General features: G+C 60.3%; 49 protein-coding genes (2 of these 49 running past the window's edge). 13 read left to right on the forward strand and 36 right to left on the reverse strand.

Going from position 1 to position 57,671, the window contains the following annotated elements; translation table 11 throughout:
* From KDX39_RS04560 to KDX39_RS04645, 18 genes are all read right to left on the reverse strand, one after another.
* On the reverse strand, positions 1 to 2,497 hold the 5' portion of the coding sequence (locus tag KDX39_RS04560; RefSeq protein WP_231659535.1) for a FimV/HubP family polar landmark protein. Its footprint begins 365 nt before the window's first position; the window shows 2,497 of its 2,862 coding nt (coding positions 1-2,497); the start codon lies at positions 2,495 to 2,497; its stop codon lies beyond the left edge, outside the window.
* Positions 2,498 to 2,605: 108 nt separating this feature from the next.
* On the reverse strand, positions 2,606 to 3,619 hold the full coding sequence (locus KDX39_RS04565; protein WP_231659536.1) for an aspartate-semialdehyde dehydrogenase: 1,014 nt from the start codon (positions 3,617 to 3,619) through the stop codon (positions 2,606 to 2,608).
* A gap of 85 nt (positions 3,620 to 3,704) precedes the next feature.
* Positions 3,705 to 4,265 (reverse strand): DUF1285 domain-containing protein, encoded by a 561-nt coding sequence (locus tag KDX39_RS04570; RefSeq protein WP_231659537.1) that lies wholly within the window; start codon positions 4,263 to 4,265, stop codon positions 3,705 to 3,707.
* Positions 4,266 to 4,274: 9 nt separating this feature from the next.
* Entirely contained in the window at positions 4,275 to 4,877 is a 603-nt protein-coding gene (locus KDX39_RS04575) for a DUF4823 domain-containing protein (RefSeq protein WP_004884561.1), read from the reverse strand.
* A gap of 123 nt (positions 4,878 to 5,000) precedes the next feature.
* Positions 5,001 to 5,663 (reverse strand): TetR/AcrR family transcriptional regulator, encoded by a 663-nt coding sequence (locus KDX39_RS04580; RefSeq protein WP_004884565.1) that lies wholly within the window; start codon positions 5,661 to 5,663, stop codon positions 5,001 to 5,003.
* A gap of 440 nt (positions 5,664 to 6,103) precedes the next feature.
* Positions 6,104 to 6,889: a TatD family hydrolase gene (locus tag KDX39_RS04585; RefSeq protein ID WP_231659538.1), complete on the reverse strand. Its 786-nt coding sequence runs from the start codon at positions 6,887 to 6,889 to the stop codon at positions 6,104 to 6,106.
* Between the two features lie 14 nt (positions 6,890 to 6,903).
* Entirely contained in the window at positions 6,904 to 7,260 is a 357-nt protein-coding gene (locus KDX39_RS04590) for a PilZ domain-containing protein (RefSeq protein WP_231659539.1), read from the reverse strand.
* Between the two features lie 30 nt (positions 7,261 to 7,290).
* The gene (locus tag KDX39_RS04595; protein WP_231659540.1) at positions 7,291 to 8,277 is read right to left on the reverse strand and encodes a DNA polymerase III subunit delta'; all 987 of its coding nucleotides are present in this window, start codon (positions 8,275 to 8,277) and stop codon (positions 7,291 to 7,293) included.
* On the reverse strand, positions 8,270 to 8,902 hold the full coding sequence (tmk, locus tag KDX39_RS04600) for a dTMP kinase (RefSeq protein ID WP_184319231.1): 633 nt from the start codon (positions 8,900 to 8,902) through the stop codon (positions 8,270 to 8,272). The genes KDX39_RS04595 and tmk overlap by 8 nt, the downstream gene beginning before the upstream one ends.
* A 19-nt stretch (positions 8,903 to 8,921) precedes the next feature.
* Positions 8,922 to 10,043 carry an endolytic transglycosylase MltG gene (gene mltG, locus KDX39_RS04605; protein ID WP_231659541.1) on the reverse strand — a complete coding sequence of 374 codons (1,122 nt, stop codon included), beginning with the start codon at positions 10,041 to 10,043 and terminating at the stop codon, positions 8,922 to 8,924.
* Between the two features lie 3 nt (positions 10,044 to 10,046).
* Complete coding sequence (gene pabC / locus KDX39_RS04610; protein ID WP_231659542.1) at positions 10,047 to 10,862, reverse strand: aminodeoxychorismate lyase; 816 nt, start codon at positions 10,860 to 10,862, stop codon at positions 10,047 to 10,049.
* Entirely contained in the window at positions 10,862 to 12,106 is a 1,245-nt protein-coding gene (gene fabF, locus KDX39_RS04615; RefSeq protein WP_099230010.1) for a beta-ketoacyl-ACP synthase II, read from the reverse strand. Before fabF ends, pabC begins: the two co-directional genes overlap by 1 nt.
* 113 nt (positions 12,107 to 12,219) lie before the next feature.
* Complete coding sequence (gene acpP, locus KDX39_RS04620; RefSeq protein WP_004884578.1) at positions 12,220 to 12,456, reverse strand: acyl carrier protein; 237 nt, start codon at positions 12,454 to 12,456, stop codon at positions 12,220 to 12,222.
* Positions 12,457 to 12,648: 192 nt separating this feature from the next.
* On the reverse strand, positions 12,649 to 13,392 hold the full coding sequence (gene fabG / locus KDX39_RS04625; RefSeq protein ID WP_231659543.1) for a 3-oxoacyl-ACP reductase FabG: 744 nt from the start codon (positions 13,390 to 13,392) through the stop codon (positions 12,649 to 12,651).
* Positions 13,393 to 13,407: 15 nt separating this feature from the next.
* Positions 13,408 to 14,346, reverse strand: coding sequence for an ACP S-malonyltransferase (gene fabD, locus KDX39_RS04630; protein WP_099230006.1), 939 nt, complete (start codon positions 14,344 to 14,346; stop codon positions 13,408 to 13,410).
* Between the two features lie 130 nt (positions 14,347 to 14,476).
* The gene (gene plsX / locus KDX39_RS04635) at positions 14,477 to 15,499 is read right to left on the reverse strand and encodes a phosphate acyltransferase PlsX (RefSeq protein WP_231659544.1); all 1,023 of its coding nucleotides are present in this window, start codon (positions 15,497 to 15,499) and stop codon (positions 14,477 to 14,479) included.
* Positions 15,500 to 15,503: 4 nt separating this feature from the next.
* The gene (rpmF, locus tag KDX39_RS04640; protein WP_003179396.1) at positions 15,504 to 15,686 is read right to left on the reverse strand and encodes a 50S ribosomal protein L32; all 183 of its coding nucleotides are present in this window, start codon (positions 15,684 to 15,686) and stop codon (positions 15,504 to 15,506) included.
* Positions 15,687 to 15,699: 13 nt separating this feature from the next.
* Entirely contained in the window at positions 15,700 to 16,227 is a 528-nt protein-coding gene (locus KDX39_RS04645; RefSeq protein ID WP_004884585.1) for a YceD family protein, read from the reverse strand.
* 106 nt (positions 16,228 to 16,333) lie between these two features.
* On the opposite strand from KDX39_RS04645, the gene KDX39_RS04650 reads away from it, so the two are divergent.
* A complete protein-coding gene (locus KDX39_RS04650; protein ID WP_231659545.1) occupies positions 16,334 to 16,912 on the forward strand; it encodes a Maf family protein in 579 nt (192 codons plus the stop codon).
* A 55-nt stretch (positions 16,913 to 16,967) separates the two neighbouring features.
* On the opposite strand, the gene KDX39_RS04655 is transcribed toward KDX39_RS04650, so the two are convergent.
* Genes KDX39_RS04655 through rluC form a run of 3 tightly spaced genes read right to left on the reverse strand, consistent with a single transcriptional unit; the run spans position 16,968 to position 19,596 of the window.
* The gene (locus KDX39_RS04655; protein ID WP_231659546.1) at positions 16,968 to 17,966 is read right to left on the reverse strand and encodes a S49 family peptidase; all 999 of its coding nucleotides are present in this window, start codon (positions 17,964 to 17,966) and stop codon (positions 16,968 to 16,970) included.
* Positions 17,967 to 17,990: 24 nt separating this feature from the next.
* Positions 17,991 to 18,650: an HAD-IIIA family hydrolase gene (locus KDX39_RS04660; protein WP_231659547.1), complete on the reverse strand. Its 660-nt coding sequence runs from the start codon at positions 18,648 to 18,650 to the stop codon at positions 17,991 to 17,993.
* Positions 18,637 to 19,596 carry a 23S rRNA pseudouridine(955/2504/2580) synthase RluC gene (gene rluC / locus KDX39_RS04665; RefSeq protein ID WP_231659548.1) on the reverse strand — a complete coding sequence of 320 codons (960 nt, stop codon included), beginning with the start codon at positions 19,594 to 19,596 and terminating at the stop codon, positions 18,637 to 18,639. Before rluC ends, KDX39_RS04660 begins: the two co-directional genes overlap by 14 nt.
* Positions 19,597 to 20,322: 726 nt before the next feature.
* On the opposite strand from rluC, the gene rne reads away from it, so the two are divergent.
* A complete protein-coding gene (rne, locus tag KDX39_RS04670; RefSeq protein ID WP_231659549.1) occupies positions 20,323 to 23,595 on the forward strand; it encodes a ribonuclease E in 3,273 nt (1,090 codons plus the stop codon).
* A gap of 111 nt (positions 23,596 to 23,706) precedes the next feature.
* On the opposite strand, the gene murB is transcribed toward rne, so the two are convergent.
* The 10 genes from murB to KDX39_RS04720 form a co-directional block, all read right to left on the reverse strand.
* The gene (gene murB / locus KDX39_RS04675) at positions 23,707 to 24,726 is read right to left on the reverse strand and encodes a UDP-N-acetylmuramate dehydrogenase (RefSeq protein ID WP_231659550.1); all 1,020 of its coding nucleotides are present in this window, start codon (positions 24,724 to 24,726) and stop codon (positions 23,707 to 23,709) included.
* Positions 24,727 to 24,760: 34 nt separating this feature from the next.
* The gene (gene kdsB, locus KDX39_RS04680) at positions 24,761 to 25,525 is read right to left on the reverse strand and encodes a 3-deoxy-manno-octulosonate cytidylyltransferase (RefSeq protein ID WP_231659551.1); all 765 of its coding nucleotides are present in this window, start codon (positions 25,523 to 25,525) and stop codon (positions 24,761 to 24,763) included.
* On the reverse strand, positions 25,522 to 25,707 hold the full coding sequence (locus KDX39_RS04685) for a Trm112 family protein (protein WP_004884599.1): 186 nt from the start codon (positions 25,705 to 25,707) through the stop codon (positions 25,522 to 25,524). Before KDX39_RS04685 ends, kdsB begins: the two co-directional genes overlap by 4 nt.
* Before the next feature lie 17 nt (positions 25,708 to 25,724).
* Positions 25,725 to 26,720: a tetraacyldisaccharide 4'-kinase gene (gene lpxK, locus KDX39_RS04690; protein WP_231659552.1), complete on the reverse strand. Its 996-nt coding sequence runs from the start codon at positions 26,718 to 26,720 to the stop codon at positions 25,725 to 25,727.
* Complete coding sequence (locus KDX39_RS04695; RefSeq protein WP_004884601.1) at positions 26,720 to 27,151, reverse strand: ExbD/TolR family protein; 432 nt, start codon at positions 27,149 to 27,151, stop codon at positions 26,720 to 26,722. The genes lpxK and KDX39_RS04695 overlap by 1 nt, the downstream gene beginning before the upstream one ends.
* Positions 27,148 to 27,864, reverse strand: coding sequence for a MotA/TolQ/ExbB proton channel family protein (locus tag KDX39_RS04700; protein ID WP_099229986.1), 717 nt, complete (start codon positions 27,862 to 27,864; stop codon positions 27,148 to 27,150). Before KDX39_RS04700 ends, KDX39_RS04695 begins: the two co-directional genes overlap by 4 nt.
* A 32-nt stretch (positions 27,865 to 27,896) precedes the next feature.
* Positions 27,897 to 30,113, reverse strand: a complete 2,217-nt coding sequence (locus KDX39_RS04705) for a DNA internalization-related competence protein ComEC/Rec2 (RefSeq protein WP_231659553.1) — start codon at positions 30,111 to 30,113, stop codon at positions 27,897 to 27,899.
* 135 nt (positions 30,114 to 30,248) lie between these two features.
* Complete coding sequence (locus tag KDX39_RS04710) at positions 30,249 to 31,037, reverse strand: ABC transporter permease (RefSeq protein WP_099229982.1); 789 nt, start codon at positions 31,035 to 31,037, stop codon at positions 30,249 to 30,251.
* Positions 31,034 to 31,966 carry an ABC transporter ATP-binding protein gene (locus KDX39_RS04715; protein ID WP_231659554.1) on the reverse strand — a complete coding sequence of 311 codons (933 nt, stop codon included), beginning with the start codon at positions 31,964 to 31,966 and terminating at the stop codon, positions 31,034 to 31,036. Before KDX39_RS04715 ends, KDX39_RS04710 begins: the two co-directional genes overlap by 4 nt.
* A gap of 159 nt (positions 31,967 to 32,125) precedes the next feature.
* Positions 32,126 to 32,749, reverse strand: coding sequence for a glutathione S-transferase family protein (locus tag KDX39_RS04720; protein WP_231659555.1), 624 nt, complete (start codon positions 32,747 to 32,749; stop codon positions 32,126 to 32,128).
* A 162-nt stretch (positions 32,750 to 32,911) separates the two neighbouring features.
* Here KDX39_RS04720 and KDX39_RS04725 point away from each other — a divergent pair, with 162 nt between their 5' ends.
* Both KDX39_RS04725 and KDX39_RS04730 read left to right on the forward strand, forming a co-directional pair.
* Positions 32,912 to 35,359 (forward strand): acyl-CoA dehydrogenase, encoded by a 2,448-nt coding sequence (locus KDX39_RS04725; protein WP_231659556.1) that lies wholly within the window; start codon positions 32,912 to 32,914, stop codon positions 35,357 to 35,359.
* Between the two features lie 96 nt (positions 35,360 to 35,455).
* Positions 35,456 to 35,866, forward strand: coding sequence for a PA2817 family protein (locus tag KDX39_RS04730; RefSeq protein WP_029241573.1), 411 nt, complete (start codon positions 35,456 to 35,458; stop codon positions 35,864 to 35,866).
* Between the two features lie 117 nt (positions 35,867 to 35,983).
* Here the strand turns inward: KDX39_RS04730 and KDX39_RS04735 are convergent, their stop codons facing one another.
* The 3 genes from KDX39_RS04735 to recQ all read right to left on the reverse strand — a co-directional run bounded on the left by KDX39_RS04735 (position 35,984) and on the right by recQ (position 40,903).
* Entirely contained in the window at positions 35,984 to 38,152 is a 2,169-nt protein-coding gene (locus tag KDX39_RS04735; protein ID WP_231659557.1) for a FimV/HubP family polar landmark protein, read from the reverse strand.
* A 95-nt stretch (positions 38,153 to 38,247) separates the two neighbouring features.
* Positions 38,248 to 38,682, reverse strand: coding sequence for a MarR family transcriptional regulator (locus tag KDX39_RS04740; RefSeq protein ID WP_231659558.1), 435 nt, complete (start codon positions 38,680 to 38,682; stop codon positions 38,248 to 38,250).
* Between the two features lie 91 nt (positions 38,683 to 38,773).
* Positions 38,774 to 40,903 (reverse strand): DNA helicase RecQ, encoded by a 2,130-nt coding sequence (gene recQ, locus KDX39_RS04745; protein ID WP_231659559.1) that lies wholly within the window; start codon positions 40,901 to 40,903, stop codon positions 38,774 to 38,776.
* Positions 40,904 to 41,078: 175 nt separating this feature from the next.
* On the opposite strand from recQ, the gene KDX39_RS04750 reads away from it, so the two are divergent.
* Together KDX39_RS04750 and KDX39_RS04755 are read left to right on the forward strand one after the other, a co-directional pair.
* A complete protein-coding gene (locus tag KDX39_RS04750; RefSeq protein WP_099229971.1) occupies positions 41,079 to 41,666 on the forward strand; it encodes a UPF0149 family protein in 588 nt (195 codons plus the stop codon).
* 10 nt (positions 41,667 to 41,676) lie between these two features.
* Positions 41,677 to 42,078, forward strand: coding sequence for a YbaN family protein (locus KDX39_RS04755; RefSeq protein WP_231659560.1), 402 nt, complete (start codon positions 41,677 to 41,679; stop codon positions 42,076 to 42,078).
* 54 nt (positions 42,079 to 42,132) lie between these two features.
* On the opposite strand, the gene KDX39_RS04760 is transcribed toward KDX39_RS04755, so the two are convergent.
* Positions 42,133 to 45,375, reverse strand: coding sequence for a retention module-containing protein (locus KDX39_RS04760; RefSeq protein ID WP_231659561.1), 3,243 nt, complete (start codon positions 45,373 to 45,375; stop codon positions 42,133 to 42,135).
* 417 nt (positions 45,376 to 45,792) lie between these two features.
* On the opposite strand from KDX39_RS04760, the gene KDX39_RS04765 reads away from it, so the two are divergent.
* From KDX39_RS04765 to KDX39_RS04775, 3 genes are read left to right on the forward strand one after another with little or no spacing between them, the layout of a single operon-like run.
* Positions 45,793 to 47,148: a TolC family outer membrane protein gene (locus KDX39_RS04765; RefSeq protein WP_231659562.1), complete on the forward strand. Its 1,356-nt coding sequence runs from the start codon at positions 45,793 to 45,795 to the stop codon at positions 47,146 to 47,148.
* Between the two features lie 36 nt (positions 47,149 to 47,184).
* Entirely contained in the window at positions 47,185 to 49,335 is a 2,151-nt protein-coding gene (locus KDX39_RS04770) for a type I secretion system permease/ATPase (protein WP_231659656.1), read from the forward strand.
* Between the two features lie 12 nt (positions 49,336 to 49,347).
* Positions 49,348 to 50,676 (forward strand): HlyD family type I secretion periplasmic adaptor subunit, encoded by a 1,329-nt coding sequence (locus KDX39_RS04775; RefSeq protein WP_231659563.1) that lies wholly within the window; start codon positions 49,348 to 49,350, stop codon positions 50,674 to 50,676.
* Between the two features lie 27 nt (positions 50,677 to 50,703).
* On the opposite strand, the gene pap is transcribed toward KDX39_RS04775, so the two are convergent.
* Positions 50,704 to 52,200: a polyphosphate:AMP phosphotransferase gene (gene pap / locus KDX39_RS04780; RefSeq protein ID WP_231659564.1), complete on the reverse strand. Its 1,497-nt coding sequence runs from the start codon at positions 52,198 to 52,200 to the stop codon at positions 50,704 to 50,706.
* A gap of 151 nt (positions 52,201 to 52,351) precedes the next feature.
* On the opposite strand from pap, the gene mnmC reads away from it, so the two are divergent.
* The 4 genes from mnmC to KDX39_RS04800 all read left to right on the forward strand — a co-directional run.
* A complete protein-coding gene (mnmC, locus tag KDX39_RS04785; RefSeq protein ID WP_231659565.1) occupies positions 52,352 to 54,334 on the forward strand; it encodes a bifunctional tRNA (5-methylaminomethyl-2-thiouridine)(34)-methyltransferase MnmD/FAD-dependent 5-carboxymethylaminomethyl-2-thiouridine(34) oxidoreductase MnmC in 1,983 nt (660 codons plus the stop codon).
* A 150-nt stretch (positions 54,335 to 54,484) separates the two neighbouring features.
* Positions 54,485 to 55,153, forward strand: a complete 669-nt coding sequence (locus tag KDX39_RS04790) for an ABC transporter ATP-binding protein (RefSeq protein WP_231659566.1) — start codon at positions 54,485 to 54,487, stop codon at positions 55,151 to 55,153.
* A gap of 1 nt (position 55,154) precedes the next feature.
* Positions 55,155 to 57,623 (forward strand): ABC transporter permease, encoded by a 2,469-nt coding sequence (locus tag KDX39_RS04795; protein ID WP_231659567.1) that lies wholly within the window; start codon positions 55,155 to 55,157, stop codon positions 57,621 to 57,623.
* Positions 57,613 to 57,671 carry the 5' end (the start) of a lipocalin-like domain-containing protein gene (locus KDX39_RS04800; protein ID WP_231659568.1) on the forward strand. It continues 1,018 nt past the right edge of the window, so only the first 59 of its 1,077 coding nucleotides appear in the window; its start codon is at positions 57,613 to 57,615; its stop codon lies off the right edge, out of view. The genes KDX39_RS04795 and KDX39_RS04800 overlap by 11 nt, the downstream gene beginning before the upstream one ends.

A 57,671-nucleotide genomic window follows, 5' to 3' on the forward strand; every position in this document is an offset into this window, starting at 1 on the left:
GATCATCGCTGACCGGCGGCGTAGCCAGCGGAGCCGCATCGACAACCGGCTCGACAGGATCGTCACCCAGACCAAGCAGGAAATCATCCTCGTTCTTGAGCGCCGGATCCTCTTCGGTGAGGTCGAGATCGAAATCAGCCAGATCGTCAGGTGTCGCTGCAGCACGGGCGGCCTCCTGTTCACGCATGATCGACTCGAAGCTCAGCTCGTCATCGTCGGGCACGGCGGAAACAACCGGTTCGTCCAGCAACAGATCATCGGGATCGGTCACAGTCGGCAGTTCTTCCACTGAAGGCTCGTCGAATTCGTCCAGACTCAGGTCGAAATCATGATCGAACGCCTCGGAGACGACTGGCGGCTCTTCGACTGCGGCAGACTCAGCCTCGGACACCACAGGCGGCTCAGGCTCAGGGCTTAGCTCTGGCTCTGGCTCTGGCTCTGGCTCTGGCTCTGGCTCGACAGAATCATCGGCCAACAATTCTTCAACATACTTTGCGTCCAGCTCCGCAGCCAGCGCTGCGGCAGTGGCGGCGCCTGCTGCCACTGCGACAGGCGCGACCACCGATGCAGGCTCAGCAGCAACAGGCGCCGCAGGCGTTTGGGTCGAGTATGAATCTTTTAGCTGCTCGCCCTCAGCTTCAAGCTTTCCCGAGGCCACCAGTTTGCGCTCGTGCGCAGCGTAGGCCTTGTTGTTGCCCTGCTCAGCGTAGATTTCCATCAGCTTGAGACGAATGTCATCACGCTCAGGCTCATTCTTCACCGACTCTTCGAGCAGTTCGACTGCCTGATTCATGCGCCCATAAGCAATGTGGATTTCAGCCTGCACCAGCGGATCGGCCGGCCTTTCGCGCGCGGCTGTTGCAGCCACGGCAGCAGGACCTGCGCCCATGCGCACGTTGGGCGGCGTCACATCGAGGCCGTCAAAACTGGCAGGCGGCGCGTTCATGTCCATGTCGGACACAAACTGCGACTCTTCAGCCAGCGCACGCGCCATACGGCGATGTTTCTCGGCTTCTGCCCTGGCAGCGCGGCGGCGCGCCATGAACAGCAGAATCAACGCCAGAATCAGCAGCACCGCTCCACCGATCAGCCCCAGCAATATAGGGTTGTCGAGGATCTTCTGCAGAGTGTCTTCTTCTTCCGGTGCAGCGACCGGCTCGACAGCCAGTGGCTGATCGGCAGCAGGCGTGGCGACTTGCGCAGCGCCCGCAGGCAAAGCGTCTTCAGGGGCAATCTCGCCCGCAGGCTTCACCGGCGCGCCATTGGCATCGACCAGCGAAGCCGGAACGGCTGCGTTGGCTGGAGTGGCAGCATCGGCTGTCGCGGCGGCAGGCGGTACGGCAGCACCGGCGGCCTGCATCTTGGCCAACTGACCGTTCTTGAGTTCAATCAGACGCTGCAGCTTGTCGAGCTGGCTCTGCAGGTCGTTCATACGGCTTTTCAGTTCGGCATTGTCACGACGCGAGGTGTCGAGCGCCTCCTGAGCCACCGCCAGCTTGTTGCTCAGATCGCTGTCGCCTGCGGCACCTTTGGCGGCAGGCTTGCCACTGGCTGAAACCAGGCTGAGGTTGTCGGCGGTATCCACTTTGGACGGTGCTGCACCGGCACGATCCCGGCGAGTGGCATCCACTTGACGGGGCCCGGCTGGCAGGCGGCGGCCCTCCCGCCATGCGCTGTACTGGCGGGAGACCTCGGCAACGGCCTGAGGCTGAGGCAAGGCCGTGGTCTGCTGAGGTGTCGGCAGACGCAGGACCTGACCTTTCTTCAATCGATTGATGTTGCCGCCCATGAACGCATCAGGGTTGAGCGCCTGGATCGCGAGCATGGTCTGTTGCACGGTTCCGCCGGTACGAACCTTCGCGGCGATTTCCCACAAAGTGTCATTGTTGGCAGTGACGTACTGGGATTGCTTGTCGGCAGCGGGCGGCGGCAGGGTCGAGCCCGGCGTCGCAGCCGGCTGTGCAGGCTGTTGGGCGGGAGACGCTTCGGCAGACGGCGCCACGGCCGGCAGTTGAGCAGGGGCTCCTGTTTGCACAGCAGGAGCGGCGGGAGCGACAGGCTCGGGCGCTGCCGCAGCGGCGGCGGCCTCTGGCGAAAACTTCGGCGGATCCAGCAACAGGCTGTATTCACGCAGCAAACGCCCGTTCGGCCACAGGACCTGAACCAGGAACTTTACATAGGGCTCCCGGACCGGCTTGCTGGAAGTGATACGCAGAACACTCTTGCCACTGGCATTGATGACCGGCGTAAAACTCAGATCATTGAGAAACGCCTGGCGCGTGATGCCCGCCTGGGCGAAATCAGCCGTCGTTGCAAGACTCGGTACCACCTGCGAGGCATTGACGCCCTGCGCATCGGTCAACTCGATCTCGGCTACCAGTGGCTGGTTCAGGGTCGACTTGACAGACAATTCCCCGAGCCCCAACGCCTGCGCCATCCCTGATGACAGCGCCGAAGCCGCAGCGATCGCTAATACCAGTTTACGAACCTGAACCATAGCCCATCCCTTGTTTAAAGATTCTCCGGTATCCGGAGAGGTAGTCCTGCGTTGGGTGTAAGGCGTATCGCCGCTAGAACAATTATTCAAAGTGTTGCCAAGTATCTTTTACACATAGTCTTTTATCAACAATTCGCCAACCTGCACAGCGTTGAGCGCTGCACCTTTGCGAACATTGTCCGAGGTTATCCACAGATCGAGTTGCTCCGGGTCGTCTATTCCCGTCCGCACACGCCCTACGTAAACCACATCCTGGCCGACCGCATCACCGACGGGTGTCGGGTAATCGCCGGCATCGACCAGTTCGATACCTTCAGCAGATTCAAGTGCCGCGTTCACCGCAGCAAGATCGATCGGCGCTGCGGCCTGAATCGATACAGTAAAGCTGTCGCCAAAGAAAACCGGCACCTGAATGCAATTGGCAGCCACTTTCAGAGAAGGCAGCGCCAGCAACTCACGCACTTCCGCGACCAGACGTCTTTCCAGCGCGAGGTGACCCGCTTCATCCGGCTTGCCGACCTGGGCCAGCACGTTGAACGCCATCTGCCGATCAAAGAACCGGGTTTCCAGAGGGCGGACGTTCAACAGCTCAGTGGTCTGGCGCGCCAGCTCGGTTACCCCTTCACGACCTTGTGTGGAGACCGCCAGACAGGCCGTTACCGCAACGTGACGCAGATCCAGCAGTGGGCGCAGTGGAGCCAATGCCAGAGCGACTGCAGTGGCCGAAGCGCTTGGGCTCGAAACCAGACGCGGCGCAGCAGTACCTGCCGCAAGCAGTTGGCCATTGATTTCGGGAACGACAGTGGGTGCCTGTGTGGCGGGAAACACGCCTGAAAGATCGATGACGGCGCATCCGGCAGCGACCGCTTTCTCGGCGTGGCTGCGACTGACCGCAGGACCGGCGGCAAAGAACGCCAGCCTGACCTTGGCGAAATCGAAGTCATCGACTTCGCGCACGCGCACGTTTTTGCCTCGGAAAGGCACTGAGTGCCCTGCCGATTCGATGCTGGCCAGCAGGTGCAGATCACCGACCGGAAAATCGCGCTCTTCCAGAATCTGGACGATGGTTTCGCCGACAGTACCGGTCGCGCCGACGACGGCGATATCAATGGACTGACTCATGCAAAAACCTCAGGAAAATCGGGGAGCGGCACTTTAACCGCCGAACTGCCGACAGGCAATTGAGCCTGTCGAATACCGGGACGTCTCAGGGCTCAAGGCCGATTCTGAAGAACACACCATGGCTCCATACGCCCATCCAGCGCTGACCCTCGACCTCTTCAACGACTGCCAGCTCAACCAACTGGTAAAACACATTGCGATGAATCAGTGCTTCAAGGTTGGTCCGCACGTGAATATAAGGTGCGGGCTCCTGGGTCAGGGGATCGATGACGACGCGCAAGGGATGATCGGCACTCGCCTCAACCTCATCCTCGACGTTGGTCACGAAGCGCAATACCTGGCTGGCACCCTCGCCGCTTACAGCAAGCGTGACCGCAACGAAGGGAGCGTCATCGACCTGGATGCCGACCCTTTCGACCGGCGTGACCAGAACATAATCGTCGCCATCACGGCGCAGGATGGTGGAGAACAGCCGCACCATCGGCTTGCGAGCGATGGGGGTGCCCTGATAGAACCAGGTGCCGTCCCTCGCGATACGCATATCGATGTCGCCGCAGAACGGCGGGTTCCATAAATGCACAGGCGGCAACCCTTTGGTTTTCGGGATCTGCGCAAACAGATCGCCCGCCTTGCCTGAATCGGTCATGCCTTACTCCTAACGCGCAATACCCAACAAGGTACGAGCGTAGTCCTCAAGAGGCGGACCTAGCAAATCTTCAGGACTTGTATCGTAAAGCGTCAGCAATCCGCCACGGCTGCGAATCCGTGCACTGTCTATCAGGTAGCGTGTGCTGGTTTCGATCAACATGAGCTGAATCACACCCGAGTCGACACCCAGGCGATCGACGGCTTCCTGATCGGACCACTGGTCGCCGTTACCGATACGGTCGTCAGCCTTGGCAAAACGGGTATAGAGCAGATAATGCGCACCTGCGCTGCGTGCCTCGATCATGGCTTCATCCAGGCCCAGCGGCGCAGGAGCGCGACGAACCATCGGGAAATACTCGACGAAGCCTTTGAACGCCTCTTCAGCTACGACATTGGGCCGTGGATAGGCTCTGCCGGGCGGCACGAAAGCGCCTTGGGCGATGTAAATGAACGAGTCGGGCTGCACGCGCCAGTTGGCGATACGGCGAGTCTCGCTGTGATCGAGCAGCCCCGCATCGCTGAACTGTTCTCGAACACCCTCACCCATGTCACTGACTTTCATGCAGCCGCCCAACGCCAAAAACGTCAGCAGCAAAACCAGGCTACGCATCATCCCCTCCAAGTGCCGGTGACGGAAAACCGGCGAATGGTCGTCGGATGCAGCTTCCGCGCCATATCCGCAAGGAGGTGTGAAGAGCCTTGAATGGCGGCACATGAAGTGCCGCCAGAGCGATCAGGAAACAGCCGGGTCCGGCTTCGTTTCAGGAGGGGTATCGCCATCCCGCTTGCGCTTGTTGCCCATGCGCACACCGATGTCCATCAGGAAGTGGAAGAAGCCTTCCTGGTCTTCCAGCACATTGCTCCAAAACGGCGAGTGATACAGCGCGACGGCACCATGCACCAGCGCCCAGGCGGCACAGTAGTGATAGTAAGGCGGGACGTCTTCAAGCTTGCCCTCGGTGATGCGGCCCTTGATCAGCAGCGTCAGGTGTTCGAAGTTGGAAGCGCGGATCTTGTGCAGTTCCTCGACCAGCTCAGGGACCTGATTGCCCTTGACCACCTTTTCCTCAAGACGGTCGAACAGGCGATAGCGCTGCGGGTCGCGCATACGGAACTCAAAATAGGCACGCGAAAGTGCCTCCTTGTCCTTGTCGACATCGGCGGAGTGCAACAGCTCATTCAAATCACGCTCGTAATCGAGCATCAGGCGCAGATAGATTTCCGCCTTGGATTTGAAATGCTTGTAGATCGTGCCTTTGCCGATGCCGACGGCGTCCGCGATCATCTCGACCGTGACGCTGTCTTCACCCTGCTCAAGGAACAGTTTTAGCGCGGTGTCGAGAATTTCCTGCTCACGGCGGCGAAACTCACGGACCTTACGAGGTTCTTTCTGCATGGGAAGGTCTGATTGGGATCGAAATCGAAGCCGCGTATTATGCCCAATTGCCGACAAATTGCACGGATCATCCGACCATATCGCCGTATATGAGCGAATCCATCCGATTGCAGGGCATCTGATCATCAGAGGCAGGAGCGTTTGGCTCCCCGCCCTGCGGGGGTTTGGTACTGACAGAGGAGGCTGAGTGACTTTTGAGTACCCAAGAATCGGTTTGGTATTCCAAAACTGTTTAAAAAATGAACAATCAGTACTGGACGAGCCGTAATACTGGTCAATAATTAAACCGTTGGCGCGTCATATCCCCCAAGTGACCCGCCAGTAAAGGCGCCAAAGGACAGCGTGCCTTTGTTTTACTCCTAATGGTCTTGGCCCGGCTTCACCCCCCAGAATCCGGGTTTTTTTTGCCTGCGATTTACCCTTTGACCGGGGCAGACGATTCAACGCGACAGGTGTGCCAGCGGAAACAGACGCGCGAAATTTTCGGTGGTCTGCTCGGCGAAACGCTCGTAGGGTTCGCCTCGCAACATCGCCAGAAACTCTGCCACTTCCCGCACATACTGCGGCAGGTTCGGCTTGCCCCGATACGGAATCGGCGCCAGATAGGGTGAGTCGGTCTCGACCAGCAGGCGGTCGGCAGGTACCTGACGCGCCACATCACGCAGAGCATCTGCGTTGCGGAACGTCACGATTCCGGACAGCGAAATATAGAAACCCAGGTCCAGCGCTGCCTTGGCCATGTCCCAGTCTTCGGTAAAGCAATGCAGCACACCCGCCTGGGGCAATGCGGCCTCGCGCAGCAGATCGAGTGTGTCGGCGCGTGCGCCTCGGGTATGCACGATGACCGGCTTGCCTGTGCTGGCAGCCGCCTGCAGATGCAGACGGAACGATGCCTGTTGCAACTCGGCCGCTTCCGGCTCGTAGTGATAATCCAGACCGGTTTCGCCAATCGCCACCACGCGGGGATGATCAAGCTCGCTCAGAAGCCAGTCCAGAGCAGGCGCCTCGCCCGGCTTGAGATCGAGCGGATGGATACCAACCGAGCAATCGACATCGTCATAGCGCTCGGCCAATGCCTTTACGGCACCGGCATTCTCGGCACTGACGCCGATACACAGGAAATGGCCCACCCCTCTGCCCCGGGCAGCCGCAAGGGCTGCATCGAGAGAACCCTCATGCTGGGTCAGGTCAAGGCGGTCGAGGTGACAATGGGAATCTACGAGCATGGGCAAAATGACAACTACATCGTATGAGTGGGACGGTCGGACTTCAGCGCACCGACCAGATAGGTTTCGATCAGGTTGCGAGCGGTGTTGTCGCCGTCATTGAACTGCACGCCGACACCGGCTGCGCGATTGCCCTGCGCGCCCTTTGGCGTGATCCAGGCGACGCGGCCAGTGACCGGAACCTTCTCCGCCTGATCCATCAGATTGAGCAGCATGAACACTTCATCGCCCAGCTTGTAGCTCTTGCCGGTCGGAATGAACAGACCGCCGTTCCTGATAAACGGCATGTAGGCGGCATAGAGAACGGCCTTGTCCTTGATGGTCAGGGACAGAATGCCGTTACGCGGCCCTGTATTGGACGGCAGGTTCATGACAATACCTCAACGGTTGATGAGCGCAGTCTACGCCTGTCCAGGCAGGCCTGCCCACTGGACCAGCAACGCTTCGAGCAACAGCACGCGATTGAGATTGGCCTTGGACATGACTTTCTGACGCTGCGCCAGCACCCAGTCCTGAATGTCGAGCACTTTGCCACGCGGCGATTTCTGCGCGAGATACTGCACCACCTTACGCATATCGCCCAACCCCAGACCCTCTTCATCCTGCGTCAGTTGATAGCGCAGAACCAGATGCGACCAGTCACAGAACCAATCGAACAGCAGCAACAAAGGAATGTCTTTCCAGCCTTCGGCCAGTTGCGTCGGCGATTGCTGCTGCTTGAGCAGTTTCTTGACGCCATCTACCACTTGGGCGCGCTGCTCGCGAACGCCTTGAGCCTGGAGCGTGACAGCCGCCAATGGCGAGCCGGCCGCCAGGGCCAACAGTTCCAGACGCTCCTGTTCGGAGCTGTCGGGCAGAGCGTTGCTCAACCATGCCAGGCTCGTCTGCTCGTCAGGCAAAGGACAGGCCTGCTGAACGCAGCGACTTTTGACTGTCGGCAACAAACGGCTGGGCTGGTGACTGACCAACAGCAGCACAGTGTTACCAGACGGCTCCTCAAGGCTTTTCAACAGGGCGTTGGCAGCATTTATGTTCATCGCCTCGACGGGTTCGATGAGCACAACCTTTCGGCCTCCCATCTGCGAGGTCTGAACGACGAAGCTGACCAGATCGCGCACCTGATCCACCTTGATCGGTTTATTGGCCTCTTCAGGTTCCAGCACATAATTGTCGGGATGGCTGCCGGCGGCCAGCAGCAGACAGGATTTGCAGGTTCCGCAGGCGTCCAGTCCGTCCAGCCTCAGACACAGCAGGCTGGCCATGAGTCGCTCGGCGAGCGCACGCTTGCCGATACCGGCAGGGCCATGCAGCAGATAGGCATGAGCATGCTGCGCGCGCCCCGCCATCTGCTGCCAAAGGGCCTGCTGCCATGGATAGGCTTCAGCCACGTTGCAACTCCAGCAGTTGCGGCAGCAGAGCATCCAGAGAGCGCTGCACCTCCGTCAGTGTCTGCGCGGCATCTACCAGTCGGTAACGCGAAGGCTCTGCGGCGGCACGCGCCAGGTACGTGCTGCGCACAGCATCAAAAAAGGCACGGCCTTCCTGTTCGAAGCGATCCAGACGACCCCGCGCTGCAGCACGCGACAGGCCGACTTCCACCGGCAGATCGAACACCAGCGTCAGATCCGGGCGCAGATCACCTTGAACGAACTGCTCCAATGCCGCGATACGCTCATGGGACAAGCCTCGTCCCCCGCCCTGATAGGCATAGGTCGCATCAGTGAATCGATCGCACAGAACCACCTCACCACGCGCCAGCGCCGGACGAATCACTTCGGCCAAATGTTGTGCCCGGGCAGCGAAGACCAACAGCAACTCGGTATCGGCGCACATGGGCTCGTCACTGGGCGCAAGCAACAGCTCACGGATACGCTCGGCCAGCGGCGTACCGCCGGGTTCGCGGGTCAACAGCACCTCGACGCCCTGAGCGCGAAGCTGCGCGGCCAGGTATTCACGGTTGGTACTTTTGCCGGCCCCTTCAGGGCCTTCGAGGGTGATGAACAGGCCGGTCACAGGCAATCCTTAATCATATTCATTGCGAGGCGTCCGGGACATCCCCGGATACAGGCTCGGAAACAGTCGAATCAGGTTCGGGTGAAGTGCTGGAGGCCGGTGCCGAAGCCGGTGCGGGGCTGGATCGATAATCCGCGCGCCGTTTGATCTGGTATTCACGCACAGCGGCGTTGTGAGCATCCAGATCATTGGAAAAAACATGGCTGCCGTCACCCTTGGCCACGAAGTACAGGCTGTCACCCGACACCGGGTTGAGGGCCGCATGAATGGCTTCGCGCCCTACCAGCGAAATGGGCGTTGGCGGCATCCCGGCAATCACGTAGGTATTGTAGGGCGTAGCCTGCTTGAGGTCGGCCCGGGTCAGCTTGCCGTTGTAGCGCTCGCCCATGCCATAGATCACGGTCGGATCGGTCTGCAACTGCATGCCCAGCTTCAGGCGGCGCACGAACACACCGGCAATCTGCCCGCGCTCCTGAGGCACACCGGTTTCCTTCTCGACCAGGGAAGCCATGATCAGCGCCTGATAGGGATCGGCATAGGGCACGTCGGCAGCGCGTGCCGCCCATTCCTCGTCCAGAACCTCTTCAAGACGGGCATAGGCCTGCTTGAGCACTTCGGCATCGGTCATGCCGCGCACATAACGGTAGGTATCCGGAAAGAATCGCCCTTCGGGAAATACGTCAGGATGGCCGATTTTCGCCATCAGTTCGGTATCACTGAGGCCTGCCAGCGTCTGATCAAGCTTGGCCTGTTTAGCCAAGGCCGCGCGGACCTGCCTGAAATTCCAGCCCTCGACCAGCGTCAGGCTGTATTGCACCACTTCCTTGCGCTTCCAGACGCCGAACAGGGCATCGACGTCCATCCCCGGCACCATGCGGTATTCACCACTGTGCAGCGCCTGACCGGACAGATTGAAGCGCCAGTACAGACGGAGCCAGAAGGCATCCTTGATTACGCCGTCGGCTTGCAGTCGATTGAGAACGCCGGTAGGCGTCGAGCCTGCGGGCACATCCAGCAATTGTTCCTGAGCGATCTCAAGAGGCTGGTGCAACGCCTGATACTGCTGCCAGAACGCGAAACCCAGCGCCAGACCTGCCAGAACGAGTGCGGTTTCCAGCAACACCAATATTTTTCGGATCACGTATCAGATATCCAGAAGGCTGCGAGCAATACCTTGCAGTTTACGGGTGAGCGGGCCAACCGGCCAGCCGAGGTGTTCAAAGGCGCAGACCGGCCAAATGCCATAGACGCTGTTGCACAGAAACACTTCGTCCGCATGCGCCAGATCGGATGCGCTCAAATCCCGGATATCGACATCGATACCCAGCATTGGTGCCTGATCCAGCAATTCGCCACGCATCACGCCGGCCACACCACACCGGGTCAGGTCAGCGGTCAACAGTCGCCCCTTCGAGACCAGAAACAGATTGCTATAAACGCCTTCGATCAGACGACCCGAGGTATCGCACACCAGCCCTTCGGCATGCTCGCTGTCCTGCCACTCCGAACGAGCCAGCACTTGTTCAAGACGATTCAGGTGCTTGAGACCTGCCAACAGCGGCTGTTCGGCCAGACGAGTCCGGCAGGGAAACAGGCGTACGCCCTGCTCGGCATGTGAGGCGGGATACAAGGGTGAAGGACCACCCTGCAGGATTCGACGGGAGCGAGAGTCCGGGGCGGGACCATACCCGCGCTGGCTGTCGCCACGGGTCAGGATCAGCTTCATGACGCCCTCGCCAAGCTGGGCGGCGAAGCGGGTCATCTCAGAACGTACCAGCGCCTGATCGATCGGTATCGACAGGCGCTGACAGGCTGTTTCGAGGCGCTGCAAATGGCGTTCGAACAGCAGCGGCTGCCCTGACTTCACGGCAACGGTTTCAAAAACTCCGTCGCCGTAGGCCAGCCCCCTGTCCTTGAGGGACACGGAGTCGGCCAGGCAGCCGTCGATCCAGTTGAGCATTACTCGGCAAACCGGCGGAACACCAGCGAGCCATTGGTGCCGCCAAACCCGAAGGAGTTCGACAGAACGACGTCGATCGGCATGCGACGTGCTTCATGAGGCACGAAGTCCAGATCACACCCTTCGCTCGGCTCGTCCAGGTTGATGGTCGGCGGCGCGACCTGATCAACCAGTGCCAGTACGCTGAAGATGGCTTCGACAGCACCGGCAGCACCCAGAAGGTGGCCTGTCATGGACTTGGTGGAGCTGACCGCGAGCTTGTAGGCATGGTCGCCGAACACACTCTTGATTGCCGAGGCTTCTGCCAGATCACCGGCAGGCGTCGAGGTGCCATGAGCGTTGATGTACTGCACCTGCTCGGGATTGACCTTGGCGTCGCGCAAGGCATTGACCACGCAACGTGCAGCACCGGCGCCGTCGTCCGGCGGCGAAGTCATGTGGAACGCGTCACCGCTCATGCCGAAACCGACCAGCTCGGCATAGATAGTCGCGCCACGTGCCTTGGCGTGCTCGAGTTCTTCGAGAACCATCGCACCGGCACCGTCGGACAGGACGAAGCCATCACGACCCTTGTCCCACGGACGACTGGCGCGGGCCGGATCGTCATTGCGGGTCGACAGCGCACGCGCCGCACCGAAGCCGCCCAGCCCGAGACCGCAGGCCGCCATTTCGGCGCCCCCGGCAATCATGACGTCAGCTTCGTCGTAGGCAATGTTGCGTGCGGCCATGCCAATGCAGTGGGTCGCCGTGGTACAGGCGGTTGCGATGGCATAATTGGGTCCCTGCGCACCCAGGTGGATGGACAGAAAACCGGAAATCATATTGATAATCGAGCCCGGCACGAAGAACGGAGAGATCCGCCCCGGCCCCTGATCGTGCAGCAGACGACTGCTGTTCTCGATGTTGGTCAGACCACCTATCCCCGAACCCATGGCAACGCCGATGCGCTCGCGATTTGCGTCGGTGACTTCAAGACCCGCATTGCGCACAGCCTGAAAGCTGGCCGCAAGTCCGTATTGAATGAAGAGATCGAGCCGGCGCGCCTCTTTGGGGGCCAGGTATTCTTCCACGTTGAATCCCTTGACCGAACCGCCGAAACGGGTGGTGAAGGCAGACAGATCCGTGTGCTCGATAAGGCCAATGCCACTGCGGCCCGCCAGAATGCCTTGCCAACTGCTGGGCACATCATTGCCCAGTGGCGTAAGCATGCCCATCCCGGTGACCACGACGCGTCTACGCGACACAGGACTCTCCTTCTCTCTCGTTAACGGAACATCACATCGTTTTTTAAAGAAAAAACCGCACGCCGTTTAAAGCAGTGCGGTTTTCCCGTGACAGCAAGCAGCGATTACAAATCTTAAGCCTGGTGGCTGTTGACGTAATCGATAGCAGCTTGAACGGTAGTGATCTTTTCCGCTTCTTCGTCAGGGATTTCGGTCTCGAATTCCTCTTCCAGAGCCATTACCAGCTCAACGGTGTCCAGGGAGTCAGCGCCCAGGTCTTCAACGAAAGAAGCAGTGTTGACAACCTCTTCTTCCTTGACGCCAAGTTGCTCGGCAACGATTTTCTTGACGCGCTCTTCGATGGTGCTCATACCTAGTTTTAACTCCTAGTGGAAATATTCAGGCATCTGGCCAGAGGGTAAGTGTATAGAAGAGGTTTTACGTTTTTCAAGCGTAACGCTCTCCGCCTTTGCCCCATCGCCCTTCTGCCCATTTATAGATTGCAGCTTTATAACGGATTTTAGACAGATCTTATGACATTTTTTTGAAACAGATCGTCACATTCAGCTCATGTACATGCCGCCGTTGACCGGGATTGTCGCCCCGGTCACGTACCCTGCGCCCTCGGAGGCGAGGAAAGACACCACATTGGCGATTTCCTGCGCCTGCCCCAGACGGCCCAGAGGAATCTGGGTCAGCAGCGCTTCACGCTGTGCTTCAGGCAGCTCACGCGTCATATCGGTATCAATGAAACCTGGTGCCACCGAGTTCACGGTCACTGCACGCGAACCCACTTCACGGGCAAGAGCACGGCTGAAACCTTCCAGCCCTGCTTTCGCGGAAGCATAGTTTACTTGACCGGCGTTGCCCATGGCACCCACTACAGAGCCGATGCTGATGATACGGCCCCAGCGAGCCTTGGTCATACCGCGCAATACACCCTTCGAAAGCCGGAACAGGCTGTTCAGGTTGGTATTGACCACGTCGTACCATTCGTCATCTTTCATGCGCATCATCAGGTTGTCACGTGTGATGCCGGCGTTATTGACCAGGATCAGCGGTGCGCCAACGCGCTCCTGAATGGTCGACAGCACGGAGTCGACGGATTCGGCACTGCACACGTCCAGCATCAGACCGAAACCGTCGATGCCGGCCTCCTTGAATGCCGCGCTGATACGCTCGGCACCGGACTCGGACGTCGCGGTACCCACGACCACAGCGCCATTGCGGCCCAATTCCAGGGCGATGGCTTGACCAATACCACGACTGGCACCAGTCACCAGTGCAACTTTACCTTGCAGGCTCATGCAGTCTTCTCCTAATCAGACCAGTGCCGCACGCGCGGCGGCAAAGGCGTCTGGGGTGTCCAGGTTGTAAGTAATCACGCCCTCGGCGCAACGCTTGTTCAGACCGGCAAGCACCTTGCCCGGCCCGCATTCCACCAGTTGGGTAGCACCACGGCTCGCCAGACACTGGATGGATTCCACCCAGCGCACAGGTTTGTACAACTGCTCGAGCAGGTCGCGCTTGAGCGTTGCCAGATCACTGACCGCACTGGCGCTGACGTTCTGCACCAGAGCGATTTCCGGCGCCTGCCATTCGATCGCCTCAACGGATTCGGCGAAGCGCTCGGCAGCCGGACGCATCAGTTCACAATGCGAAGGAACGCTGACCGGCAACGGCAGGGCACGCTTGGCGCCCCGTGCCTTGCACAGCTCCATTGCACGCTTGACGGCCTCGGCAGAACCGGCGATGACCACCTGCCCCGGGGAGTTGAAGTTCACCGCACTGACCACGTCGCCCTGGGCCGCTTCGGCACAGGCAGCGATGACATCAGCGTCGTCCAGTCCCAGGATCGCAGCCATGCCGCCCTGACCGGCCGGAACGGCTTCCTGCATCAACTGACCACGGCGCTCGACAAGCCTGACCGCGTCTTCCAGGCTCAGGCTCTGCGCAGCCACCAGGGCGCTGTATTCACCCAGGCTGTGGCCTGCGACAAATGCGGGAACAGCCCCACCTTCAGCCAGCCAGACATGCCACAGCGCGACCGATGCAGTCAGGATGGCAGGCTGGGTCTTGTCAGTCTGGTTGAGCAATTCAGCAGGACCGCTCTGGGTCAACGCCCACAGGTCATAGCCCAGCGCTTCGGACGCCTGTTCAAAAGTATCGAGGATCAACGGATGCTGCGCAGCCTGCTCGGCGAGCATGCCCAGCGATTGCGATCCTTGACCCGGAAATACGAATGCGAGGGATGCAGACATTTAACAAGCCTCTGAAGTGTTGTAGCTGAAATAGGCATTCGGCCGAACCGAACACGTGTATTCAAACATGGGTGTTCAAATTTACACGACTGCCGGTTTGGATGACCGAGCAGTCGGATGCGTCACATTTTCACGACTGACCGTTCTGCAGCATCGCTTCGAGCCGTCCGCGAAGGCGCTCCGGCTGGTTCTCCCGAGTCTCGATCAACGCGCGCTGAATCGCACTCTGGAAGCCTTGAGCGCTTGCCGAGCCGTGACTTTTCACGACGATACCCTGCAAGCCCAGCAGACTGGCACCATTATGGCGAGCCGGTGCCAGATCAGCCTGCAGTCGCTTCAACATCGGCAACGCCAGACCGCCTACCGCACGCGTCAACAGATTGCGGTTGAACAGCATCTCGATCCGACCCGCGATCATTGCCGCGAGGCCTTCGCTGGACTTGAGCAGGACATTACCGACAAAACCGTCGCACACCACCACATCAGCCTCGCCCCGGTACAAACCATCACCTTCGACATGACCGATGTAGTTGAGACCCGGCGCCGCCTGCAGCAGACCTGCCGCCAGTTTGACCTGCTGATTACCCTTGATCTCTTCGGTGCCGACGTTCAGCAGCGCCACTTTCGGGCTTTCGACACCCAGCGTTTCGGCCATCACAGACCCCATGACCGCGAACTGATACAGCGCCTCGGCACTGCAATCGACGTTGGCACCCAGATCCAGCAATTGACAATAGCCTGTGCGTGTCGGGATGGCAGCAATCATCGCGGGGCGGTCAATCCCCGGCAATGTCTTGAGCACGAACCGCGACAACGCCATCAGCGCTCCTGTATTGCCCGCACTGACGCAGGCCTGGGCCTTGCCACTGGCGACCAGCTCAAGCGCAACACGCATCGACGAGTCAGGCTTGCCACGCAGCGCCTGTGACGGACGCTCATCCATCGCAACGACTTCGCTGGCATTGACGATCTGCAGGCGCGAGTGATCCACACCGGAATGGCGGGCGATCTGTTCTTCAATAAGGAATGTTTGACCGACAAGGGCCAGATGAAGCGAGGGCGTAGCGGTCAGGCACGCAAGGCTTGCCTGAACAATGTTGCGGGGACCGAAGTCCCCGCCCATTGCGTCGATCGCAATGATCGGAGCGGACAAGAAATTACTCGTCAGCGCCCTTGTCGATCACTTTACGACCACGGTATACGCCTTCTGGCGATACGTGGTGACGCAGGTGAACTTCACCAGTGGTCTTTTCTACCGACAGAGTGCTTGCCTCAAGAGCGTCGTGCGAACGACGCATGTCACGGGCAGAGCGGGATTTTTTGTTCTGCTGAACAGCCATAATTGATTAACTCCTAAACGTTTGGGTCACGCTTTAACTGCGCCAATACACTGAACGGGTTGGACCGTGTCACCTCGTCCACGCTCGGTTCGGGCTCATCGAGACCCGCCGGTTGCTGGCATTCTTCCGGATGATGAGCAGGCACGATGGGCAAGGCGAGCAAAAGCTCCTCCTCGATCAGTGCCAGCAGATCCAAAGGATCTTCGCCCAGTTCCAGCACGTCATAACCTTTCGGTAACGACTGGGTATTCGCACCCTCCTTCACCACGGCATAACTGCACTCGCTGTGGATCGGCAGGGTGACCAGCTCAAGACAACGCTGGCAAACCATCTTGACCGAGACGTCTATCGCACTGTGGATAACCACTGAGCGGCGTTCGTCACGCTCGAAAATGAATTTGGCCTGCACCGTACCGACATTGTCGGCAAGCGGGTCGCAGAGTCTCTCCAAATCGGCCAGCAGCACTTCACCCTGAAGGGTAGTGCCGCGATCAGCCAATTTGCGCGGGTCAACGTGAGGTGGAATCGGGTCATTCAACATAGGCGCAGCATTCTAGGGATGCCCCCTTGCCATGTCAAAGGAAATTCAGGTCTGTTCGCATCTCTGGTGGATCATTAGAATCCGCGCTCAGTTCAAGGAGAATCGCATGCCTTCCCTGCTTCTAGCTTCCAGCTCGATCTACCGCCGCGAACTGCTCGCCCGACTGCGCCTGCCGTTCACCTGCAAATCGCCCGATGTCGACGAAAGCAGACGCCCCGGCGAGCCCGCCCTTCAGCTTGTGCTGCGCCTTGCTCAGAAAAAGGCGCAGGCGCTGGCCAGCGAACACCCCGACCACCTGATCATAGGCTCGGACCAGGTGGCCGTGCTCGGCGACAGGATACTTGGCAAGCCCCACACGTTCGAGGGTGCACTGGAACAACTATCGGCTGCCAGCGGCAAGCGCGTGACCTTCCTGACTGGCCTGGCCCTGCTCAACAGCCGGACCGGCGTCTGCCAGATGGACTGCGTTCCTTTTACAGTGCACATGCGCGACCTCGACACAGCCAGCATCGAGCGCTACCTGCACGCAGAGCAGCCGTTCGATTGCGCAGGCAGCTTCAAGGCCGAAGGTCTGGGCGTGAGCCTGTTCCGCAGTACCGAAGGCACTGACGCCACCAGCCTGATCGGTCTGCCGCTGATTCGCCTGGTGGACATGCTAATAAAGGAAGGAATTTCCATACCCTGACCCACCATGAAAAAACCCGACTGCCGCCGGGTTCTTTGTCATATCTGGCGTGCGATCAACGCAATGTCGGCCCATTGAAGCCCACCAGCATCGCCAACCGCTCGGCAATGCTGGTGCCGAGCTTCTTGGAGAAGCGGTCGAAAGGCGACTCTTCAACAGTGTAATCAACCATATCCTTCTCGCCGATCACCTCACGCGCCACATAAGCAGCACTGCCCAGACCATCCACCAGACCCAGCGGGACCGCCTGCTCGCCGGTCCAGACCAGACCGGAAAACAGCTCCGGGTGATCCTTGTCTTTCAGACGCTCGCCACGACCCTGCTTGACGCTGGCAATGAACTGCCGGTGCGTCGTATCCAGCACGCCTTGCCAGAACTGGGTTTCGTCCGCCTTTTGAGGCTGAAACGGATCAAGGAACGCCTTGTGCTCGCCAGACGTGTAGGTCCGACGATCGACACCCAGCTTTTCCATGACACCGACGAATCCGAAACCGGCCGCCGTGACACCGATGGAGCCGACCAGACTGGCCTTGTCGGCGTAGATCTGGTCGGCAGCGCTGGCGATGTAATAGGCACCCGAGGCACCCAGATCACTGATTACCGCATAGACCTTGATGTCAGGCTTCTGCGCTCGCAGACGACGAATCTCGTCATAGACATAACCGGACTGCACCGGACTGCCGCCCGGGCTGTTGATATTCAGGATGACACCCTTGGTCTTGGTATCCTCGAACGCGGCACGCAACCCGGTAATGATGTTATCGGCGCTTGCAGGTTCCTTGTCGGCAATCACGCCCTGCACATCGACCACCGCCGTGTGACTGGAGCGCCGTGACGCACCGCCACTCAGGTCCAGCATCGGTACGATCAGCACCGTAAACAGCACCACAAAGGTCAGCAACTTGAAAAAGATTCCCCAGCGACGGGCGCGCCGTTGCTCCTGGACACTGGCCAGCAGGGTCTTCTCCAGCAACTTCCAGCTTTTCGCCTCTTCCCTTTCATCAACAGGCCCATCCGCCCTCTGGGAGGCAGGCGCTTTCCATTCGTCAGACATGCTCAACTTGCTCCGGAACGATGATTAAACGCTGCGCCGATTCAACCAGGGGCGCAGTTCGGAAAAATGCTCGATGGCCAGACGAGGCTCATACGCAAGCAGGGAGTCCAGCGATTGAGCGCCATAGCCTACCGCCACAGAGTCCATACCCGCATTGCGGGCCATCTGCAGATCGAAAGACGAATCCCCGATCATGAGCGAGCGCTCGGGCGCAACGTCACAATGCGCCATGATCTCGTGCAGCATCAGCGGATCAGGCTTGCTGGCCGTTTCATCGGCAGCCCGGGTGATATCGAAAAAATCCAGCCAGCCATTGGCCTCAAGCACGCGATTCAGCCCGCGACGGGCCTTGCCCGTGGCGACTGCAAGGCGGTAACCCTCATCACGGAACGCCTGAATGGACTCCGAAACACCTTCGAACAACCGGGAAGGGACACTATCCATCGCCATATAGCGGTCAGCGTAGCGCTGACGGAAGTCGATCAGGTCGCTCGCCGTGATGGATGGATAGAGCGTACGGATGGCCTCGGGCAAACCCAGGCCGATGATGCCTTTGATCGCCTCATCATCGCGCACTTCCATCGCACCTCCGATCGCCGCACCACGCATTGATTCAACAATGCGTCCGATAGAATCCGCCAGCGTGCCATCCCAGTCGAAAATCAGCAGATCATAATGGCGCACTCAAACGCTCCACTGTCTTGGCCCACATTTCGTCTACCGGTGCCTGCAAGGTAAGCTTGCCGCCGTCCGGCATCGGTACAGTCAGCATGTAAGCGTGTAGAAACAGACGCTTGCCGCCCAGATCGCGGATTTCACGACTGAAATCCTCGTCGCCGTATTTGGTATCACCGGCAATCGCGTGCCCGGCGTGCAGCGTGTGAACGCGAATCTGATGGGTGCGGCCGGTCACCGGCTTGGCCTCGACCATCGTGGCGAAATCACCAAAGCGGCGCAGCACCTTGAAAATCGTCAGCGCCTCCTTGCCCTCCTCGTTGACCTCGACCATACGCTCGCCGGAACGCAGATTGCTCTTGAGCAAAGGCGCGCGTACCTGCTTGATGGAAGTTGCCCAGTGGCCACGCACCAACGCCATATAGCGTTTGTCCACACCGTCGCCGCGCAGGGCTTCGTGCAGGTGGCGCAACATGCTGCGCTTCTTGGCGATCATCAACAGACCGGAAGTGTCACGATCCAGACGGTGGACCAGCTCGAGCTCCTTGGCGTCCGGGCGCAACTGGCGGAACGCCTCGATCACGCCGAAACTCAGACCACTGCCACCATGCACAGCGATACCGGCCGGTTTGTTAAGCACGATCAGCGCCTTGTCCTCATAGACAATGGCCGCCTCCAGACGCTGCAGCAGCGCCTGCGCAACAGGTACGGGCTCGTCGCGCTCAGGCACGCGCACAGGGGGAATGCGAACGATGTCTCCTGCCTGCAACTTGTACTCGGGCTTGATCCGCCCCTTGTTCACACGCACTTCGCCTTTGCGCAAAATGCGGTAAATCAAGGTCTTGGGCACACCCTTGAGATAAGTGATCAGAAAATTATCGATGCGTTGACCGGCAAGTTCCGGCGCAACCTCTACCAGCTGGACGCCGGGGGTTGGAGGGGCAATATTTGTCATGGCGCAAATCATAACAATTTTTTATGGATTTGAAGCACTTAATGATTGCTGCTATAGTCGCGAACGCCGCCAAAAGCGGCCGGACAGCGGATCAACGGTTGACAACCGACCCTGACCAACGCAATTCAAGAGGACGTGAGGCCGTCCTACGGGGCTTTCGGTGACAACGCAGCATGCTGGAAACGTAACAAGCGCGGGTGACATGAGGCCGGAAACACGCCAGATCGCTGAGCAGACAGCTCGCCTTCAGTGCGAATAATTCACGGCCAGTTCACAAGGTGCAGTCGCTTCCAGACGCTACGAGCGAATGCTTCGGGAACAACGCCTAAAGCCATGATGCGCGACCTTCCCTATCGAAGATCGCGGTAAATGCCAACCCGCTGCGGATTCTGCGCGCGGCAGCACCCGAATTATCAGGGATACGTGTAGGGTGGAGACGCACAACCATCGGACTGTGTAGCAAAAGGCTTGTTCTAGACGCTTCATCTCGTCCGCTACCGATGGTCGATTCCTCCTCCTGACAAAGCTTTTGCTGAAAGGGTGTCCTAGGTCACCACAGCAAGCAGGAAACGTCGTCGCGACGCCCTGCCCCATTCCGGGCAGGAAAATCGCTAGACACTGGAGTGTCCAACCACTCTTGACGTGCCCTGACACCGACCGTGAGAAGTCGTGTGTGCCGAACGCCGTTTCCGGCAGCCCGGAAACCGACGGTACTACATGAAAAGAATGCTGATTAACGCAACTCAACCCGAAGAGTTGCGTGTTGCACTGGTAGACGGCCAGCGTCTCTACGACCTGGACATCGAATCAGGTGCACGCGAGCAGAAGAAGGCCAATATCTATAAAGGCCGGATCACTCGCATCGAACCCAGCCTCGAGGCTGCCTTTGTCGATTTCGGCTCTGAGCGCCACGGGTTCCTGCCCCTCAAGGAAATCTCCCGCGAGTACTTCAAGAAAGCCCCTGAAGGCCGCGTCAACATCAAGGACGTCCTGAGCGAAGGCCAGGAAGTCATCGTCCAGGTCGAGAAAGAAGAACGTGGCAACAAGGGCGCAGCCCTGACCACCTTCATCAGCCTGGCGGGCCGTTATCTGGTCCTGATGCCAAACAACCCGCGTGCCGGTGGCATTTCGCGTCGTATCGAAGGTGAAGAGCGCAACGAGCTGCGTGAAGCACTCAACGGCCTGATCGCCCCTGCCGACATGGGCCTGATCGTTCGTACCGCAGGTCTGGGTCGCAGCAGCGAAGAGATGCAGTGGGACCTCGACTACCTGTTGCAGTTGTGGACTGCCATCAAGGAAGCGTCACTGGATCGCTCCGCGCCGTTCCTGATCTATCAGGAAAGCAACGTAATCATCCGCGCCATCCGCGACTACCTGCGCCAGGATATCGGTGAAGTCCTCATCGACAGCGTCGAAGCCCAGGAAGAAGCCCTGACGTTCATCCGTCAGGTGATGCCGCAGTACGCCAGCAAGATCAAGCTGTACGAAGACAGCGTTCCGCTGTTCAACCGCTTCCAGATCGAAAGCCAGATCGAGACCGCTTTCCAGCGCGTCGTCGAACTGCCTTCCGGCGGCTCCATCGTCATCGATCCGACCGAAGCCCTGGTGTCCATCGACATCAACTCGGCACGCGCTACCAAAGGCAGCGACATCGAAGAAACCGCCCTGCAGACCAACCTTGAAGCGGCTGAAGAAATCGCCCGTCAATTGCGTCTGCGTGACATCGGCGGTCTGATCGTTATCGACTTCATCGACATGACCCCGGCCAAGAACCAGCGCGCCGTGGAAGAAAAGGTCCGTGAAAGCCTGGAAGCCGACCGCGCCCGCGTTCAGGTTGGCCGCATCTCGCGTTTCGGCCTTCTGGAAATGTCCCGTCAGCGCCTGCGCCCGTCGCTCGGCGAAAGCAGCGGCATCGTCTGCCCGCGCTGCAACGGCACCGGCATCATCCGTGATGTAGAGTCGCTCTCGCTGGCCATCCTGCGCCTGATCGAAGAAGAAGCCCTGAAGGACCGTACTGCCGAAGTACGCGCCCAGGTGCCGATCCCGGTGGCAGCGTTCCTGCTCAACGAGAAGCGCAACTCGATCACCAAGATCGAACTGCGTACCCGTGCACGCATCATCATTCTGCCGAACGATCATCTCGAAACGCCGCACTTCGAAGTTCAGCGCCTGCGTGATGACAGCCCGGAAGCCCACAACAACCAGTCCAGCTACGAGATCGCTGCTGCCGCTGCCGAAGTGGAAGAAATTGCCCCGCTGGCCGCTGCGACGCGCACCTTGGTTCGTCAGGAAGCGGCCGTCAAGACGGCTCCAGCCCGCGCCAATGCCCCGGTTCCTGTAGAGGCCGCTCCAGCAGCGCCAGCTCCGACCCTTCCGGAGCCAAGCCTGTTCAAGGGTCTGGTGAAATCCCTGGTCAGCCTGTTCGCGACCAAGGAAGAGCCCGTCGCACCGGTTGTGGTCGAAAAACCGGCCACCACCGAACGCCCTGCCCGCAACGAAGAGCGTCGCAACGGTCGCCAACAGAGCCGTGGTCGCAACAATCGTCGCGACGAAGAGCGCAAGCCTCGTGAAGAACGTGCACCACGTGAGGAGCGTGCAGAACGCGCACCGCGCGAAGAGCGAGCGCCACGTGAAGAACGTGCTCCACGCGAAGAACGCGCACCTCGTGAAGAGCGCGCACCTCGTGAAGCACGCGACGATACAGCACCGACTACAACCGCCCGCGAAGAGCGTCCGGCACGTACTTCCCGTGAACGCAAGCCTCGTGAGGGTCGCGAAGAACGTCCTGTCCGTGAGCTGCGTGAGCCACTGGATGCAGCACCGGCTGTGAACATTGCCCGTGAAGAGCGTCCCGAGCGTGCACCACGTGAAGAACGCCAGCCGCGCGCACCGCGTGAAGAGCGTCAGCCACGTACCGAGCAGGCCCCTGTCGAGGCCAGCGAAGAAGAAGTGCTGCTGAACGAAGAACAGGCTCACGATGACAATCAGGACAGCAACGAAGGCGAACGCCCTCGTCGTCGCTCCCGTGGCCAGCGTCGCCGCAGCAACCGTCGTGAGCGTCAACGTGATGCCAACGGCAATGTGATCGAAGGCTCGGAAGAGAACGGCAACGAAGAAGAGCAAGGCTCTGATGCCGCTGCCGGTCTGGCCGTTACCGCAGCCGTTGCAAGCACGGTAATCAGCGCACCAGCCGAGGCTCAGGCCCATGAGCAGGCCGAGCGCGCCAACAGCACCGTCGAAGCACCTGTAACTGACGCTGCAGAGCCAGCACCTGCTGTCGAAGCGCCAGCTGCTGAAGCTGCCAGTGTTGAAACGACCGTTGTTGAAGCCCCGGCCGAGCAAGCACCGGTCGCTGCCGAGCCAACCGTTGAACGGCCTGCTGTCGAAGCTCCGGTTGCCGACGAAACACCGAAGTCCGAGGCAGCACCTGAAGTCGAGGTTCAGCCAGCAGTGACCGAAGCGCCGGCGATCGCCGCGCAGACCGAACTGTTCGAAGCGCCTCACGCGGAACGCGTAGTGCCGTTCACGCCAACGCCGGAACCAACGCCAGAGCCACAGGCTCCGGTCGAGGCCAAGGCCCTGGAAGAAGTGACAGCCTCTGAATCCGCGGAGCTGCCGACACCTGCACCCGCCCCTGTTGCAGAGCCTGCGTTCGTGAAGGAGGAGCCTGCTCCATACTTCGCACCACAAGCTCCGGCAGCGGAAGAAGCACCGGCTGTGCAGGACGCTCAGGAGCCGACCGCTGTTGAAGCACCCGCACTGCCGGTCAGCAGCACGGGTCGCGCGCCGAACGATCCTCGTGAGGTTCGTCGCCGCAAGCGCGAAGAAGAAGCCCGCCGTCAGAAAGAGGCCGAACAGGCTGCTTCTGCGGCACCGGCTGCTTCGGAGCCTGCACCTGTTGTTACTGAAGCGGAATCGGTCCAGCCTGCGCTGACCACCGATGAAAACGCCGAGCAGCAACACGCCGAGAAAGAAACCGAGCCTAAACCCCTCGCTTAAACCCGGCCCATGAAAAAGCCCCGCCTGTGTAAACAGGCGGGGCTTTTTTATACATGCGATTTGAGCGGATCAGTGATGGACGCGATCAATTGCTGACTTCGAAAACGACGCTCAGTACAGATTTGGCTCCATCTCCAGCTCGACATCGAACCGCTCTGCAATGTCGGCCTGGATGCGACGTGCCAGACTCAGCAGCTGCAGACCAGTGGCTTGTCCATAGTTGACCAGCACCAGCGACTGGAGCGTATGCACGCCAGCATCGCCCTCACGAAAGCCCTTCCACCCCGCCTGCTCGATCAACCAGCCGGCAGCCAGCTTCACTCGGGTATCGGCTTGTGGATAACCGACCACGCCCGGATGCTCATGCCTGATCGCGGCGAAGGATTCGGCAGACACAACCGGGTTCTTGAAGAAACTGCCTGCATTGCCCAGTACCGCAGGGTCCGGCAGTTTTTCACTGCGGATCGAGCAGATCGCCCGGCTGACATCAAAAGGTGTCGGCTGCCTGACACCCAGCTCCTCCAGACGCTGACGAACCGGACCGTACTCAAGGTGCAGTTTCGATTCCCAGGTGAGCCTGAAGCGTACCCGCAGGATCAGCCAGCGACCCACCTCATGCTTGAACACGCTGTCGCGGTAGCCAAATGCACAGTCCTCCAGCGAGAATTCACGCAATTGGCCGGTTTCCCGATCCAGCGCGGTCAGGCCATGAAACACGTCCTTGATCTCGACACCATAGGCACCGATGTTTTGCATCGGCGCTGCGCCGACCGTACCCGGAATCAGGCTGAGATTTTCAAGCCCGCAAAGCCCCATCCTGAGGCTGGCCTGAACGAAGGGGTGCCACGGCTCCCCTGCCTCCGCCTCGACAATAGCTTCTTCACAGTCCTCGCGCACGATGCGGATACCGCGGCTGGCCATACGCAACACCAATGCCGGTATGTCACCGCTGAGCAGCAGGTTACTGCCGCCACCCACGACCAGCAGTGGCACATCATGCTCGGCCGAATAGGCAAGAGCCTCCCGAACATCATCGTCGCTGTGGGCCTCGGCAAACAGTTTCGCCTCAACATCCACGCCGAAGGTGTTGAAGGGTTTGAGTGAAACGGCGGGCTGTACCTGTAAGGTCACTGGGATGCTTTCCCGAACGGCTGAAGAACCGGCATCAAACCTCCAGCAAGCGCCTTACGCGCTCAAGGTCTTCGGGGGTATCGACACCGGCGGGCAAGGCCTCAAGAGCATCGGCCACGTGAATACGCACGCCATTCCACAACGCTCGCAATTGCTCGAGGTTTTCAGTGTTTTCAAGCTGGCACGGCCCCCAACTGACGAAGTCGTGCAGAAAGCCGGCTCGATAGGCGTAGATACCGATATGACGGCGATAAGGCACGCCTGCAGGCAGCTCGTCGCGGTTGACTGCCAGTGCGTCACGCGCCCACGGCAATGGAGCGCGACTGAAGGTCAGCGCCAGACCATTGATGTCCGAGGAAACCTTGACCACGTTCGGGTTGAACAGCGCTGCCACGTCGTCGATGGGCTCGGCCAGAGTCGAGATACCGGCTTCAGGATGCGCGGCAAGGTTGCTGGCCACCTGATCGATAACCGCTGGCGGAATCATTGGCTCATCGCCCTGAACATTCACCACAATGGCATCAGCCGCCAGACCCAGTTGTGTGGCGACTTCAGCAAGGCGGTCAGTGCCGGAATTGTGGTCGTCACGGGTCATCAGAACTTCAGCGCCGAACGCCTGACAAGCTTCAAAGATCCGTGCGTCGTCGGTGGCAACCACCACTCGCTGCGCATTGCTCTTGCGCGCCTGTTCCCAGACAAGCTGGACCATCGGCTTGCCCGCGATAACTTTCAGCGGCTTGCCCGGAAAACGGCTGGACCCGTAACGCGCAGGAATCACTACAGTGAAATCGGTGGTCATTTTTCCAGGCGCTCATCAGCAGTCAGTGTGCGCGCTTCGCTTTCAAGCATCACCGGAATGCCGTCGCGAACCGGATAGGCCAGACCTGCGCCCTTGCTGATCAGTTCGGTCTTGTCCGCACTGAGCTTCAACGGACCCTTGCAGATCGGGCAGGCAAGGATATCGAGTAATTTGGTGTCCATAGGAGATCCTGAAGCAATCATGGGGAAAGACGTGACAGCTGCTTATCGAACCAACTGACAAACGCGTCGGAAGGCACCGCATCCACCGCCAGGTACCACCAGTCATCTGCCGCGAAAACACGGCATTTCACCGCATCCTTCTCGGTCATGACCAGCGGTAGCGATGGTGTGAAAGTCAGCGCCTGTACGCTATAGACAGCGTGGTCAGCGAATGGGTGCTGCACAGGCTGCCAGTGTAATCCTTCGAGGGTCTTGAAGAAACGTTGTGGATTGCCGATTCCGGCAACAGCGTGCACGGCCTGACCGGCTGGAAAGTGATCAACCGGTCGACGTTCGCCGCTGCGCAGGTTGATCAATGCGGCAGGCTTGAGCGTGAAAGCATAGCCATCCTCGCGATCTGCCTCGGCGCCGTTGTAAAGCACTGCGTCGACACTGTTCAGCCGTTCGGCAGGCTCGCGCAACGGTCCGGCCGGTAGACAGCGACGATTGCCCAGGCCGCGTGCGGCATCAATCAGCACCAGTTCCAGATCACGGGCCAGTCGGTAGTGCTGCAAGCCGTCGTCAGAAAGAATCAGATCCAGCGGTTCGGCAGCGAGCAATGCCTGAACGGCGCGGCTGCGGTCTGGGTCGATCACCAGCGGAACACCGCAACGCTGCACGATCAGCAGCGGCTCGTCACCGACTTCACTGGCGTTATGCCCGGGCAGGACGCGCCAGGGCAGGCTTGGCGGTTTGGCACCGTAACCACGACTGACCACGCCGACCCGCAGGCCTCGCTGCTGACAGTGCCTGATCATCCAGAGAATGAGCGGCGTCTTGCCGGTGCCTCCGACCGTAATGTTTCCGACCACAATGACCGGCACCGGTGCGCGGTAGATATCGCCCTCGCCCGCGACAAAGCGCGCGCGCTTGCCGCCCACTACACGGCGATAAAGGCTTTCGAGAGGACGCAGCAGCGCCAGCGCAGGATGGCCGTTGTACCAGGCGTCAAGCAAACGGTCAGTGAATGCCATCAGTTAGCCTGTGTGGCCTCGACGGTGGTCATGCGCAAGTGACTGAAACCCAGTTTACCGGCAGCATCCATTGCGGTGATGACCGACTGATGCGGGGTCTTGCCATCGGCGCTGATGGAAAGCGGCAGGCTGGTGTCGCCGGCGGATTCACGTTGCAGCGCCTCGATCAGGGTGGCCAGATCGTTTTTCGGCAACAGCTGGTTATTCAGGGAAAAAATTCCGTCGGCATTGATCGCAATGTCCAGATGCTTGGCGCTCGCGTCCACTTCAGGTGTACCGGTGACCGCCTGCGGAAGATCGACCCGCAGCTGGGTTTCACGGGTAAAGGTGGTGGTCACGATAAAGAACAGCAGCAGGATGAACACCACATCGATCAACGAAACGAGGTTGATGTCGATGTTCTCCCGCGGTCTGCGGCGACGAAACTTCACTTCTTCTTGCTCCCGCCTGCCTTGGCCAGGGATTTGAGGTCAACCTTGGCGTCGATCAGATCGACGTCACGGTCACCCTGCACCACCTCGACCAGACGAATGGCCTGCTGCTCCATGCCGACCACCAATTCGTCAACGCGGCTTTGCAGAAAACGGTGAAAGAAGATCGCCGGAATGGCTACGATGAGGCCCGACGCCGTACAGATCAGGGCCTTGGAAATACCGCCTGCGAGAACGCCCGCGTTGGCCGTGGCCCCCGAGCTGTTGAACGAGCCGAAGATATCGATCATGCCCAGCACAGTGCCCAGCAGCCCCAGCAGCGGCGCCATGGCGGCAATCGAGCCCAGCGCACTCAGGTAACGCTCCAGCTCATGGATGACCCGCGCTGCGGCTTCCTCGATGCACTCTTTCATGATCTCGCGACCATGCCTGGAGTTGGCCAGGCCTGCCGCGAGGATTTCACCCAGAGGCGAATCGGCACGCAGCTGCTTGAGCTTCTCTTTATCGAGTTTCTGATCCTGAATCCACTGCCAGACCTGACCCAGCAGGTGCGGCGGCGTGATACGGCTGGCGCGCAGCGTCCAGAGCCGTTCGATGATAATGCCGGCAGCGGCGATGGAACTCAAAATGATCGGCAACATCATCCAGCCGCCCGATTTGACCAGTTCCCACACAGTGACCACTCCCTTGAAAAATTGGCGCCACTCTATCATAGGGTCGCCGGTTGCCGTCGATATCCGTGGATTCAGTCGCGCCAGAAACGACGCTGCGCACGCTGTGCCTCAGGGCTGCCGTAAGTACCCAGGTACAGGCGGATAGCACCCAGCTCTGCACTGTCGTAGCTGGCGATACCGTTCCATCCATAGCGCGCCATGACCAGCGGGTGCGGGTGACCAAAAGCATTATTGCGTCCACGCGAGATCAGGACGCCCGTCGGTGTGACGGCTTTCAGAAACAGTTTCGAGGAAGAAGACCGGCTGCCGTGATGCGGCGCCTGCAGCCAACGAGCGCGCAGATCGAATCCGCTGTCGATGGCCGCCTGCTCGGCTTCGGCATCGACATCGCCGGTCAGCAACAATCGCTCGCCACCGGCGTCGACACTCAGCATGCAGGACCCTGCATTGCCTTCAGGTGCCTGATCCCAGATCCAGGTCGAAAACACCACACCGTCCCATTCCCATTGCTCACCGCTCTCACAGCGGCGCGCACCCAATGAAGGCGCGAGACGCTCGATATCACCGCCCAGCACCCGCGAAACCGGAAACGCTTTGTGGACCGCCAGTGCGCCTCCGGCATGATCCGAATCGGCGTGACTGAGCAGCATCATGTCCAGATGCCGCACCCCACTCTTGCGAATGGCGGGCACAACCACCCGCTGACCTATATCGAACTCGCCGAAACGCGGCCCGGTGTCGTACAGCAACGTGTGGTGACGCGTGCGCAGCAAAATCGACAGCCCCTGCCCGACATCCAGCTGCAGAACGTCAACCTGTCCGACAGGCACAGATTTGAGGGGTGGAAACACGCATAGCAACAATAGCGGCCAGCCCAGAGGCCGCATCGGCACACCTCTGGGCAGCAGGAGTAGCAACGCGCCGAGCAGGCTCAAGGCCAGAGCCCAGGCCGGTGTGGTGCTGGGCAGCCAGGCAGGTATACGCTCGGCCATCCAGCCCAGAAACACGAACAGCCATTCCAGCGCCCCGCCAGCCAGCCACAACAGGCCCTCGCCCAGCATCGGAACGGGTAGCAACAGCGTGCCCATCAATGCCGCAGGCAGCACGACGACACTGACCCAGGGCACAGCCAGCAGGTTGGCGAGTGGGCCGCTGATACTGATCGGCAGGTTCAACATCATCAGGATCGGCAGCAGACCGACCGCGATCAGCCACTGGGCCCTCGTCCAGCTCTGCATCCAGCCCCAGGCACCGAGGCGACCGCTGAAGATCAGGATCAGAATCCCCACCGCCGCGAACGACAGCCAGAAGCCCGGTTGCAGACTCACCAGCGGTTCGAACACCAGCACGGCATTGAGCGACAGCAGTAACGGCCAGGTCATGCCCAGATGCCGAAAGCGCAAACGCCAGAGCAGAACCAGGCCCACCATTACACAGGCACGGCGCACCGGCACGTCGAACCCGGCCAGCAACCCATAACCCAGCGCGGAAGCGAACGCCAGACCACACGCCCAAGGCAGCCACGGCAGTGGTCGCGGCCATAGTCCCCAGCGTGCCAGCAGGCTCACCAGCGCATAAATCACGCCGGCCAGCAGACTGATGTGCTGACCGGAGATCACCAGTAAATGCACCGTGCCGGTGTCCTGCAGCACTTGCCAGTCAGTGGTCGACAAGCCAGACCCATCGCCCAACACCAGCGCCGCCAGCCCGCCTTCGCGTCCTTGCGCGTCGACGGCCAGCAGGCGCTGACGAATGGCATCGCGCCAGGCGGCGCGGGCCGGTGCCTGCAATTGACCGTCCACCACCGTACCGGTCGCGCCGATACGCTGAGCCAATAACCAGGCTTCATAATCAAACGCTTCAGGATTGACCAGCCCGCCCGGACGCTTGAGCTTCACCGCCAGTCGCCAGCGCTCACCGCTACGCACCTCAGGACCGCCGTACCAGGCGATGCGCATCAGCCTGGGCAGCTTCGCCCGACGTGATAGGCCATCCGCAAGTTCGAAACGCACAACGCCTTCGGCGCTACTCGGCAACCCGACCACTTTGCCTTGCAGCCACAGCGTCTGACCGTCGAGCCGGGGCAGCAACCGGTCATCCAGTGCCATCTGCGCCGAGACGCAAGCCCAAGTGAAGCCGAACAGAAAGAATGCCAGCGGATAGGTGCGAAACGGCAGCAGCATCAACCCCACGACAGGCATCAACAGCAACAGCCAGGTACCGGGCAAGGCAGGCAGAAAACGTAGGGCCAACAGGCCAAGCGCAAGCGCGATCATCCCTGTGCGCATGGGGAGTACTCGAAGCGGAAAGCTTCAAGGATGGGCGCAAGCGAAGAAGTGTGGGCTGGAGGTGTATTTCAGAATTTGAAAAGGCAGTCTTGCGGACTCATCAGCCCGCCGTGTGGCGGGCCAATGTCGGAAATGTTACTGACGCATACCACGCCCACTCACCAGCAACCGTGCGCAACCGAAATACAGCACGAACGTGGCGACGATCATGAACGCCAGGGCGATGCTGATCTTGATGTCGGAAACACCCAGAATGCCGTAGCGAAAAGCGTTGACCATGTGCAGGACCGGGTTGGCCAGCGACACGGTCTGCCAGAAAGGCGGCAACAGGTTGATTGAGTAGAACACGCCACCGAGGTAGGTCAACGGGGTCAGCACAAAGGTCGGGATAATCGAGATATCGTCGAAGTTGCGTGCGAAAACGGCGTTGATGAAACCCAGTAGCGAGAAGATCGTTGCGGTCAGTACGACAACCACGATGGTCACGCCAAGGTGATGGACCTGTAAGTCGGTGAAGAACATCGACAGCATGGTCACAATGAAGCCAACCATCAGGCCGCGCAGCACGCCGCCCAGTGTATAGCCCACCAGAATAGTGTGCGGTGATACAGGCGACACCATCAGTTCTTCGATCGAGTGCTGGAACTTGGCACCGAAGAAGCTCGAGACCACGTTGCCATAGGAGTTGGTGATCACCGACATCATGATCAGTCCCGGCACGATGTACTGCATGTAGGTGAAGCCGCCCATGTCACCAATCTGGCGACCGATCAGGTTACCGAAGATGACAAAGTACAGGACCATGGTGATCGCAGGCGGCAGCAGGGTCTGCGGCCAGATGCGCATGAAACGATGGACTTCACGAAAAACGATGGTTTTGAGGGCGACCAGATTGGGGCGCAGCTCGCCAGTCTCGGCAGTCATAGCGCCACCTTCGCCAGGTTTTTTTCCACTAGGGACACGAACAACTCCTCAAGGCGATTGGATTTATTGCGCAGGCTCAGCACTTCTATATTTTGTGCAGCCAGTTGGCTGAACAGCGCGGTGATGCCCACGTTCTTGTCGACCTGCACTTCCAGCGTATGGCTATCAAGCAGACGGCTGGGGAAACCGGGCAGTTGCGGCGCGCTCTGCCAGTTCGCCTTGAGGTCGAGCAGGAACGTCTCGACGGTCAGGGTGCTGAGCAGTTGCTTCATGCTGGTGTTCTGCACAATCGTGCCGTGATCGATGATGCCTATGTTGCGGCACAACTGCTCGGCCTCTTCCAGATAGTGCGTGGTCAGAATGATGGTGATGCCCTTGCGGTTCAGTTCGGTCAGGAACGTCCACATGGAACGGCGCAATTCGATGTCCACACCTGCGGTCGGCTCGTCGAGAATCAGCAGGCGCGGCTCGTGAATCAGCGCACGGGCGATCATCAGACGACGCTTCATGCCACCGGACAGCGAACGGGAAGGCACGTCGCGCTTGTCCCAGAGGCCCAGTTGGGTCAGGTACTGTTCGGCGCGTTCCTTCGCGATCTTCGCCGGAATGCCGTAGTAACCGGCCTGGGTAACGACGATGTCGAAGGTTTTCTCGAACTGATTGAAGTTGAATTCCTGCGGCACGACACCGATGGAGCGTTTGAGCGCAGCAGGCTCGCGGTCCAGGTCATGGCCGAAGATTTTCACCGTACCGCTGGTCTTGTTGACCAGCGTCGAGATGATGCCGATCGTGGTGGATTTGCCTGCGCCGTTGGGGCCGAGCAAGGCGAAGAAATCACCTTCGGCGACGTCCAGGTCGATACCACTCAGGGCCTGGAAACCGTTGCCGTAGGTTTTGGTTAGCTGCCGGATGGACAGAGCAGAAGACATATCGGGAAAAGTACCAAATCAGAATAGAAAGAATGGGGTGGGCTGAAAGCCGCTGTGCGCGTCACTGACACCCGATCACGCAATGGTGCTTGGCCGGGTCGTTCAAGTACAGACACATTTGTTAATAGTAAATATCGAAGCGCCATGAAAAGCTGGCGATCAGGTCAACGGACTCATCACCGCCCTGCGGTACGCTGGACGCGTCTTGAGGCGTTCATACCAGGCTTGGAGGTGAGGCAGCGGCGGACGTTCAATCGGCATTTCAAACCAGGCGTAGGCAAAACAGCCCAGCGGAATGTCGCCCATGCCGAACGCCTCACCCGACAGGTAGGGCTGGCGGGACAAGGCCTCGTCTGCGACCAGCAACAGGCTGTGCAGGTGAGTGATGCCTTCGTTGATGGCGTTCCAGTCCTGCTTGTCAGCCGACGTGCGCAACACGCCCCAGAATACCGGGATAAAGGGCGTCGCAATGGTTGAAGTGGTCCAGTCCATCCATTTGTCCGCTTGCGCTCTGGTTTGCAGATCGGAGGGGTACAGGTCGGAATCCGGCGCGTGACGGGCTGCAAGGTAACGCACGATGGCATTGGATTCCCAGAGCACGAAATCGCCGTCTTCAATCATGGGAATACGGCCGTTGGGGTTCTTGCTGCGATATGCCGCCTCGTTGACCAGCCCGAACGCGCCGCCGGCATCCCGGGTTTCGTAAGGAACCCCGACTTCCTCGGCAATCCAGAGCGCTTTGCGCACATTGCTTGAATTCTTCCGTCCCCATATCGTGAGCATTGCGTTCCCCTCGCAGTGGCTGTGAAAAACTGACTACTCAGTCTACCCGATCCGCCGGCAACTTCCTTGTCGGGACAGGGTCACTATCGATGTCGCCCCACCACTGCCTGGCGACCAGTTCTTGATCGCTGCCAGAGCGGCGTTCATCACGGAGGAATACGTATGCTGCTGTTGTGGATTGTTGTGCTGGTCGTGGGCATTGCCTGGCTGGCCCATCGACGTACCGACCCGCTCCCTGCACTGGGCGTAGTCGCGGTCTACCTGCTGGCGATGGGCATTTTCAGCCATGCACCGGGCTGGCTGTTGACGATTTTCTGGATATTGTGGCTGGCGATCTTCATACCGATGATCCTGCCTGACCTGCGCCGCAAACATTTCACGGCGCCGATGTTCAATTGGTTCAGGAAAGTCCTGCCACCGATGTCCGAGACCGAGCGTGACGCCATCGATGCCGGGACTGTGTGGTGGGACGGTGAGCTGTTCAGCGGACGTCCCGACTGGGACAAATTGCTTGCCTATCCGAAAGTGCAACTGACCGAAGAAGAACAGGCATTTATCAACGGCCCGACCGAAGCGTTGTGTGCCATGGTCAGTGACTGGGAAATCGGGCAGGCCATGGACCTTCCGCCGCAAGCCTGGGAGCACATCAAGCAGCACGGCTTCTTCGCGTTGATTATCCCTAAAGAATTCGGCGGCAAGGGTTTCTCGGCTTACGCCCATTCGCAGATCGCCATGAAGCTGGCGACTCGCAGCGGTGACCTGGCCTCGACCGTGATGGTCCCCAACTCCCTCGGTCCTGCGGAACTGTTGCTTCATTACGGCACCGACGAACAGCGCAACCACTACCTGCCCCGTCTGGCGCGTGGCGACGACATCCCTTGCTTCGCACTGACCGGCCCGCTGGCGGGCTCCGATGCTGGCGCGATGCCGGACACCGGTATTATCTGCAAGGGCGACTGGCAAGGCGAAGAAGTGATTGGCCTGCGTCTGACCTGGGAAAAGCGCTACATCACACTGGGTCCGGTTGCCACGCTGCTCGGTCTCGCGTTCAAGGCCTACGACCCTGAGCACCTGTTGGGCGAGGAAGAAGACCTGGGCATCAGCCTGGCGCTGATTCCGACTGACACACCGGGCGTCGAGATCGGTCGTCGTCACGTGCCACTGGGCGCTGCGTTCATGAACGGCCCCAACTCCGGCAAGGACGTGTTCATCCCGCTGAGCTATCTGATTGGTGGTCAGCCCATGCTGGGCAAGGGCTGGATGATGCTGATGAACTGCCTGTCGGTGGGTCGCTCGATCTCGCTACCCGCTGTGGGCACCGGCGCGGCCAAATACACCAGCCTGGTGACAGGTCAGTACGCCAAGGTGCGCGAGCAGTTCAACGTGCCGCTGTCGGCATTCGAAGGTATTCAGGAAGCGCTCGCGCGCATCGGCGGCAATGCTTGGCTGATGGACAGTGCGCGGATGCTGACCGCCAACGCCGTGGATCTGGGCGAAAAGCCATCGGTCCTGTCGGCCATCCTCAAATACCACCTGACGGAGCGCGGCCGTGAATGCATCGGCCACGCCATGGACGTGCATGGCGGCAAGGGCATCATCATGGGCCCGAACAACTACCTGGGCCGCAACTGGCAAGGCGCTCCCATCTTCATTACGGTCGAAGGGGCAAACATTTTATCGCGTAACCTGATGATTTTCGGCCAGGGCGCGATTCGCTGCCATCCGTTCGTGCTCAAGGAAATGGCACTGGCCGGGCGCACAGACCACGACAACGCACTGATCGAGTTCGACACCCTGCTGCTCAAACATATCGGCTTTGCGGTCAGCAACGCGGCGAGCACGTTGGTCCTGAACCTGGGCTTTGGGCATTTCGAGCGTGCGCCGGGCGACAGCCTGAGCCAAGGCTACTTCAGAGCGCTGAATCGTCAGGCCGCGGCGTTCGCCATGCTGGCAGACCTGAGCATGATGCTGCTGGGTGGCGAACTGAAACGCCGCGAGCGCCTGTCGGCCCGTCTGGGCGACGTGCTCAGCCATCTGTATCTGGCTTCCGCGTCCCTCAAGCGTTACCACGACCTGGGTTCGCCGGATCACATGAGCCCGTTGTTCCGCTGGGCCATGGAAGAAAGCCTGGGGCATTCGGAGCGGGCGATGGATGAAATCCTCAGCAACTTCCCGAACCGCATTCTCGGCGGCCTGCTACGGGTCATCGTCTTCCCGTTCGGCCGTCGTCACAAAGGTCCGTCCGACAAGCTCGATGCCGAAGTGGCTCAAGTGCTGGGACGCGCCAAGGGCGATCCGACGCTGGAAGAGTTACTTGCAGGCTGCTACCGCCCGCAATCGGCCAAAGATCCGGTTGGCGCGCTGCAACACGCCAGCGATCTGCTAAGTGCCGCGTATCCGCTGCACAAAAAGCTCCAGGTTGCCGTCAAAGGTGGGCAGGTGCTGCCAGAAGCCGGCGAGCCACTCATCGATGCTGCGTTGCGTGTCGGGGTGCTGCAGGCTGACGAGGCGCAGACGCTGAAAAGCGCTGAAGCGGCGCGTCGCAAGGTGATCGACGTGGATGATTTCGACAAGGAAGAGCTGACGCATACAGCGGGCAAGATTCGCTGATTGACCCGACCTGACCCTCGCAGGTCAGTTGATCCACAAAACAGGCGCGCAGAGCTTTATACTCTCGCGCCTGTTTTTGCATTTGAGGATTACATCATGGCCGACGCCACTCTCGACCACCATCTCGGTCTGCTTGCGCACCTGCGCAGTATTCTGGTCGCGCTGGGCGAGGCCGAGCAGGTTCCCGAAGAAAGCCATGCATTATTCATGGAGCGCTTCGACGAACTGGTCGAGCAATTGCCGCAAGACCCTATCGAAAGCCAGTACCTGGGCCAGGACATTCTGTGTCAGGTGATCCAGCGCTACCCACAAATCGCCCATCTGGTGCCGCGCGACCTTCTGTGGTTCTTCGCAGGTGACTGTCTGCATTTCATGCCGGACGATGAAATCGACCTGTATCAGGCGCTCGAAGAACGCCGGTATGAGGCCGAGCAGAACGATGAGCCGTTCGACTGGAATCAGGAGAAGCAGTTGCTGGCAATGTCGACTCAAGGCAGCAAGCACTGAGCGACTCAGTCCCGTGACGCAGGCTTCACAGTCGCGAGCCAATACTGATCGTGCCAACGCTCCGCGTTGGCACGATCAGTGGGACGTAACGTTGAGCGCAAAGCGCAACGACGTCTCTCAACTGATCCCTGCCAACAGTTCCCGCGCCAGACGCTGATGTTCTTCGTCAGACTCGGCGATCACCTGCAACAGGATTTCACGGGCCGACTCGATATCCCCGTCTTCGATCAACACTTGAGCCTGATTGATCTGGCTCAAGGGCGGTTCATCGAGGTCCAGCAGGTCGAAGTCAGAATCGTCGCTCATGAAGCTGTCAAGGAAGTCATCGCTCAAATCGTCGACAGCCGATGGCGGAATCACTTCGATGGGCTCGACTGCATCCGACTCGGAGAAGTCGCTGAGGAATTGCTCGTCGGACAGTTCGAACACTTCGGGCAATTGATTCAGATCCGAAGAAAATCCAGGGTCTACCTCAGGTTGAACGACAGGTTGGGTGCGGGCAGGCGGCGCATCAAACGGATCGACCAGGTCCCAGTCAGCATCCATCGACAGTTCGTCCAGGTTCAACTGGAACTCGTCTGACGGCTCAGGATTCAGCGCTGCTGCGGTGGTTTCGTCCAACTGCGTAATGGCGGGCTGTTCCTGTTCTGAAACAGAATCAGGCACATCGTCGTCTTTTGACTCGGAAGCGCTCTTGGCCAGCGAAACGGCCCCGACAGCGGTGGCGGGCAATACCGTCGATGCAGTGAGCGCCTCACGGGCCTTGAGCTGCGGATGACGCTCACGAATATCCTGAATGGCTTGCGGGGTCACACCGTGCTGCAGAGCGGAACGTTCCTCGGCAGCAAACCCGGCACTGTCGCCCTGCTCGGCCAGCAATTCGAGCAGCCTGATGCGAATGTCTTCGCGATCCGGCTGTTTTTCAAGCGCACTGCGCAGGATGCCAATCGCTTCACTGAAACGCCCGTAGGCAATATAGATACTGACGCCGTCCAGTGCATCGGGCGCTGCGCCCGCCATGCGTTGTGATGACGACGATTTGGCCACGACGGGTGCGACTGCTGGCGCGACCGCAGGCACTTCGAACACAGGAAGCACCGCAGCCTGAGCGGGTTTGATCAGGGAGTCGTCCGGTGTTACGGCAGGTGTCACGCTCTGAATACGTTGCTGGCGTCTTCTGGTATAGGCAAATGCCAGGAGCAGCAGGATGATCAGCAGTCCGGCCAGCAGGACCGGAATACTGACGAAGGGTTCGCTGGGAGCCGCTGCCACAACCGGCTGTTGAACAGGCAAGACTGCGGGCGACGGTGTGGCCGCTGTGCTCGTGGCGGACTGAGCCTGCGCGAGATCGGTACGAAGCGCTGTGATCTGCTTGTCCTTGCCAACCAACTGATCCTGAAGATCTGCGGTCTGCGCCTTGAGTTCTTCGAGCTCCCGGGTCAATTGCTGGGTTTCGATGGCTGCGGTCGCCATCTGTTCGGCTGCCTCCCGGACTTCGGCAGGTTGCACCGCTGGCGCTGCGGGACTGGCTACCGAAGGGCTGGCCGTGGGCTGCACGGCCGAATCAGGCAGCAGAAGGTCCTGTCCAGGTTTCAAACCTGCTCCCTGGGCGAACACCTGAGGATTGAGAAGCCGAATGCCATCGGCCATCTGGGTGGTCGAAACCTTGCTGCCCCGGCCCTGAACGCGCGCAGCAATGGCGTTGAGGGTGTCGCCGCTGACTACCTTGTAGTATTTGCCCTGAACAGCGGCTGGCGGCGCAACCGGCATGCGTGATTCAGTTGCCGCCGACTGTGCAGTGCGCTGCGTGTTACGACTGCGGGTTGCGGCGACGCCCTCGGGCGACGTGGCAGGATCAAGCAGGACCGTGTATTCGTGCAGCAGATCGCCATTGGGGCGGGACAACTGCACGAGGAAGCTCAGGTAAGGTTCGGTGACCGGCTTGTGCGAAACCACCCGGATCACGCCACGCCCGCCATTCAGAACAGGGGTGAAACGCAGATCATTGAGAAAGAACACGCGCTCGACGCCGGCCTTGGCAAACGCCTCCGGCGAGGCCAGCCTGGCCACCACATCGTCGGGGCTCAGACCTTCGGTTTCCAGCAGCGTAATCTCGGCATTCAACGGCTGGTTGAGCGCCGAATGCAGGGTTATTTCGCCCAGCCCCAACGCTGATGCCAGCGATGAATAAACCAGTGTTGAAGCCACGACAGACGCCGCCATCACGCGTGCGTAAAAACCATGACCGACGGTGCGACCCGAACTCGCCTGAGAACTCTTCAGCATGCTAACCCTTATGGAAACCACAGCAGGCCTCTCACCTGTCCCGATGAACTTCACTATCCGTTGCAAGAGTATGGGGGAGAACTCGCAGCCTCGTCTCAGGATCTTTCGAGATTGGCCAGAATTCGCGAATGCACGCGCACGCACACCCGCAGGTCTTCCTCATCAACGCCCTCAAAGAGTTCGATCCGCAGCACGTTGGCGATGGTTTCGATCTGTTCGATCAATGGCAGGGCGGTATCACAGAGCACGATTTTCTTCGCCCGGCGATCCTCAAGCACCGCCTGACGCTGCACCAGTCCCTGGCTTTCAAGGCTATCGAGCAATCGTGCGAGGGTCGGTCCCTCGACGCCGACACTTTGGGCCAGTTCACGCTGGGTAGGTGCCTCACCAAAGCGGGCAAGATGCAGCAACACCAGCCAGCGGGCCTGAGACAGGCCCAGACCTGCGAGACGACGATCCAGTTCGGCCCGCCAGCCTCGGGAAATCTGTGCGAGTTGCATCCCGAAACGATGTTCATCAGTCAATGGCATAGAGCACTCGTGATCAAATCTAACTATTAGCGAGCTAAGCATGCTCCTTGCAAACAGGCAAGCGCCCGACCGTGGCGTCTCGTCGCAGGCCCTACATCTCGAACTCGGATTGCAGGGCGGCGCGCACGCAATACAGCACACCTTCAGGAACACGCCCAGTGAATTGTTCGATCACCGAAGAAACCGGAGGCAGCTCGCCTTCTCCGTCCAGAAACGCATCCTGAATTTCGCCCAGCAGGTCTTCGGGCAGATCCAGCGCCTGTTCAACGGACAGTTGCTGTTTGCCGATGGCTTCGGCGAGCAGGGTGTAGACATTCTTTTCCGAGCACTGCAACTGGCCGGCAATCTGTGCCGGGGTCATGCCGGCGTGCGCCAGACTGATCAGCTCGTGACGCAGGTCAGTGACCACTCGGGGCGCTTCGGCCTTGCCGCTGAGCACTTCCAGAAACGCCTCGCCGTAACGTTCCAGCTTGCGCGCGCCGACACCGCCGACGCGGGCCATTTCGGCCATTGAACCGGGCTTGCTGCGCAGCATTTCCAGCAGAGTCGAATCCGGGAAAATGACGTAAGGCGGCACTGCGTGTTCTTCGGCCAGCTTGCGGCGCAGCGAGCGCAGGGCTTCCCACTGCTCGCGCTCCTCGCCTCGCACCAGTTGACTGGCCGGGCTGCCGGAATGGCTCTTGGCGGAGGTCTGCGGCTTGAGGTCGCGACGCAGTTCCAGTGTGACCTCACCGCGCAGCAGCGGGCGGCAGGTATCACTCAGACGCAGGCCGCCGTAGCCTTCCAGATCGATGTCCGCCAGACCGCGCGCGACCAGTTGCCGGAACAATGAGCGCCACTCACCCTCGGAGCGCGCCTTGCCGACACCGAACACCGACAGGTGCTGATGACCGAAACTTTCGACCTTGTCATTGGACTTGCCGAGCAGAACGTCCACCAGATGCCCCACACCATAGCGCTGGCCAGTGCGATAAATGGCCGACAGCGCCTGACGTGCAGGCTCGGTGGCGTCCCAGGTCTGTACGCCATCGACACAATTGTCGCAGTGACCGCAGGGGTTGGGCATGTCCTCGTCAAAGTAGGCCAGCAGCGTCTGGCGACGGCAGCGGGTTTCTTCACAAAGCGCCAGCATGGCGTCGAGCTTGTGGTGTTCGAGCCGCTTGTGCCGCTCGTCACCTTCGGAGTTCTGCAGCATCTGCTTGAGCATCAGCACGTCCTGCAGACCGTATGCCATCCAGGCATCCGCTGGCAGACCGTCACGCCCTGCCCGGCCGGTTTCCTGATAGTAGGCTTCCAGCGACTTGGGCAGGTCCATGTGCGCGACAAAGCGTACGTTGGGCTTGTCGATGCCCATGCCGAATGCGATGGTCGCGACCATGATCAGGCCTTCTTCATTAAGGAAGCGCTTCTGATTGGCGGCACGGGTTTCGGAAGGCAGTCCCGCGTGATACGGCAGTGCCGGATAGCCGTTCTCGCTGAGGAAAACCGCGACCTCGTCGACTTTCTTGCGCGACAGGCAATAGACGATGCCTGCATCACTGCGCCGCTCGGACAGAAACGCCAGCAACTGCTTGCGCGGCGATTCCTTGGGCACGATGCGATAGAAGATGTTGGGGCGGTCGAAACTGGACAGAAACCGCTCGGCGTTCTGCAGATGCAGACGCGTGACGATTTCTTCACGGGTCCGCTTGTCGGCAGTGGCCGTCAGGGCGATGCGCGGAACGCTGGGGAACAGTTCGGCGAGTTGACCCAGTTGCAGGTACTCGGGACGGAAATCATGTCCCCATTGAGAAACGCAGTGCGCTTCATCAATGGCGAACAGCGCGATATCGAGGTTTTGCAGAAAGGACAGCATGCGCGGCTGAACGAGACGTTCCGGCGCCAGATAAAGCATTTTGACTTCGCCCTGACGAATCCGGTTGGCCAGGTCGCGCTGCTGCTCGGCACTGAGTGTCGAATTGAGCGCAGCGGCAGAAACACCGAGTTCCTCGAGGGTCGCGACCTGATCGTCCATCAATGCGATAAGCGGCGACACCACGACACACAGGCCATCGCGCAACAGGCCGGGAACCTGGAAACACAGGGACTTGCCACCGCCGGTCGGCATCAGCACCAGTGCATCACCGCCGTTGGCTACACGTTCGATAATGGCACCCTGGCGACCACGGAAGCTGTCGTAGCCGAAGATGTCTTTAAGTACGCGTTGTGCCTGTTCGAGCATAAAAACCCCAGATTGTCCTGCTGCACTGCAAACCGGGGAGTATACCCGAGCACTCACAGGCAATGGATGACTGGGACATGAGTGGTCGAAATTAACTGCATTGGGCCGCCGCGCTGGCGCCACAGGCGCTCAGGGCCTAGAATTCAGCATCGTTTATTTCCAAGGTAGTGCGTCCATGTCCTTCGCTGAGCAACTAACCCGCCTGCAAGTCTTCCTCGATGCAGATGAACTGCACGAAGAAGCACTGGACTACGTGGCCGCTCATGGCTACCTGACCGCCCTGTCGATCTGTTCCGAACCAGTGCCGGAGCGCGAGTGGATCGATGCCCTGTTTTCCGAGCCGCCGCACTACGCAAGCGACGCACAGCGCGTCGAGATCGAAGCCACTCTCGTTGCACTGCAGGCGCACATCGCCCGCCAGTTGGCGTCGGATGAAGAGTTCGAACTGCCGTGCGATCTGGACCTGGGCGACGACCCGGATGATTCGGATCTGCGTGGCTGGTGCATCGGCTTCATGGAAGGCGTGTTCCTGCGTGAAAACGCCTGGTTCGAAAGCGCCGAGGACGAAGTCAGCGAGATGCTGCTGCCTATCATGGTCGGTTCGGGTCTGTTCGACGAGCAACCGGAATTCTCCGATATCGCTCAGGACGCCAACCTGATGGACGACATGATCGTGCAGATTCCGGAAGCGCTGACGGCACTGTACCTGCTGTGCCAGGCTCCGGATGAGAAGCCGGCAATTCTCAAACCCCGCCACCACTGAGTCCGCGCCTATGGCGCAGGCGTCGACGCGCACCAGCCGTCATCGGTCGGTGCGCTATTTTCTATTGGGCGTCGGCTGGCTGAGCGTTGCGCTGGGCGTTGTCGGGATCGTGCTTCCGGTGCTGCCCACAACGCCTTTTCTGCTACTGGCTGCCGCATGTTTTGCTCGCAGCTCTCCCCGCTTCTATCACTGGCTGGTCAACCACAAGCGGCTTGGTCCCTGGATCAAGGACTACCTTGAAGGCCGCGGCATTCCTCTCAAGGGCAAGGTCTACGCGATTGGCACGATGTGGGCCAGCATCAGACTGTCCTGCTATCTGGTTCCTCTGCCGTGGGCTCGTGGCTTCATGTTGGTCAGTGCGGTGCTGGTGACGGTTTATATCCTCAGGCAGAAGACGTTGCGCAGGCAGTGAGGTCCTGAACCTTGTTGAACCTCACACCGCCAAGTGTTTGCCGGAAACAGTGCGCTAAACCACATCCACCTTCAACGAATGATCACTCAGCATGCCGTTGATGATGGTCGCCGTGTCTGCACCTGCGCCTATCCAGCCATCAGCTCCCGGCGTGACGCCGAACTGCGCGGCCAGGTCGACGCCCGCAAGCTCGATGCTCTGGCTCGGATGACTCGCATCCACGCCCACTTCAATGGTCGAAACCGATTGCGTGCCAACGCCATTGACCCGTAGATGCAGTAAGTCCTGCAATGTTTCAGCCTTCGCACCCATGCCCTGCAAGAGCTGGGACAAATCGAGGCTATCGACACCGACGTCGAAGTCCGTCACCCGATCATGGCCCGTGTCGCCCGCCAGCCATATGAACCGGTCCTGCCCATCACCGCCCGTCAGCACGTCGTCACCCTGCCCACCGATCAGCACATCATGACCGTTGCCGCCGTTCAGGTAGTCCTTGCCGCCTGCCGCAAGCAGTACGTCGTCGCCATCGGTGCCGATCAACGTGGGACCATGCTGGTAATCGATAATCACGGCCGCCGAATCCTGACGGCCATGCGCGTCCTGAATGGCATAGCTGCCCTGATAACTTGGGGTGGTATTAACCTGACGGTAGTCGATGCTCAGACCCAACTGGTAGTTCAGCCCTTCATTCGGCACGCCAGGGTCAGGCTGGTGGATCAGAATCAGGCGGTAGGTGCTGTCCTCGCTGGCGGTGAACGATCCATTCGCCGCCAGACTGTGAAATTCGCCATTGTCCATCTGCCACGCCAGCCCGACCTGATCGGAAAGCTGACGGGTATCGACCGTCAGCGTTTCGCCCGCCCTCAGTTTAACGCTGTACAGATCCTGATGATTGAACGTGTCACCTTGCCAAGCACCGAGATAACCGCTGAGCAGCACGGTTGCAGTCGCCGCATGAGTGACATGAAAATCCGAACGCTGCAGGTCCCTGATCTGGTTTTCCAACACATCTTCCTGTCCACAGAACTGAAGGGTGTTCAGCCGCGGCGACGCGAAGTCTGAACCGGCATCCCGCCAGCCGGTCTGAAACGTGGTTGTCGCCGCGCTCAGCGGATCACCGTTTCGCGAATGATCGTTGGCCAGCAACGCTGCGGCAGGCACCTCGATGCTCGGGGCGAGAATGTTGGTGATGATGTGATCATCCAAGGCTTCGGGCGAAGGAGTCGGGGCGGGTGGCTGCACGTGAATCCATAGCGTTGCGCCCGCCAGGTCGCCGTCATGATCACTGAGCACATAACCGATCTTTTCCGTAACGGGTGTCAGGGAACCGCTCGGCGTATAACTGAATGCGCCGCTTTCCATATCAACCATCAGGGTGCCGCCCGCCTGGGTGATCAGGGTGACGGTACGAGCGCTGTTGTCGAAATGTGCCTGCCCCGCACTGCCGCTGATGCTGCCCTGCCCGCTTCGGTCATAGGTGTAGGCCACCCCGTCGACCATCAGCACCTTGACGAAGCCGCCGTCGGCACCGAATGTGCCGCCGGCGAGCAGGCTGCCTTCGGTATTGCCTTGAACCGTGCCACTGAGCACGGCATTCAGTTCACGCGGTTTCAGAACGATTACCGAGCGCATGTCGTTGCCGGACTGGCCATCATGGGCGATAGGGTCCAGGTATGTCTGGCTGACGTCGCTGCCGATGCCGATGGCAAACGACTTGATGCCGTGAGCATCGAGAAAGGCCGTCCAGATCGCCTGTTCATCGGCATCGATGCCGTCGCCCTGGCTCGGGTCGGGCTGGTGGTTGGGTTCGGAATGCTCCGGGGACAGCGTCGGGTTGCCGTCCGACAGAAAGTACGCCAGATTCTGCGCACCCGTCAGACTGCCAGCGCTGAAAAACGCATGCTGCGCGGCCGCCAGTGCTGCGTCGTAGTTGGTGCCGTTGCCGGCCTCCAGTGCGTTGATGATGTCTCGGGCAGTGGCGACATCGACCCAGACCGAACCGGGCAGGTCGGCCTGACTGTTGAAGGTCACAATCTGCACCCGTACCTCACCCATGGCGGCGTACTGATCGAGCAACTGGTTGAGCGCCTGTTTGGCCAGGTCCAGACGTGACAGGCCATCGATACCGGAAGCGCCTTTCATGCTGTCGGAGCTGTCGATGATCAACAGCAGGTTCGAGTCTTGCGGCACGGGTGTTACCGTCAGCGAGACATCGGCGGCGAGCGGCTGGTCGTCGACAATGACAATCTCCAACTGCCCGGTACCCATGTCGCCATCGCGATCAACGGCCACCACCTCGATGGTTTCGCCCAGTGTATCGGGACCCTCGCCGTCCGGGTGCATGAACGGATTGAGCAAGGTGTAGCTGTAAGTGATCTGGCCACTGACCGGGTCGTAGCCGGTAATGCTCAGGCTGTTGCCCAACGCAGTCAGCACAGGTTGGGAAAAGTCCATCACAGCCCCGTCCCTGACAATCTCGATGCCGCCCACCACCAGACTCTGCAGCCCGTCAGGCGCCCTGACGATGAAGCTGCCGCTCTGGGTCAACGCGGCCGGATCGGGCGCAGAGCCTGCGCACAGGTTGGCTTCATGAAGCGCCAGTTCGCTGTCCGATACGCAGACGCAGTGATCAACCGGAGGCTCGACGGGGGGCTCAGGCGGTTCGATCGGTGGCTCAGTCGGTGGCTCTACAGGCAGTTCTGTCGGGGGCACCGGGGGTTCGGTGACCGGCGGCTCTGTGATGGGTGGCTCTGTGATGGGTGGCTCAGTGACCGGCGGCTCGATGAAGGGCGGCTCAGGCGCAGGTGGAATCACGTCATCGGGCGGTGCTCCGATATCACCGCCGCCGCGCGCGAAACCGTCACGTCCTTCGGGAAAGATCGGTGTCATCACCAAGCCCTCGGTGGCGAAGCCGACCACGGGCAGAACCTCGCCGCCGGTTGCGCTGAGCATGACGACGGTGTGCCCTCCACCGCCTGTATTGGCTTCAGACTCACTCGACGGCCCGCGATCATCGACAGTCACGATACCGAGTGTCGGTGTCTGCGGATCAAGGGTTTCCACATGCGGCGCCTGATCGTCGAGCACGGCCGCATCAAGCAACACGCGACTGTCACGCCCCAAGGTCAGCTCGCGACCGCTCTCCAGCCGGACGGCGACAGCCCCGTCAGATCCTGTCTGCACCTGCTCGCCCACAAACACGCGATTACCGGCGACCAGCAGCCTCTTTGAACCGTCTGCTGCCACCGCAAATACATCGCCCGATACGCTCCACACTGTTCCGATGACGCTCGCCATGGGCTTCTCCACTGTCGTGATGATCAGCGCTGTCACTGCCTGGCAACACGTTCGACTTCGGTACGCGTGTAACGCCTCGGTGCTGAAAAAAAATGATCGCCAAAATACCGACACCCGATTCATTCCGCCTGGTCGGACCTGCATCATGGGCAAAAAGAGGCCTGACAATATTTCGTCATGTACCGTACATTTCCCGATCAATATTCATAAACGCTTGAAATATCTATTTTCAGGCAAACAACCATCGCTCGAAATCAAAAAACCGCATAAGTTTTTTTTGGCATAAGCCCTATGAAAAAAGCGTCTGAGGTTTTCTCAAAGTTGTTCTTAGCTGTGTTGTTACACGCCTGATACGGCTGAAACCACAGAATCGTCATTTTTATGGCGATCAAGAACCACCTCAGGGAGAAATCCTCCATGCGCGATTTGACCCCGCTTTACAGTGCTGTTGTTCTGGCAGTGGCCTGTGCGCAAGCGCAAGCCATTTCATTGACCGAGGCGATTCAGAGCACCCTCGACAATCACCCTGAAATACAGGCAGGCAAACATGAACGCCTGTCGGCCAATGAAGAGCTGAATGTGGCCAAAGGCGGCTATATGCCAGTGGTTGACGCCATCGCCGCCTACGGCAGACAGAACAACGACAGCCCCAGCACACGCGCGCTCTATGGGCACAACACCCAAGCCCTGACGTACACCCAGTCGGAGCTGCGCCTGCGTCAGTTGCTGTTCGATGGTTTCAACACGCCCAACGAAGTCGGACGCACAGAAGCGGTGGTCAACTCACGGGCGTATTACGTACAGGGAACGTCCCAAAGCCTGGCCTTGCGCGCAGTCGAGGTGTACCTGGAAGTGCTCAAGCGCCGCGAGTTGCTGACGCTGGCAAAAAACAACCTGCAGGCACACCTGCGTATCAACGACCAGATCAGCCTGCGCAGCGAGCGAGGCGTCGGCAGCCTGGCCGACCGCGATCAGTCGCTGGCACGCCGCGCCCTGGCGCAGAACAACTTCCACACCGCACAGGTGGACCTGGCAGACGCTGAAGCCAACTTCGAGAGCGCCGTGGGTCGCCTGCCGGACGAATTGGAGTCGCCTCCGTCGATCAAGGGCGAAGTGCCGCTGAGCCTGAGTGATGCGCAGCAGAGCATGTTGCTCAACAACCCTTACCTGAAGTCGGCCCAGGCCGATGTGCAGGCGGCCGAAAAACAATATGAAATTGCCAAGGCCCCCTTCTACCCGCGCTTCGACGCCGAACTTGCAGTCGGTGCCAATGACAACCAGCAGGGCGAGCGCGGCCACGACAACGAATGGCGTGCCGCCGTGGTGATGAATTACAACCTGTTCAATGGCAATCGCGACAAGGCGCGCATGCGCTCCAACGCACACAAGACCGGCCAGGCGATGGACATTCGCAACAACGCCCTGCGCATGCTCAACGAGAACATGTCGCTGGCCTGGAATGCCATGAGCAACGCCCGCGAGCAAACGCCGATTGCCCGGGAATATGTCGAATCGACCACCCGTGTTCGCACGGCCTATCAGGATCAGTTCGGCCTGGGACAGCGCAGCCTTCTGGATCTGCTGGACAGCGAGAACGAGCTGTACAACGCGAGCCGTCGCTACACCGAAGTGCGCTACACCGAGGAACTGGCCATGTACCGGGTGCTGGCCAGCGAAGGTGAGCTGCTGCGCAAACAGCGTGTGGTCCTGCCTGCCGAAGCCGTGGCGCTGAACGAAGTGCAGAGCGAAGCCCGTCTGCCCGAACTCAAATAAGCCGTGACCGGGAGCACGCTTTTGAACAGCCTGAACATGCCTGACGCCGATGCTCATGACGCATCGCTCACCAATGTCGAAGACCCATTGCTCGACGGCCTGATGATGCTCTGTCGATTGCATGGCCGCACCCACAGTCGCACCAGCCTGAGTACAGGACTGCCGACGAGCGATCAGCGGCTGGAACCTTCGCTGATGCCACGCGCCGCTGCCCGTGCCGGTCTGCAGGCGCGCTGGCTGCATCGCGATCTGGACCATATCGACGCATTGAATCTGCCTGTGCTGCTGTTGCTGAAGGGCCAGCGTTGCGCAGTGCTGGTGCGTCGTGACGACTCGGGCCGCCTGCTGATCCTGCCCTCGGAAAACCAGGGCGGCGAGCAGTGGGTCGCGCCTGAGCAACTGGCGCAGCGCTACACCGGTCAGGTACTGTTCGCCAGCCCGCGCCACGAGCTGGAACAACTGCGCTCGCCCCTGCTGCCCAGAGTGACCTCCTGGTTTCGCGACACCGTGCGACTGTCCCGAAGACTGTACGGCGACGCGATCCTCGCCAGTCTGCTGATCAATGTGCTCGGCCTGATGGTGCCGCTGTTCGTCATGCAGACCTATGACCGCGTGGTCCCCAATCAGGCCACCGCCACCCTTTGGGTGCTGGCCATCGGTCTGTTGATCGGCACGCTGTTTGAAATGGGCCTGCGCCTGATCCGCGCCCGTCTGCTGGATCAGGCAGGTGCAAGCACCGACCTGATCCTCTCTGCGACGCTGTTCGAGCGCATCATCGGCATGAACCTCAAGGCGCGCCCGGCCACGGTTGGCGGCTTCGCTCAGAGCATTCATGATTTTCAGGGACTGCGCGAGTTTCTGACCGCTGTAACCCTGACCAGCCTGATCGACCTGCCTTTCGCGATCTTGATGCTGGCCGTCATTGGCCTGCTGGGCGGCTGGCTGGTGTTGATTCCGCTGCTGGCTTTTCCGCTGACCGTTGCCTTTGCCTGGGCGATCCAGGTTCGCCTGCGTGACACGGTACAGAAGGGTTTGAGCCTGGCTGCCGCGCGCCAGGCCCTGCTGATCGAAACCCTCGGCGGTCTGGAAACGCTCAAGGCCTGCAATGCCCAGAGCGAACGTCAGCATCAGTGGGAAAGCACCCACGGTGCCCTGTCCCGGCTGGACAGCCACGCCCGCCACCTCGCCGCCATCGCCGGCAACGGCACGCTGTTCATGCAGCAGTTCTGCGGCATGGCCACGCTGGTCGCCGGTGTCTACAGCATCATCGGTGGACACCTGAGCGTCGGCGCGCTGGTGGCGACTTATATGCTGGGGAGTCGGGTGCTGGCGCCACTCGGGCAAGTGGTGAGTCTGATCACCCGTTACCAGCAAGCGCAACTGACGATGAAAAGTACTGACGCGTTGATGGCCTTGCCCCAGGAACACGAGCCGCAAAAACGCCCATTGCAAACGCCTCCGCTCAAGGGCGCGGTGAGCGTCAGCAACCTGCGTTTTGCCTATGAGCCCAAGGGCGCAACGGCGCTGAACGGGGTTCGTTTCAGTCTGAAACCCGGAGAGCGTGTTGGCATCATCGGCCGCAGCGGTTCGGGCAAAAGCACACTGGCGCGTCTGCTGATGGGGTTTCACACGCCGGACGAAGGTCAGGTACTGGTCGATAACCTGGACCTTCAGCAACTGGACATCAGCGAACTGCGCCAGCAGATCGGTTACGTCGCTCACGATCTGCCGCTGCTGGCGGGCAGCCTGCGCGACAACCTGTTGCTGGGCGCACGGCAGGTCAGCGACACACGCATGCTGGAAGTGGCGCGTATGACCGGCGTCGATGAACTGGCGCTGCGTCATCCGCGCGGCTTCGACAGGCCCGTCGGCGAGCGCGGCCAGTTGCTCTCGGGCGGGCAACGACAAAGCGTGTTGCTGGCTCGCGCACTGCTGCTGGCCCCGCCCGTTCTGCTGCTCGACGAACCCACCAGCCACATGGACAACGTCAGCGAAGACCACCTGCGCCAGCACCTGCACCGTCTGATCCCCGGCAAGACCCTGCTGCTGATCACTCATCGCCCGTCAATGCTGACCCTGGTCGACCGCCTGCTGGTGCTCGACCACGGCAAGCTGGTTGCGGACGGACCGAAGGATGCTGTCATCGAAGCACTGCGCAAGGGCCAGATCGGCCCGGCGCCCGTTTAAGGAGGATTGTTCATGACTAAGTCCGGCAGCCGTCACATCGAACACAGGTTCCTATCCTGTGGATCTGCCGCGCTGGCCGATCCCTCATCGCGCACCATGAGCCTGACGGTGTGGGTTACCGCCGCACTGCTGCTGAGTGCGTTGCTGTGGGCCGGATTTGCGGTGCTGGAAGAAGTCACCACTGGCGAAGGCAAGGCTATTCCGTCAAGCAAGGTGCAGGTCATCCAGAACCTGGAAGGCGGGATCGTGACCGATATTTTCGTGCGCGAAGGTCAGGTGGTGAACAAAGGCGACACCCTGCTGCGCCTCGATGACACGCGCTTCATGTCCAGCCGCAGCGAAAGCGAAGTCGACCGGCTGACCCTGACCGCGCAAGTGGAACGGCTGGCCGCCGAGGCCGAAGGTCGCCCACTCACGCTGCCTGAGCAATTGAAGTCCAGCGCCCCGCAAGTGGCTGCCGACGAGCACGCGCTGTATGAATCCCGGCAGCGGCAGCTGGCCAGCGAGCAACGCACACTCAATGAGCAACTGCATCAGAAGACTCAGGAACTGGCCGAGTTCCGCTCCAGACAGGAGCAGTTTCGCAGCAGCCTGGCGCTGGTTCAGCAGGAGCTGGACATGTCGGCACCGCTGGTCGGTTCAGGTGCCGTATCGCCAGTGGAAATCCTGCGCCTCAAACGCAATGCAGTGGAAATTCGCGGCTCGATGAACGCCAACACCCTGGCGATTCCGAGGGCCGAAGCGGCAATCAGCGAAATCAGGAGCCGGGTGCAGGAATCGGAACTCGGGTTTCGTGCCGATGCAGCGCGCCAGCTCAACGAAAAGCGCAACGACCTGGCCCGAATCAGCGCCAGCCGCATTGCCATTGACGACCGCATGAGCCGTACGACCGTCGTATCGCCGGTACGCGGCATCGTCAAGACCCTCAAGGTCAACACCATCGGCGGCGTGGTTCAGCCCGGCAGCGACCTGATGGAAATCGTGCCACTGGAAGACAATCTGTTGATCGAAGCGAAAGTGCGCCCGCAGGACGTTGCGTTCCTGCATCCCGGCCAGAAGGCCATGGTCAAGTTCAGCGCGTATGACTACACCCTGTATGGCGGCCTGCCTGCACGCCTTGAACTGATCGGCGCCGACACCGTCACGGATGACAAGGACAACAGCTTCTACCTGATACAGGTGCGCACCGACAGTAATCATCTTGGCAGCGACAGCAAACCGCTGCTGATCATCCCCGGCATGATCGCCACCGTAGACATCATCACCGGGGAGAAAAGCGTGATGGATTACCTGCTCAAGCCGGTGCTCAAAGCCAGGGCCGAAGCGTTGCGTGAACGGTGAGTCAGGCAACGCTTGCTGGCGGTGCTGTTATTTCTTCTTGTCCTTCGCGAACGCTGCCTCCAGCGCTTCGTTGAGGGTGCGCAGCACCTTGACCCGCGCCCAACGCTTGTCATTGGCCTCAACCAGCGTCCAGGGTGCGATTTCGGTGCTGGTACGATCCACCATCTCGCCAACGGCCTGGCGGTATTGCGGCCACTTCTTGCGGTTGCGCCAATCGTCTTCGGTGATCTTGTAACGCTTGAACGGGATCTGCTCGCGCTCCTCGAAACGTTCAAGCTGAGTCTGCTCGTCAATCGCCAGCCAGAACTTCACGACCACGATGCCGAAGTCGGTGAGCTGTTCTTCGAAGTCATTGATTTCGGAATAGGCGCGCATCCAGTCGGATTCACTGCAGAAACCTTCGACCCGCTCCACCAGCACGCGTCCATACCAGGAGCGGTCGAAAATGGTGAACTTGCCCCGCGCCGGAATCTGTCGCCAGAATCGCCACAGATAGGGCTGAGCGCGCTCGTCCTGGGTCGGCGCGGCAATCGGCACGATGGCGTACTGTCGCGGGTCCAGTGCCGCCGCGACCCGGCGGATCGCCCCGCCCTTGCCGGCCGCATCGTTGCCTTCGAACACCGCCACCAGCGCATGACGCTTCATGCGTTTGTCGCGCAGGTTGCCGGACAGGCGCGCCTGCTCGGTGATCAGCGCCTCCTTGTAATCATCCTTTTCCAGGCTGCGGCTCAGGTCAAGGCTGTCCAGCAGGGTCAGCTCTTCATCGTGGCTCGCCTGCGGCCCTGTGCTCTGGGACTTGACCTCAGGTTCGGTCCTGTTCAGCGCCGCCTGCATGCCTTCGAGCAGCAAGCGCCCGACCGTCAGGCTGCGGTAGTTGGCGTCGACGCCCTCGATCACGTGCCACGGCGCATACTCGCGGCTGGTGCGGCGCAGCACACGCTCGCCGAATCGCACGAACTTGTCGTAGGTCCGGGACTGCTGCCAGTCCAGCGGGCTGATGCGCCAGCTGTGCAGCGGGTCGTCCTTCAAGGTTTTAAGGCGCAATTTCATCTGTTTCTTGGACAGGTGAAACCAGAATTTGAAGATCACCGCGCCTTCATCGCAGAGCATCTTTTCCAGGCGTTCGGCGCCGCTGATGGCCTGGTCCAGCACAGCGTCCTTGAAGCGACCATGCACCCGGCCCTGCAGCATCTGGCTGTACCAGTTGCCGAAGAAAATCCCCATGCGCCCCTTCGCGGGCAATTGCCGCCAGTAGCGCCACACCGGGGGATGAGCCAGTTCCTCGTCCGTCTGTTGATCGAAGGTGCGCACTTCGATATAGCGCGGGTCCATCCACTCGTTGAGCAGCTTGACGGTCTCGCCCTTGCCCGCGCCTTCGATGCCATTGATCAGCACGATCACCTGACGTCCGGCCTGTTCATGCAGATCGTATTGGGCTTCGAGCAACGCCTCGCGCAAGGCTGGCACGGCGGCCTCGTAGGTTTCGTCGTCGATGGCATGACCGATTTCAGCGGATTCAAACATGCACTGCTCCCTTCGAGATGGGGCCTGAGGATGATGGCCAGATGCATATAGTGACCACCGAATGCCCGCATGGGTCAATCGGCACAACAGCAATACCGCTTTTAGCCGCACACACGGCTAAAATGCGGCCATTGCCACCGCTGAGCCGAACATGACCATTACCCGCCACGCCCAGATCGACTGGGACGAACAAGGCAATCCGCATTCGCGTACGTTTTCCGATGTGTACTTTTCCACCGAATCCGGCCTTGAAGAGACACGCCATGTGTTTCTGGTGCAGAACGACCTGCGCCGACGCTTCACGGAATTGCCGCAGGACGCACGGCTGATCATCGGCGAAACCGGGTTTGGCACTGGCCTTAATTTCCTCTGCGCCTGGCAGTTGTTCGATGAGTGCGCCCGCCCCGGTGCAAGGCTGCAGTTCGTCAGCGTCGAGAAATACCCGCTGAACCGTGCAGACCTGCAACGTGCGCTGGCCTTGTGGCCGGAGCTGGCAGCGTTCGCAGAGCCTTTGCTTGATCAGTATGTCGCCGTGCATGAGGGCTTCCAACGCCTGGTGTTTGATCACGGGCGGGTCACGCTGACCCTGTTGATCGGCGATGCGCTGGAAATGCTGCCGCAACTAGACGGCCAGATCGATGCATGGTTTCTTGACGGTTTCGCGCCGGCGAAAAACCCCGAAATGTGGACGCCTGAACTGTTTGCAGAACTGGCGCGACTGTCGACGACAGCAACGACCATCGGCACGTTCACCAGCACTGGCTGGGTCCGCCGCGCGCTGAACGCGGCGGGCTTCAAGATGAAGCGCGTGCCAGGCATCGGCCATAAATGGGAAGTGCTGCGCGGTGCGTTCATCGCCCCGCCCGAAGGCGTCACGCCTGCGCCTGCCGCCAGGCCCTGGTTTGCCCGACCGCCAGCCCTGCAAGGTGAACGCAAGGCCCTGGTGATCGGTGCCGGACTGGCCGGTTGCGCCACGGCCGAGAGCCTGGCAAACAGAGGCTGGCAGGTAAGCCTGCTGGAGCGTCATGCCGCGCCAGCGCAGGAAGCGTCCGGCAACCCGCAGGGCGTGCTGTATCTGAAACTGTCGGCGCACGGCACGGCGTTATCCCAATTGATTCTCAGCGGGTTCGGGCATACCCGGCGTCTGCTTGAACGCTTGCAGCGCGGCGTGGACTGGGACGGCTGCGGCGTGCTGCAACTGACGTTTGACGACAAGGAAGCAAAACGTCAGGCACAACTGGCCGAGGCCTTTCCAGAATCGCTTCTGCACCTGCTGGATCGGTCTGCGGCAGAAGCACGCAGCGGTATCCAATTGGCCAGCGGCGGGCTGTTTTACCCGGAAGGCGGCTGGGTTCATCCACCTGCGCTTTGTGATGTGCAGGCCACACACCCGAACATTCGGTTGATGGCTCATCACGAGGCGCTGGAGGTGCGTCAGGTCGATGGGCAGTGGCAGGCATGGGATAACGAGCTTTTGATCGACAGCGCGCCAGTCGTGGTACTGGCCGGCGCCGCCGACATCAAACGGTTCCCGCAAAGCGCCGGGCTGCCGCTCAAACGTATTCGCGGCCAGATCACCCGTCTGCCGGAGACCCCGGCCAGCCGAGCATTGAGTACGGTGGTCTGCGCCGAGGGTTACGTCGCGCCTGCCCGGCTGGGTGAGCACACACTGGGGGCGAGCTTTGACTTCAACAGCGTCGACCTCACGCCTGATCCTGTCGATCATCAGGGCAATCTGCAGATGCTCGAGGACATTTCCCACGATCTGCTTGAGCGCCTGGAAGCAGCAGACCTGCCGCCAGAGCACCTGCAAGGCCGCGCCGCGTTTCGCTGTACCAGCCCGGATTACCTGCCCATCGTCGGCCCGCTGGCGGACCGGGACGCTTTTCTCAAAGCCTTCGCCGCGCTGGGCAAGGATGCGCGTCAGGTGCCGGACGTCGCCTGTCCCTGGCTGGACGGCTTTTACGTCAACAGCGGCCACGGTTCACGTGGATTGATCACCGCCCCGCTGTGCGCCGAACTGCTCGCCGCCTGGCTCGACAACGAACCGCTGCCACTGCCTCGCAGCGTCGCCGAGGCCTGTCACCCGAACCGGTTTGCCTTGCGTGGGTTGATTCGGGGCGAGAATAAATAGACGGAGTGTCTTGATAGCGTCCATGCTCTGCGCCACTGCCTGTGGAAAGCGGTCCCCACAGCACCCTAAGCACCCTAAGCACCACACCAGCCAGCGGCGCAACCGCGCTCAGCCGCTACGCTTAGTGCTGGAACAGCCAGTGAGCCCCTCATGTTGCAAGTGCGAGATGTCTACAAAAATTACACCACGGCCCAAGGCCCGGTGGCGGTATTGCGGGGTGTCGATCTACAGATAGCGCGGGGCGAGAGTCTGGCGCTGATGGGCGAATCGGGCAGTGGCAAGAGCACGCTGTTGCATCTGATCGCCGGGCTTGATCATGCCGACTCGGGCACCCTCGAGGTCGGCGGGCAGCGTCTGGACCTGATGAGCGAACGCCAGTTGGCGAATTGGCGACGCACGGAAATCGGTCTGGTGTTCCAGCAATTCAACCTGATCGGCAGCCTCAAGGTTGCCGACAATCTTGCTTTTCAGGCCCGTCTCGCCGGGCGTTACGACGCGGCCTGGCAAGCGCGGCTCGTCGAACGTCTGGGGCTGGATGAACTGCTGGACCGATATCCAGAGCAGTTGTCCGGCGGCCAGCAACAACGTGTCGCCATCGGCCGTGCGCTAGCCTCCCGGCCAGGTCTGCTGTTGGCGGACGAACCCACTGGCAACCTCGACGAAACCACCAGTGACGAGGTCCTGCAGTTGCTGCTGGATTTGCTCGACGACAGTGCAGCGACTCTGCTGATGGTCACCCACAGCCCACGCATTGCGGCACGCCTGGCGCGCCAACAGGTGCTGCATCTGGGCCGTCTGGCGAACGAGGGCGAACGCTGACATGCGGGTGTTCTATTGGACGTTACGCGCCCTGCTCAGCCACTGGCGACGCCACCCGGTGCAGTTTTTCAGCGTGCTGACCGGGCTGTGGCTGGCGACAGCATTGCTGACCGGCGTACAGGCACTCAACAGTCAGGCCCGGGAAAGTTATCAGCGCGCCAGCCAGTTGATCGGCGGTCAGCCGCAGACGATTATCGAGGCAGCCGATGGCAAGCTGTTCTCACAAGACCTGTTCATTCAGTTGCGTCGTGCAGGCTGGCCGGTATCGCCCGTGGTGCAAGGCAGGATCGCCCTTGAAGAGCTCGAAAACCGCAAACTGCAACTGATGGGCATCGAGCCGGTAACATTGCCGACAGGGATTTCACTCGCAGGGCAGACATTGAACGCGGAACAGGTCGTGGACTTTCTCACCCCACCGGGCGCGACCTGGATCGCGCCCCAGACCTTACATGAACTGAATCTCAGGGAAGGCCAGCAGCCGCAGACGGAAAACGGCACGCCGCTACCGCCCCTGCGCGCGACACCGGATATGGCACCCGGACTGCTGCTCACCGATATCGGCTTTGCCCAGCCACTGCTGGGTGCGAACGGCCAGTTGTCGCGCCTGCTGCTGCCCGACGGATTCAAGGCACCGCTACCGGCTTCGCTGGCAGACCAACTGGTGATCAGAAAGGCAGGCGAAGAAAACAACCTTGAGCGCCTGACCGAAAGCTTCCACCTGAACCTCAATGCACTGGGAGTGCTGTCTTTCATTGTCGGGCTGTTCATCGTGCATGCGGCGATTGGTCTGGCGCTTGAGCAACGCCGCAGCTTACTGCGTAATTTGCGCGCCTCGGGCGTCACGGCCCGGCTGCTGATTGCAACGCTGGGCGTGGAACTCGGTGTTCTGGCCCTGCTCGGCGGGATATTGGGGGTGGTCAGCGGCTACCTGCTGGCGAGCCTGCTGCTGCCTGATGTAGCAGCAAGCCTGCGGGGTCTTTATGGCGCAGAGGTGGCCGGACAGCTGAATTTGAGCCTGTGGTGGTGGATCAGCGGCATCGGCCTCAGCCTGCTCGGCGCATTGCTGGCAGGGGCCAACAGTTTGCTGCGTGCCGCGCGCCTGCCCTTGCTGGCGCTGGCTGATGCCCAAGCCTGGCAGCAGGCCCACGCCCGCTGGCTGCAGCGGCAAGGCTGGGTCGCGATCACCTGCGCAGTGATTGCAGCAGTGGCTTTGTATCTCGGTAACTCGCTGCTCGCGGGATTCGTCCTGACCAGCGCCTTACTGCTCGGCGCTGCGCTCGGTCTGCCGGTGTTACTGGACAAACTGCTAAGCGTTTTGCTGACGCGCAGTCGTTCGGTCACAGGCCAATGGTTTCTGGCTGATTGCAGGCAACAATTGCCTGCGTTGAGCCTGGCATTGATGGCGCTGTTACTGGCGATGGCCGCCAATATCGGCGCAGGCAGCATGACGTCGGGTTTTCGTGAAACCTTCAACAGCTGGCTGGAGCAGCGCCTGACCGCCGAGCTGTACGTAAGCCCGCAAAACCCTGCCCAGGCCGAGCCGTTGCAGGCCTGGCTGAGCCAGCGGCCGGAGATCAAGGCCGTGCTGCCGAACTGGCAAGTACCCGTGCAGTTGCACGGCTGGCCCGCCGACCTGTTCGGCGTGATTGATCACAGCACCTATCGCCAGCACTGGGAGTTACTCGACGCATCGGCCGACGCCTGGGATCAACTGGTCGATCAGGATACTGTCATGCTCAGCGAACAATTGGCCCGTCGATTGAATCTCGAACTGGGTGACACACTGAGCCTTCCCGTCCCAGCGGGACACTGGCCGGTGCGAATCGTGGGCATCTATGCCGATTACGGCAATCCCAAGGGCCATTTACTGGTCAACGCCAGGCATCTGCTCACCCACTGGCCGCAGCTGACGCCCATACGCTTCAATCTCCGAATTGCCCAGTCTGACGTCGCACCGCTGATCAACGCCCTGCGGGAGCGATTCGTCCTGGACGACACTCACATCATCGATCAGATCCAGCTCAAACGCTGGTCCAGTCAGGTCTTTGAACGCACGTTCGCAGCCACCGCAGCACTCAACAGCCTGACCCTGGGGGTCGCAGGCGTCGCGCTGTTCATCAGCCTGCTGACCCAGAGCCAGAGCCGACTGGGGCAACTCGCGCCGCTATGGGCAATGGGCGTCACACGGCGCAGATTGATGCTGCTCAATCTGGGGCAGACCTGGATGCTGGCTGTATTGACCCTGTTGCTGGCGTTGCCCTTGGGCCTGGCGATGGCCTGGTGCCTGAATGCAGTCATTAACGTTCAGGCGTTCGGCTGGCGATTACCCCTTCGGATTTTCCCGCTGCAGTTGCTGCAACTGATGTTGCTTGCGATGGTGGCGACGTTGCTGGCCTCCGCCTGGCCGTTGTTCAAACTGCACAGAAGTCGTCCAAGCGATTTATTGAGGACGTTTGCCCATGAACGCTAGATGGCTGCTCTTCATTCTGGCGCTGTTGCTGAGTGCCTGCGACGACAA

It is taken from the genome of Pseudomonas sp. CDFA 610 (assembly GCF_021147865.1).
GTDB classification, from domain to species: Bacteria; Pseudomonadota; Gammaproteobacteria; order Pseudomonadales; family Pseudomonadaceae; genus Aquipseudomonas; species Aquipseudomonas alliivorans.

What these genes read in the sequence shown, in the direction of transcription:
- KDX39_RS04720 (WP_231659555.1), bottom strand. Translation starts at nt 32,749, where the DNA reads ATGCTCACGATATGGGGACGGAAGAATTCAAGCAATGTGCGCAAAGCG.
- rne (WP_231659549.1), top strand. Translation starts at nt 20,323, where the DNA reads ATGCTGATTAACGCAACTCAACCCGAAGAGTTGCGTGTTGCACTGGTA.
- KDX39_RS04645 (WP_004884585.1), bottom strand. Translation starts at nt 16,227, where the DNA reads ATGTTGAATGACCCGATTCCACCTCACGTTGACCCGCGCAAATTGGCT.
- rluC (WP_231659548.1), bottom strand. Translation starts at nt 19,596, where the DNA reads ATGACAAATATTGCCCCTCCAACCCCCGGCGTCCAGCTGGTAGAGGTT.
- KDX39_RS04760 (WP_231659561.1), bottom strand. Translation starts at nt 45,375, where the DNA reads ATGGCGAGCGTCATCGGAACAGTGTGGAGCGTATCGGGCGATGTATTT.
- KDX39_RS04715 (WP_231659554.1), bottom strand. Translation starts at nt 31,966, where the DNA reads ATGTCTTCTGCTCTGTCCATCCGGCAGCTAACCAAAACCTACGGCAAC.
- fabG (WP_231659543.1), bottom strand. Translation starts at nt 13,392, where the DNA reads ATGAGCCTGCAAGGTAAAGTTGCACTGGTGACTGGTGCCAGTCGTGGT.
- KDX39_RS04775 (WP_231659563.1), top strand. Translation starts at nt 49,348, where the DNA reads ATGACTAAGTCCGGCAGCCGTCACATCGAACACAGGTTCCTATCCTGT.
- KDX39_RS04705 (WP_231659553.1), bottom strand. Translation starts at nt 30,113, where the DNA reads ATGCGCACAGGGATGATCGCGCTTGCGCTTGGCCTGTTGGCCCTACGT.
- acpP (WP_004884578.1), bottom strand. Translation starts at nt 12,456, where the DNA reads ATGAGCACCATCGAAGAGCGCGTCAAGAAAATCGTTGCCGAGCAACTT.
- KDX39_RS04650 (WP_231659545.1), top strand. Translation starts at nt 16,334, where the DNA reads ATGCCTTCCCTGCTTCTAGCTTCCAGCTCGATCTACCGCCGCGAACTG.
- KDX39_RS04795 (WP_231659567.1), top strand. Translation starts at nt 55,155, where the DNA reads ATGCGGGTGTTCTATTGGACGTTACGCGCCCTGCTCAGCCACTGGCGA.
- KDX39_RS04740 (WP_231659558.1), bottom strand. Translation starts at nt 38,682, where the DNA reads ATGCCATTGACTGATGAACATCGTTTCGGGATGCAACTCGCACAGATT.
- KDX39_RS04765 (WP_231659562.1), top strand. Translation starts at nt 45,793, where the DNA reads ATGCGCGATTTGACCCCGCTTTACAGTGCTGTTGTTCTGGCAGTGGCC.
- KDX39_RS04570 (WP_231659537.1), bottom strand. Translation starts at nt 4,265, where the DNA reads ATGACCGATTCAGGCAAGGCGGGCGATCTGTTTGCGCAGATCCCGAAA.
- KDX39_RS04575 (WP_004884561.1), bottom strand. Translation starts at nt 4,877, where the DNA reads ATGCGTAGCCTGGTTTTGCTGCTGACGTTTTTGGCGTTGGGCGGCTGC.
- KDX39_RS04655 (WP_231659546.1), bottom strand. Translation starts at nt 17,966, where the DNA reads ATGTCTGACGAATGGAAAGCGCCTGCCTCCCAGAGGGCGGATGGGCCT.
- mnmC (WP_231659565.1), top strand. Translation starts at nt 52,352, where the DNA reads ATGACCATTACCCGCCACGCCCAGATCGACTGGGACGAACAAGGCAAT.
- KDX39_RS04735 (WP_231659557.1), bottom strand. Translation starts at nt 38,152, where the DNA reads ATGCTGAAGAGTTCTCAGGCGAGTTCGGGTCGCACCGTCGGTCATGGT.
- kdsB (WP_231659551.1), bottom strand. Translation starts at nt 25,525, where the DNA reads ATGACCACCGATTTCACTGTAGTGATTCCTGCGCGTTACGGGTCCAGC.
- rpmF (WP_003179396.1), bottom strand. Translation starts at nt 15,686, where the DNA reads ATGGCTGTTCAGCAGAACAAAAAATCCCGCTCTGCCCGTGACATGCGT.
- fabD (WP_099230006.1), bottom strand. Translation starts at nt 14,346, where the DNA reads ATGTCTGCATCCCTCGCATTCGTATTTCCGGGTCAAGGATCGCAATCG.
- pabC (WP_231659542.1), bottom strand. Translation starts at nt 10,862, where the DNA reads ATGCTCAACTGGATCGACGGCTGCCTGGCCGACTCCGTGTCCCTCAAG.
- KDX39_RS04730 (WP_029241573.1), top strand. Translation starts at nt 35,456, where the DNA reads ATGGCCGACGCCACTCTCGACCACCATCTCGGTCTGCTTGCGCACCTG.
- KDX39_RS04770 (WP_231659656.1), top strand. Translation starts at nt 47,185, where the DNA reads ATGCCTGACGCCGATGCTCATGACGCATCGCTCACCAATGTCGAAGAC.
- KDX39_RS04790 (WP_231659566.1), top strand. Translation starts at nt 54,485, where the DNA reads ATGTTGCAAGTGCGAGATGTCTACAAAAATTACACCACGGCCCAAGGC.
- recQ (WP_231659559.1), bottom strand. Translation starts at nt 40,903, where the DNA reads ATGCTCGAACAGGCACAACGCGTACTTAAAGACATCTTCGGCTACGAC.
- KDX39_RS04585 (WP_231659538.1), bottom strand. Translation starts at nt 6,889, where the DNA reads ATGCTCGTAGATTCCCATTGTCACCTCGACCGCCTTGACCTGACCCAG.
- pap (WP_231659564.1), bottom strand. Translation starts at nt 52,200, where the DNA reads ATGTTTGAATCCGCTGAAATCGGTCATGCCATCGACGACGAAACCTAC.
- KDX39_RS04580 (WP_004884565.1), bottom strand. Translation starts at nt 5,663, where the DNA reads ATGCAGAAAGAACCTCGTAAGGTCCGTGAGTTTCGCCGCCGTGAGCAG.
- KDX39_RS04725 (WP_231659556.1), top strand. Translation starts at nt 32,912, where the DNA reads ATGCTGCTGTTGTGGATTGTTGTGCTGGTCGTGGGCATTGCCTGGCTG.
- lpxK (WP_231659552.1), bottom strand. Translation starts at nt 26,720, where the DNA reads ATGGCATTCACTGACCGTTTGCTTGACGCCTGGTACAACGGCCATCCT.
- KDX39_RS04750 (WP_099229971.1), top strand. Translation starts at nt 41,079, where the DNA reads ATGTCCTTCGCTGAGCAACTAACCCGCCTGCAAGTCTTCCTCGATGCA.
- KDX39_RS04565 (WP_231659536.1), bottom strand. Translation starts at nt 3,619, where the DNA reads ATGAGTCAGTCCATTGATATCGCCGTCGTCGGCGCGACCGGTACTGTC.
- KDX39_RS04755 (WP_231659560.1), top strand. Translation starts at nt 41,677, where the DNA reads ATGGCGCAGGCGTCGACGCGCACCAGCCGTCATCGGTCGGTGCGCTAT.
- KDX39_RS04700 (WP_099229986.1), bottom strand. Translation starts at nt 27,864, where the DNA reads ATGATAGAGTGGCGCCAATTTTTCAAGGGAGTGGTCACTGTGTGGGAA.
- KDX39_RS04710 (WP_099229982.1), bottom strand. Translation starts at nt 31,037, where the DNA reads ATGACTGCCGAGACTGGCGAGCTGCGCCCCAATCTGGTCGCCCTCAAA.
- KDX39_RS04685 (WP_004884599.1), bottom strand. Translation starts at nt 25,707, where the DNA reads ATGGACACCAAATTACTCGATATCCTTGCCTGCCCGATCTGCAAGGGT.
- KDX39_RS04590 (WP_231659539.1), bottom strand. Translation starts at nt 7,260, where the DNA reads ATGAACCTGCCGTCCAATACAGGGCCGCGTAACGGCATTCTGTCCCTG.